The organism is Candidatus Omnitrophota bacterium, from assembly GCA_040755155.1.
Classification (GTDB): domain Bacteria; phylum Hinthialibacterota; class Hinthialibacteria; order Hinthialibacterales; family Hinthialibacteraceae; genus JBFMBP01.
This window is the reverse complement of sequence record JBFMBP010000037.1, coordinates 1-57,671: the sequence shown is the minus strand read 5'-3', so window position 1 is coordinate 57,671 and position 57,671 is coordinate 1. Positions and strand designations below refer to the sequence as shown.

The following is a 57,671-nucleotide window of genomic DNA, read 5'->3' as shown; positions in this document are numbered from 1 at the left end:
TCGGCAGCCGTTTGATTGAAATTAATGATGATTCTTTGCTTTTCATCAATAGACAATAATTCCAAATTTCGTATAGGCTTTTCGGGATGATGGACAATGCTTTCCGCGAGATGGATTAAACAATTTGCCATTCTTCTGATGGAATCTTCCCGAAAAAGATCGGTATTGTAATTGATTCCCAATTCAAGGCCATGCGCTTTTTCCAAAAACTGAAATGTCAAATCGAATTTCGCGGGAGTAAATACGCATTCGAAGGGAACGGCGCGCAGACCGCCGAAATGAAAATCGGACGCATCGGCGTTTTGCAGCGCCAGCATTACGTCGAATAGCGGGGAACGGCTTCGATCGCGCTCCAGATACAATTCCTTTACTGTTTCGTCGAAAGGAAGCATCCGATGCTCAATGGCTTCCGTCAAAATTTGTTGAACCTTTTTCAGAACATCGACGAAATGATCGTTGCCATGAATTTCATTTCGCAAGGCAAGAGTATTGACGAAAAAGCCGACGACGTTTTCCAGATCGGGGTGATCGCGTCCCGCCTCTGGAACGCCGATAATAATGTCTTCCTGATTCGTATATCGGAAAAGCAAAATATTCAGCCAGGCCGCTATCGTCATGAAAAGGCTAGCGCCGCTTTTTCGTCCCAACGCTTTGATCTCCTCGGCAAGAGCATCGTCGATGAAGAATGAAATCGTCTTTCCCGTAAACGTTTGAATGGCGGGACGCGGAGTATCCGGCAATAAGTTGAGGACGGGCGCGACATTCAGTCTATTTTTCCAATAACGGCGTAGTTTTTCCGCTGTCTCGCCTTGAAGCATCTTGTTGCGCCAAGCGGAATAATCTTTGTATTGAATTTTCAATGGCGGCAGGGAATCGTTTTTATTCTGCAAAAAGGATTCATAGAAGAAAGACAATTCGCGCAGCAAAACGCCGAGAGACCATTCGTCGCTTACGATATGATGTATGTTGAAAAGGAATATCCATCGATTCTCCGCCCGTTTCAACAATATCGCCCGGATGAGCGGACCGGCGCCAAGATCGAAAGGCGCGGCGGCTTCTTGAAAAACGAGTTCCTGCGCTTTTTCCAAGGATTGTAAGTTTTGGCTTAGGTCGATTTTTTGTAGTTGAAAACTGATATTGTCATGAATAACTTGGAGGACTTTACCGTCGTATTCTTTAAATGTCGTGCGCAGCGATTCATGGCGTTGAATCAGGGCTTCGAATGCTTTTTGTAAAACGCTGGCGTTTAGTTTTCCTTCCAGGCGCCACGCTTCCGGCATGTTATAGGCGGAAGACGCCGCGTTCATTCGATCGAGAATCCAAAGCCGCTGCTGTTCATGAGAAGCGGCGTATTCCTGCGCGGATTTCTTTTTTTGAAAGAAGCCGCGATGGCGCAGTTCCTGAAGCGCCTCTAAATCGCCGTCTTTAGCGCGTTTTTTCAATTCTTCCAACGTCATCAGCTTACTCATGGAGCATTTCCCATTCTTCCGCCGTAGCGGGAGCGATGGCGTCATCCCAGCGCGGCGCCGGTTTCAATTCCAACGGCGGAATCTCTTCGCGCCTGCATTTCTCTTGACGCTGGACGATAGTAACCAATCCCGCGATCGTCGGTTCGCGGAAAATATCGAGAAGAACCAATGGACATTCTATCTCTCGTTGGATTAGATGCATCAACCGCACTGCTTTAAGGCTATGGCCGCCAATTTCGAAAAAATTATCGTGAAGACCAATGGGATTGATATTTAAAACGTCCATCCAAAGCGCTGCGAGTTTTTTTTCTAAGTCGGTTTGAGGCGGAGTATAAACCGCGTTGCTCGCTTCTCTTGATCGGGCGGGAAGTGGCAGCGCCTGGCGGTCGATCTTGCCGTTGGTCGTAAGCGGCATAGCGTCCAACTCGATAAAAAAAGATGGAATCATATAGTCCGGCAATTTCTCTTTTAGATAATTCCGCCAATTGTTTTTATGCGAAGTCGATTGGGCGTCGGATTCCATATTATTTATGACAATATACGCGGTAATGTAGGTATCGCCTGACTCTTCTTCTCCCGCGACGATGGCGGCTTCGCGGATGGCGGGATGGGCGGTCAGCGCCGATTCGATCTCGCCCAATTCCACGCGGAAGCCGCGAATCTGCACTTGATGATCGATGCGGCCCAAGTACTCGATCTCGCCGTCGAAGCGATAGCGGCCCAAGTCGCCCGAATGATAAAGGCGTTCGCCTTCTTGTCCGAAGGGATCGGGAACGAAACGCTCCGCCGTCAACTCGGGACGCCGCAGGTAGCCTTGCGAAATTCCCGCTCCCCCAACGTAAATCTCTCCCGTTGTTCCAATGGGAACCGGCTGCCGATGGGCGTCTAATAGATAGATGCGAAGGTCCGGCAATGGGCGGCCGATGAGACTGGCGCGGTTTTGCGCATCGGCGGCGGTCAGCGGGCGATAAGTAACGTGCACTGTCGTTTCCGTGATGCCATACATGTTCGCCAGCTGCGGCTTCGCATCGCCATGACGCTCAAACCAGGGCTTCAGGCTTTGCATATCCAACGCTTCCCCGCCAAAAATGATAAGCCGCAATGATAATTCTGTTGGCGACTCTTCTTCCACTTGCATCAATTGGCGAAAGGCCGATGGCGTTTGATTGAGCATCGTGGCTTTTTCCCGCGCTAGTAATTGATAAAACTCTTTCGGCGATCGCGCGATCTCATGCGGAACGATGACGACGCGCCCGCCGTACAACAACGCGCCCCACATCTCCCACACGGAGAAATCGAAAGCGTAGGAATGAAACATCGTCCATACGTCTTTTTCGTTGAATTGGAACCAAGCTTCCGTCGAGGTGAAAAGGCGCGAGACATTGGCGTGAGTAACAAGGGTTCCTTTGGGCTGACCTGTCGAACCGGAAGTGTAGATGACGTAAGTTGTATCGTTTGGTGCGTTGAGTCGCGGCGGATTTTCTGCGCTCTCGCAGGCGATGAGTTCCGCATCGGCGTCGAGCCGCAGAACGCGGGCGTTACGCGTTGACAGATTGTCGCTCAAATCGTTTTGCGTAATCAGAATGGGCGCTTGCGCGTCATCCAGCATGTAAGCGAGGCGTTCGGTGGGATGGGCGGCGTCGAAAGGAACATAGGCGCATCCGGCTTTGAGAATGCCCAATAGCGCCGCGATCGTCTCCGGCGAACGTTCGAGATAAACGCCAACGAACGTTCCGCGTTGAACGCTCAAGCGGCGCAGATGATGAGCCAGTCGGTTGGCGCGGGCGTTAAGTTGGCGATAGGTCCATTCGATTCGTTCGGTGGAGTCTTCGAAAACGACAGCGATGCGATTCGGCGTTGTTTCCGCTTGCTTTTCGAACCATTCCACCAGCGTAGGCGCGGGGAATGAACATTTTTTGGGATTGAAATCGCAGAGAATCCTTCGCCGCTCGTCATCATCAAGCAGATTCAAAAGCGAGATAGGCAAGGATGGTTCATTAAGCGCACTGCCGATCAAATTTAATAAATGCCGTCCCATGCTCTCAATGCGCTCGGGTAAAAATAAGTCTGTGTTAAATTCAATGCTAATATACAATCCATCGCGCTGTTCTTTACAACAGAAAGAAAGATCGTATTTGCTGGTTTCGGGATGTTCGAAGAAAAGATGAACTTGTAAGTCTTCGAAAGCGAATTCCGAATCGTCTTGATTTTGCAGAATCAATAGAACGTCATAGAGAGGCGAACGGCTGAGGTCGCGTTGGATGCGCAATTCTTCCACTAAACAGTCGAAAGGATAATCCTGATGATCGAATGCCTGCGTCGCCGTTTGCCGGACGCGTCGTAATAAAGATGTAAAACTATCTTTGCCGTATATCGAATCCCGCAGCGGCAAGGTATTGATATAAAATCCGATTTGATCTTCCAAGCCGGCGTGATGGCGTCCGGCGAAAGGGCTGCCGACGATAATATCCTCTTGTCCCGTATAGCGGAACAACAACGTTTTCAACGCCGCTAACAAAACCATGAATAAACTGCATTGGTTTTTCCGGGCGAATTTCAACACAGCCTTCAACCGTTCTCTCTCCAATCGAAAAGTCAATTCTTTTCCCTTGAATGTCTGTATGGCGGGCCGGGGAAAATCCGTTGGAAGATGGAGAACGGGAATGGTTCCCGCCAGTTTACCAAGCCAGTACCGACGATGAGTTGCGGTTTCGACGCTATCCAATAACCGATTCTGCCATTGAGCGTAATCGCGGTATTGGATGCGCAACGGCGGCAAGAGATCGGCTGCATTTTTTCGAATCAATTCGTAATGCCGGGATAGATCGCGCGCTAAAATATTGATGCTGACGCCGTCGGAAATGATATGATGCATAGTGAACAACAAAACATGTCGTTTATCGGTAAGTTTTAGTAGAACGGCTTTCCAAAGCGGTCCATTTTCCAAATCGAAAATTTGCGACGATTCTTTGCGCCCCCTATGCCTCGCCGTCTCTTCCGCTTTTGCCTCATAACTCAAATCAACGTAATGAAAATAATCAGTTGCGGCGTCGTGAATAACTTGCCTTGGTTCTCCATCAATGGCAACGAAGGTCGTGCGCAAAGATTCATGACGCGCCTGCAAATAATACAATGCCTCTTCCAAAGCGTTCCGATCCAAATCGCCCTCTAACAACTGATGCAAAGGAATATTGTACGCGGAGGAACTCTCCTCCATTTGCGATAAAATCCATAATCGCTTTTGCGCATGGGATAGCGGATAATGCTCCCGGCTTGGCGTTGAAGGAATGTCGGATATAGCATTGGGATTGAGAATGGCGATGATTTCATCCTTGCGGCGCCGCAACTCTTCCGTCAATTCCGGTGTCATCGCTCCCTTCGGCGCGCGGTAGCGCAGTTGCCCTTTTTCCAACCAGATCGCAATCTTCAGCGATCGAAGATGAGCTAACCATTCGGACAACGGTTTCATAATGCGCCTTCCTCGACGTCATTACTAGCCGGCATCCGCGCACCCGCCGTTGCGAGCTGCATTTCGTCGATGCGCTTCGCTAGGCTTGCCACTGTGGGAAAGTCGAAAAGAGCGCTCAAAGGCAGTTTGATTTGCATGGATTTATGTATTTGCGTAACTACTTGCGCCGCCAAAAGGGAATCGCCGTTTAATTCGAAAAAATTATCCTCGATGCTTATCGAATCAATGCCTAAAAGCCTACGCCAAATATTCGCAATGGCCTTTTCCGTTTCGTTGAGCGAAGAAGCGCTTGACGATTGAATATCGTGAATCTGATATTTCAGTTCGGAATGAGAACCAGCAAAAGAATCCGGCGCACGTGCAGCGCTATCATGGATTGGCAGACCAATAATGGATTCAAGGGAAGAACCGCGCTTTTTTTGGGATAGGATATGTTTTGCTATCTCTTTTCGGTTGTCCATTGTAAGAATAATTTTTCCGATATGCTTGGCTTGAGCCATGTATTCGAACGCTTGCGCCGCTTCCGTAACGAGAAAAGCGCGATAAGGAAGAGGTTTGAAATGTCCAGAAAGAAAATGATGCGATATCTCTTTCCATAACGTTTCGAATCCTGGCATATCAGGTCCAACGTCAATGGCGATAAAGGATAAGTGTTTCTCGAACAAACCTAAGTTTATGGCTGTATTTTTAATTATATCTCTTTTGCCTAATTCGAGTAATCGTCCATAAGGAGACAAAATCGACATGCTTTTAACGATAAATTCTCCACCAAGCGAGTTAAGAATAAGATTCACTCCTAAACCATTTGTAATGGTCATGATTTCATTGGCGAAATCCAGCGTCCTTGAATTCATAACATGCTTGACGCCAAGGGAGCGTAGATAATTTCTTTTTTCATCCGTTCCCGCGGTGACGAAAATTTCAGCGCCAATCCATTGAGCGATGTTCAAGGCGGCAAGACCAACTCCGCCGCTGGCGGCATGGATCAAAACGCGCTCGTCTTTTTGCAATCGTCCCTGCGCAACGAGGGAATAATAGGCAGTAGTGTAGGCGGCGGGAAGCGTCGCCGATTCTTCCTTGCTTAAATGGGAAGGCTTATGTGCGGCGGCGGCAGCGGCGACAGTGGTATAAAAACTAAAGCAGGCGGGAGCGAAGGCGACAACTTCGTCGCCGATGCGCCAATCGCTTACATTCTCGCCGATGCGAACAACTGTTCCGGAGCATTCGAGGCCGAATTTAGCTTGACAGTTTTCTTTATTGGGCAATAGGCCAAGAGCATAGAGCGTTTCGATGAAATTAAGTCCCGCTGCAGAAATTTCGATTTCAATTTCGTTAGGTCTTGGTTCAATTCTGGAAGAAGCATGAAATTCCATACTATCCAAAATGCCAGGCGTTGAGATTGTAATATAAAAATTTTTGACATTGTCTATGTTCAGCTTTTCGGAAATAGATTTAGAAAGATAATGTTCGCTCTCCGTAAAATCGATAGCCTCTTTCAATACGTAATCTTCTATATCGACGATGGATTTGCCATATTCATCCAAAATAGAAATATCGTAATGAAACATTTCAGCATGTTGGCTCGGCGAATTGCGTACATAGCTATAAAATTGTTGTGGTAAGGTATTCCATATCCTTAATCTTTTGTAGGAAAAAGGCAGCGCAGTTTCAATGCGATCGTAAATCGACAAAAAACCAGTAGCGATATCCATTAATGCAGGATGCAGAAAGTATTCTGCGTCCGCTTCCGCGAAGACATCGGGAATTTTAATCTTCGCTATTCCTTTCCGATTTCCCAATTCCGCGTATTCAAGGCATCGCCATCTCGGGCTGAAATGGGAAAATCGCTCTTCAAAAGCAGCTTTGTCCGAATCATGTCGATTTTTTTCAAAAAGGTTATCTCGCGCTGCGCAAGCGTATAGAATAGACTGATAATCGGTAATATAGGGAGGTTCATTAAGAAAATGAATCTCGCCGCGGCAATGTTCGATCCATCGATTGTCGCCGCAAAGGCTTACGATATAAATTTCGAAGTAGTCATCGCGCTTTTTTAAGATGGTTCGAATTTCAATTTCTATGTCATTATCAAAAATAAGAGGCGTGAAAAAGTATATTTCGCGGAATTCGGCCGAGGTATTCCTTGTCTCTAAAGAAAAAGCGGCAAAAGCCAATTCAAGATAAGCCGTTCCAGGTAAAACGAAGCGATCGTATACTTTATGTTCATGCAATATCCAATGCGTATACGCATTAAATTTCGATGCGAATATAATCGCAGCGTTGTCCGTTGTTACTTTGTAGAATAGAGGATGGAATATTGAATGAATGGAGGCGGATGGATCATGGGTTTCAGAAATATTTTTTCGATTTTCTTCTTCTTGACAAATAAAATGATTTAAAGGCGACACGTGGTCGGAGCGCCGCATGTCTGATGGCGACGCAATGATTTGATAGGAAGAAAAATACGATAGAATGCGATGCAAGGATTCGACGCCAGCGTCCTTTAATCCATATTGACGTATTTCATTCAAAATGCGCTGCTTTTCTTCTTCTGGCATATTCGCCTGCTCGATCATGCCCAACTCCTGCCAGAAGCCCCAATCAATAGAAATAGTTTTAATTCCATTTTGAGAAGCATGATAAGCGGCGAATGCATCGAGAAAGGCGTTTGCGGAGCAATAATCGATTTGGCCGGCGATAGGCGAGATAGAACTATACGAAGAGCATAAAAGAAAAAAATCTAATTTTCTATCTTTAATAAGATTATGCAATATTTGAGTTCCAAACAACTTAGCGGCGAATACTCGTTCGGCCTCATCGATAGTTTTGTTGCAAATCAAACCTTGCCCCAATACGCCCGCCGTATGAATAACTCCATGCAAAGCGCCGAAACGTTGGTCAATTAGCGAAAAAACATCGCGCATAGAATGTTCATCAGAAACATCCGCATTGGCCAAGAAGACTTCCGAACCGAGTTTTTCGATTTCCTTCAGTTTAAGTATTTTAGCGCAAAAGGAATCCTTTTGATTTGCGCTGTATAAAGAAAAGGGAAAAGATTTTTTTTGAGCGGCAATAAGACCTGCGTCGACAGTATTTCTTTGCTCTTTATCCCGCGGAAAAGCGGCGACCGAGCTGAATTCGTCCATGCGTAGAGCGTTTTCCCATTGATCGAGGGAAAGCAATGGAGTAACGGTTCGCAAATCTTTATCGTTAAAATACCACCATCCTTCCGCTAAGCCCCATATCATGTTGATCCAACGATATGATTTTACAGACTCGATAATAACCAGCAAACCATTGTTCTTTAAAAGACGATTAAGATTTCTGGCCGAATCGCGAATCGAATGAGTAGCATGAATGACATTATATCCTATAACAAGATCGAAACTGTTTTCTATAAAGCCTTGATTCAAGATATCCTTCGTTATATCCAATAAAGAAAAATGAATATGATTAAGATTATGAACAGCAGCTTCTTTTTGGGCGTTAAGCAAAAAAGATTGGCTAATATCAGTGAAATAATATTCGATAGTAAAGTTTTTCAACAAGGGGATAAGGTTGAAGGTCAATACGCCGCTTCCTGCGCCGAATTCCAAAATACGCAATGGTTTGCCGCCTTGCTGATGGGCTAACATGGATAGAATATCGCATAAAGACGACATGCACGACCGATCGAATGAATGTTCAATAGTATCTTTTCCACATTCATCCAGGAACGAAGAAGTTCCACCTGGATATAATACCTCGATCGCTTCAATGGAGCCGCTCAAGGCTTTTGCATAGTGTTTGGCGCAATGATCCAATAATTTCGTAAGTCCGAGAAATTGAGGAAATTCCTCATCAATCTTTTGGCGAAGAATCAATGGTTGCTGAGGCGGCTTCTTCGAAAGGCAGCGAACAGCGCCATGAACCGACTCGATAAAGAGATCCTCTTCTAGGCAATGAAGAATATATTGTAAATATTTTTTGAATTTCGGTAAAATCGATAATCGTCCGGAAAGAAAAGATAAAGAATAATTAGAGTCGCATGATAGATTGACGCCCATCGATAAAAGATAGTAATAAAAATACGAGGCGCAGAGATCGTTTAATTTATTTTCTAAGGCGCCATAATGACCTATTCCATGAATAAGCGATTTCTCGAGATTCGTTGCGAGAAAACGATCGAAGCATTCAAGATAATTATCGAGATGAAAATCGGCATGTTCGCCGTTTGAAGATAGGATGCTATCCCAAATCTCTTTGGAAGGGAAAGGAGTTCGATGGAGTAGAATCAGTTTTGCTTGAACCGATTGCGCTAAATAGCGGGAAAAAGCCAATCCCATCGAACCTAATCCGCCGGTAACAAGGTATACGCCGCCTGGACGCAATACAGAAGGAACGGAATCGGATTTATTCAATTGTATTGGATCGTAAGAAGGACGCCAAAAAGAGCAGCCGCGATAAGCAAGAATTGGTTCGGAAAAAGGATGCGAAAATTCAGATATTAAATCATCAGCGATTTTACTTTGATCCCAAGAAAAATTATCAGGTAAAATGATATCGATGTTTTGGCAAAATATATTCGGATATTCTTTTGGAATAACTCGTATCGGTCCCGTCGAAACAGATTTTTCCGGATAGAATACATCATCTCCAGAGACATTCTGCATATTATTCGTTAAAAAGAATAGGCGTAAAGGATTGGAAAATTGATGCGAGTCCAACGTGTGAACAAGATGCAATAGACTATAAAACGAAAGATTTAATGCTTCTTTTAAACGGTTAAGAGGCGTTGCTTCGTTAAAAATAGGCGAAATATTCCACGTATAAATTACATTGTGCGGTATCGTATGGCGAGAAAATAGCAAAGAAAACAAGGAATGAAGATGATCTGGATTATCGGGAGAAAGAATGAAAGTATCGTCATCGATGCGATCGAAATCATGGCCGATAGAAACCATAATAATATCTTGATCTTCGGCAATTAATCTTTTCTTCATTTCCGATCCCAACCCCAATTCGTCGGAGAAAATCAGCCAGCGATAGCGTTGAGTTAATCGATTGGACTTCAAAAAGGGCATTCTATTCCAAGTAGGAATATAGAACCAATTGGAGATATCGTTAATTTTATGAGAATAATCGATTGTAAATGTGAGAATAGGTTTATCCACCCAACATCTTCGCTTATGGAAAGGATACGTAAAAAGGGGCAATATGCGTCTTTTTTCTTGAGAATAATATTTAGGCCAAGAAATAGGAACTCCCGAAAGCCATAATTTACCCATAGTTTTTGCTATAAAAAAGCTATCATGTTCATTGTCGAGATGATGTCTTAAGGATGTAAAAATAGGCAATTCCGGATTGTTGTTATTATGACGAATAACAAAGGATGCAAGGACGCGGCTTGGACCCGTTTCCAAAAAAATGGCGTCCCATTTTTTTAGCAATTCGGATATTCCTTTGGAGAAGAGTACGGGATGTCTTAACTGTTTGATCCAATAATCGGGGTTCATTGCCTCATTGGGAGATATCCATTCTCCCGTTAGATTGGAAAGAAAGGGTATTTGCGGATGTTTAAATGGATACTTATTCAGGAAGCGATAAAAAGAATCGGCGATTGGATCCATCATCTTCGAATGAAATGCATGGGAATTTTGAAGGCGGCGGGCTTCAATATGCTGATGACGCAATGACTCTTCCAATGTTTGGATCGATTCTATAGTACCGGAAACAACGCAATGGGTTGGAGCATTAATGGCGGCGATGGAGAGATCGTCGTTTAAATAAGGCTGCAATTCGATTTCCGATAGTGGGACGGCGAGCATTGATCCAGGGGGCAGGCCGCCCATCAATCGGCCTCGCTCCGCAACCAATAGTAAAATCTCTTCAAGATTAAATACGCCCGAAAGCCAGGCGGCGGCGTATTCTCCAAGGCTATGCCCAATCGCTGCTTGAGGGCGGACGCCCCAACTCATCCATAGCGTTGCCAAAGCTGTTTCCACAGAAAGCAATATTGGCTGAGCTAGAGAAGTATGTTGCATTTGCGCATTAGCGATTGAGAAATCATGGGCGGATGGAAAAAGTATGTTCCGTATATCGAGACCAAGAATAGGATGAAGGATTTCGGCGCAACGGTCGATATGCTCGCGAAAGACAGGCTCGTCATTATAAAGTTCGCGTCCCATATTAACATATTGGGAACCTTGGCCGGGAAACATAAAGACAATAGGACGATTTTGTTTTTCGCAATGTCCTGAAAACATGAAAACAGAATCGCGCGATTGTAAGGATTGGATAGCGTCTTGAGCATTCGAGCAAAGAACGAAGCGGCGATATTTGAAGCATCTTCGGCCAGTATGCAGCGTATAGGCGGCGTCGGCAATATCGATATAAGGATCTAGTTTAAGGCAATAGGAAAGACGATCTGCAACAGCCTCTAAGGCTGTTTCAGTTTTAGCCGATAAGGAAAGGATTTGATAGGGGCGGGATTTTCCCGCAGGCGGCGCTGGCGGAGCTTCTTCCAAAACAACATGAATGTTCGTTCCGCCAATGCCGAAGGAACTTACGCCAGCGCGACGGGGAGAGGCGTTCGAATCCCATGTTGACAATTTCGCATTGACAAAGAAGGGGCTGTTGGCGAAGTCGATATGCGGATTCGGCTGCTGGAAATGGAGGCTGGGCGGAATGATTTTGTTTTCTAATGACAAGATGGTTTTAATCAATCCCGCCGCGCCCGCCGCTTCGTCCAAATGGCCTACGTTGGTTTTCACGGAACCGATGGCGCAGAATCCTTTTTTTTGCGTGCTGGCGCGAAACGCATGCGTCAGCGCTTCGATTTCGATGGGATCGCCAAGGGGCGTCCCGGTTCCATGAGTTTCGATATACCCTATAGATTCTGGATGGATATCCGCCATCGCGAGGGCTTCCGCGATGACTTGGGCTTGGCCGTCCACGCTGGGCGCCGTATAGCCCGCTTTGGCCGCGCCGTCGTTGTTCATAGCGGAGCCGAGGATGACGGCGCGGATGCAATCGCCTTCCTCGATCGCATCTTCCAACCTTTTCAAAACGACGATCGCGACGCCGTTGCCGCTGACGGTTCCTTGCGCCTGGGCGTCGAAAGCGCGGCAATGGCCGTCGGGAGAAGAGATGGACCCCTCATGATGAAGGTATCCTTGTTCTTGAGGAATTTGTATGCCCACGCCTCCCGCCAGCGCCGCGTCGCATTGATAGTCGAGAAGGCTTTGGCAAGCTAAATGAACAGCCGCCAGCGAGCTGGAGCAGGCGGTATTGACGTTGACGCTGGGGCCGGTCAGATTCAGTTTGTAGGAAACGCGCGTGGGGACGTAATCTTTATTATTGCCGATAATAAGATTTAGATTGCCGGAATTTTGGAGGATATCGGGATGGGGAATCAAATTATTCAGCAGATAGGTGCTCATTCCGGCGCCCGCGAAGACGGCGATGCGGCCTTTATAAGATTCCGAATCGCAACCGCTGTTTTCCATCGCTTCCCAAGCGCATTCCAGGAAAAGGCGATGCTGCGGATCGGTGAGTTCCGCCTCGCGAGGAGTCATGCCGAAGAAATCCGCGTCGAAGAGTTCGACGCCGTCCAATACGCCGTTGGCGCGGACGTAATCGGGGTCGTTCAGCAGCGGCTCGCCGACTCCGGCGGCAGCCAATTGTTCGCGGGAGAAGAATGTAATGCTTTCGACGCCGTTGCAGAGATTGCGCCAAAATTGTTCGACGTTGGCGGCGCCGGGAAAGCGTCCGGCCATGCCGATGACGGCGATGCGGTTTGATTGATGGTCAGGTTTATTCTCATTCATTGGCGTTCATTGATTTGCGCCGATAACGAGCATTTTTTCGTTTGGCGGCGCGGTATTGAATTTCCTGCAACGCCTCCGATGTTTCCTTTGTTGACTCTTGAAGGAGATAGCCGGAGAGGGCGCTGATGTTGGAATGTTTAAAGAGCATGACAACAGGAAATTCGCGGTTCAATATTTTGCATAATTTACGATGGATTTTAACGATCAAGAGAGAATGCGCTCCCAGATCGAAGAAATTATCGTGGATTCCTACTTTATCGGTTTTCAATGTTTCTTGAACGATCGATGCGATGGTTTTTTCCATTTCGCTGCGGGGCGCAATATATATGGTTGACGAATTGCGGATGGTTTGCGGCTGGGGCAGCGCTATGCGGTCGAGTTTGCCATTGGCTGTCAGCGGGAAAGCTTTTAAAGGCATATAGAAAGACGGCGCCATGTAGTCCGGCAATCGTTCTAAAAGATGGCGGCGCAACTCGCTGGGTTCGGGCGTCTTTTGATTGGCGGGGATATAATAAGCGATTAATCGAGCGCCCTCTTCCTCGTCCTGCGCGATGACGGCGGCATCTCGGACGGCGGGATGGGCGATGAGCGCCGATTCGATTTCTCCCAGTTCCACGCGGAAACCGCGAATTTGGATCTGGCGGTCGATGCGGCCTAAATACTCGATCTCGCCGTCAAAGCGATAGCGGCCCAAGTCGCCCGAACGATAGAGGCGTTCGCCGGCTTCGCCGAAGGGATCGGAAATAAAGCGCTCCGCCGCCAACTCGGGGCGGCGCAGGTAGCCTTGCGATACTCCCGCTCCGCCGACGTAAATTTCTCCCGGCGTTCCGACTGGAACCGGTTGCTGATAGGCGTCAAAAAGATAGAGGCGCAAATCCGGCAATGGTCGGCCGATGAGGCTGGCGCGGTTCAGCGCATCGGCGGCGGTCAGCGGTCGATAGGTAACGTGCACCGTCGTTTCTGTGATGCCGTACATGTTTACCAGCTGCGGCTTCGCATCGCCGTGACGCTGAAACCACGGCTTCAGGCTTTGCATTTCTAGCGTTTCGCCGCCGAAGATCACTAGCCGAAGCGACAACTCAACGCGCGTCTCTTCCTCTACTTGAATCAATGTCCGAAAAGCCGATGGCGTTTGGTTGAGCACGGTTACATTTTCCCGCGCTAACATCTGATAAAACTCTTTCGGCGATCGCGCGATTTCTTGCGGAATCACAACGAGCCGCCCGCCGTACAATAATGCGCCCCACATTTCCCATACGGAAAAATCGAAGGCATAGGAATGAAACATTGTCCAAACATCGTTTTCGTTGAAATGGAACCAATCTTCCGTCGATGTAAAGAGGCGCGAGACGTTGGCGTGAGAAACGACGGTTCCTTTAGGTTTGCCCGTGGAACCAGAGGTGTAGATAACGTAAGCGGCATCGCTGGAAACATTGAGCCGCAGTGGATTATCCTCGTTCTCGCGGGCGATGATTTCGGCGTCGCCGTCGAGACGAAGTACGCTGGCGTGATGATTCGGCAAAGTATCGATTAATTTATTTTGCGTTATTAAAATGGGCGTTTGCGCGTCTTGCAGCATGTAAGCGAGGCGTTCGGCAGGATGGGCGGCGTCGAAAGGAACGTAGGCGCCTCCGGCTTTGATAACGCCTAAGAGCGCGGCGAGCATTTCCGGCGAACGATCAAGATAGACTCTAATGAGCGTGTTACGCTCAACGCCCAAGCGGCGCAGATGATGGGCCAGTTGGTTGGCGCGGGCATTGAGTTCGCGGTAAGTCCATTCGCGCCTGCCGTTCGCGCTATCGAAAGCAACGGCGATGCGATCTGGCGTTTTCTCCACTTGATTTTCGAACCATGCCACCAGCGTGGGCGTTGGGAAAGCCGCTTGAGGCGAATTGAAGTCGCAGAGAATATGACGTCTCTCGTTCTCGTCAAGCAGATTCAATCGCGCGATGGGTAAGGATGGATCGGTAAGCAGGCTGTCGATCAAATTTATCAAATGACGCCCCATACATTCGATGCGCTCGGGGAGAAATAAGTCCGTGTTGTAAACAATATCCGCCTGGATCGTTCCTTCTTTTTCCTCGAAAGTGAAAGCCAGATCGAATTTGCTGGTTTCGTATTCATGAATGAAAGGATGAATTTTCACTCCATCTAGGATGAAATCTTGCGTCTCCGCATTTTGCAGTACGATGATGACATCGAACATAGGCGAGCGGCTGACGTCGCGGCTGAGATTCAATTCATCCACCAAACGGTCGAAAGGATAACTTTGATGATCAATAGCTTCGGCGACGCTGCGGCTGATCTGGCGCAATAAATCTTCAAAACGCATTTCGCCTTGCAGGCGGTCCAACAATGGCAGCGTATTGATATAAAAGCCTATTTGATCTTCCAAGCTGGGATGATTACGCCCCGCCGTAGGAAATCCAATGAGAATTTCTTCTTGATTCGTATAACGGAAAAGCAGCGTTTTGACCGCCGCCGATAGGAACATGAACAGGCTTGCATTATGGCGGCGGATGAGCGAATGAATCGTCTGCGTTTGTTGGGAATCAAGTCTATAGGAATGGCTGCGTCCATTGTAAGTTTTCACTGGCGGCCGGGGACAATCAGCCGCCAGGTCGAGAACCGGGATTTCTCCCGCAAGTTTGTTATGCCAATAATCGCGATGGATGGCGCCCGCCTCGCTCGCCAAGAAGCGATTTTGCCATTGCGCATAATCGCGATATTGGATGCGCAGCGGCGGCAGGGAAGGATTTTCTCCACGGTGAATCTCTTTATTCAGCGTCATAAAATCGCGCACTAATACGCCTTGGCTCCAATCGTCGGAAATGATGTGGTGCATGTTGAAAAGCAAAACATGGCGCTCTTTAGCGAGTTGCAAAAGCGATAGGCGGATCAATCCTCCCTTTTCCAGATCGAAGCGCAGCGCTGCGTCGGCGAGTGCGATTTCCCGCGCTTTCTGTTCCGGGAAAGATTCTACGCGCAAATCGATGAGGCGAAGATGGGCGTCTATGGCGGGAAGAATCCTCTGACGTGGTTCGTCATTTACCATAACAAATACAGTACGCAAGGATTCATGCCTTTGCGTCAGTTCAGCGAAGGCTCGTTCCATCGCTTTCGGATCGATGGCCCCTTCGAGCAGCAGGGCGGCGGGCATGTTGTATGCGGCGGAGCCGCCATCCATCTGCGCCAGCATCCACAGACGGCGTTGGCCGTGGGAGAGCGGATAATCCGCCGCATCCGGCGTTTTTTCAATCGTTTGAAAAGCGCTGGCTGTTTGGCCGCCGATCTTTTCAACTAACTCTGCAATCGTTGGATGATTGAAAATATCCCTAAGCGATATTTCCACATTCAAATCGCGATGAATCCGGCTGACTATCTGCGTCGCCTTCAAACTGTGTCCGCCGAGTTCAAAAAAATTATGATCGATTCCAACCTGATCGATTCCTAAAACCTCTTTCCATATTTCGGCGAGAATTTTTTCCTTGCAAGTAATGGGCGCGCGGTATTCGCCTACGGCCAGGCGTTGGGAGGAATCCGGCCTAGGCAGCGCCTGGCGGTCGATCTTGCCCGCTGGCGTCAAGGGCATATTGCGAAGAAAAACGAAATCGGAAGGAACCATATAATGAGGCGTTTTATCTTTGAGGAACTCGCGCAGAAGCGGCGTCAGCTTGCGCGCCAGTTTTTCATGCAAAGGATTATTGGCGTATTGGTTCCACGGTTTGGCTTCGCTGCGATCGACAAATGATAGGCGCAGTCTTTTTTGGCCATCGCGGCGGCGCGTGAATAATGCGTCAAAACGTCCATCCATTGCGGATTGAGCCATGCGGATATCAACGTAATAAGGCAAATCCTTTTCCAGATTCCACAATTCTTCCGGTTCCAGGCCGGCAGGTTGAAGGCGCCGCAAAGCCGACCGCATTTCGCCTACGCTGGCATAGAAATCCTTGGCGGCGAGCCAATGCAGGATTTGGTTCTCTTCCCAGACGCGGCGATTGGCGATGGAGCGCAAACCGAAACTCTCCGGCCGTTCGTCTTCCATAATGCTGCGGATTTCGGCTATGGATAAAGATTTTTGCGTCCAATTGCGCCAATCGGTTGAGAGGATATCTTCTGCTTCCTGTCCCAGCCGAATGACAACGTCGTAGCGAAAGCGAGTCATTTCGTTGTGATGGAATCCGCGCTTGGGCAGAATATCCACGTGAGAAATTTGCGAGAAACGATGCTGCAACGCATAGAAAAAAGCGGGATCGACGGCCATTTCCTGCTCTATCGCCATCTGACGCCGAATACGCTCCGCCAGTTCCGCCGAAGCGAGGGAATCGTCGGCCTTGAAAAATTGTACGGAAGCATAAAAGGTTTTGAGCAAAGGCAAACTGCGGACATCTCCAAGGAAAATGCTTCCGCAAGGTTGCAGGATTCCGATTAATCCTTCCAATACGTCAAGAAGATAATCGACGCTGGGAAAATATTGAATCACGGAAGGCAGCAACGCAATGTCGTAAAATCCCGGCTCAATGCCGCTGAAATCGTCTGCCTTTCTTCGTTCCAAAATCGCTGCGCTAAGTCCTTTGATTTTTCGCTGCCAATCCGGCGAAGACTGCAATGGACGCAAGCGTTCGATAGCCGTCTGCGACAAATCGGTTCCCCGATAGGATTGGCAATGGGGCAACAGCGGGAACATGATGAGTCCGGTTCCGCAGCCGATTTCCAATGCGCGGCGCGGATTAAGTGTGAGAATGCGTTGAACCGTAAAATCGACGTACTCGCGCATGTCGGCTTCTGGCAGCGGGGCGCCGTCGTAGTTGCTGTCCCAGCCGATGACGTTGAAGGTTTCGTCGCCATGCGTCAGCGATTGGGTATAACTATCGTCATGCAGGTTTTGCCAAAGATCGATTTGCTCGCCTTGTAGTTCCAGCATGTATTGTTGCGCGGGCGCAGAAGCGGCGTTGGGGACGATATAAGCCGCTAGGCGTTTATCTCCCGGCGCGTCTTCGCGCAGAATAACGGCGGCCTCGCCGACGGCGGGATGCTGGCGCAGCGCGCCTTCGATTTCGCCCAATTCGATGCGGAAACCGCGCAGTTTGATTTGATCGTCCACCCGGCCCAGGCATTCCAACGCGCCGTCTGCCGGCCAAAAGCCGATATCGCCGGTGCGGTATAACGTTTCGCCGCGTCCTTCGTCCGCGTAGGGATTAGGGACGAAAACGGCGCGCGTTTTGGCCTCGTCGTTCCAATAGCCTTCACCCACTCCGACGCCAGAAACGCAGATTTCGCCTGGAACGCCGATAGGCGTCAGTTTCATATGGCGGTCGAGAACGTAGAGCGTCAGATTCGATATGGGATTGCCGATGGGAACTCCGCGCCGGTCTGGCGGTAACGGCTTATCGATAACAAATTGACAAATATCGTCGGCGGCTTCCGTAGGGCCGTAGGCGTTGACTAGTTTGATATGGGGATAGCATTCTAGCCAATCGTTCGCGAGAGAGACGGGAACGGTTTCTCCCGTCGCCATTGCCCATTCCAGCTGGGGCAAAGAACGTTCGTCCGGCGGCAGAGCGCGGACATAATCCAGCAGCGCCTTCATGACGACCGGCACAAGTTCGATGAGCGTGATGCGCTGCGAGCGGATGGTTTGGAAAAGCCGCGCCGCATCGCAAACGGTTTCGAAATCGGCGATGATCGTTCGTCCGCCAATGAGGCTGGGCGCCAGAAATTGCCAGACGGAAATGTCTGACGACGATGGAGCGCTTTGCAAAAAGGCGGAATCACGATGGAATTGCAAGAGATCGAATTCGGCGAAGATATGATTGACCGCGCCGTTATGCCGAACGATCGCGCCTTTTGGCAAGCCGGTAGAACCGGAGGTATAGAGCATATAGGCGCGGTCGCCGCTGTCATTAATGCAATTGGGATTAGTTATTGGTTCTGTTTCCAAATTATCTTCATCAAGCCGCAGAATATGCTGTAAATCATCATTTTCATTAAGAGAGAATATATTGAATATTGAAGATCGCGTAATGAGAAAGCGAGAGCTGCTGTTCGACGCCATGTAATTCACGCGATCCTGCGGATAGCCGGGATCGATGGGCAAAAACGCGCCGCCCGCTTTGAGAACGCCCAGCATAGAAGCGAGAAAATCGATGCCGCGTTGATCGAGGATGGCTGCGAATTCGTTGCGCCGAAGCCCCAGGCGGCGCAGGCGATGGGCGATTCGGTTAGCTTTGGCGTTAAGTTCGGCGTAGGTAATAGTTGCGCTGTTATGAACGGCGGCGATACGCTGCGGCCCTTTCTGCGCCTGTTCTTCGAAGAGTTCGTGAATCGTTTTATGGATAGGATATGTAATGCGGGGGCCGTTTCCCATCGACAGCAATTGCTTCTCTTCCTCCAGGGCAAGCAGCGGCGCATCGTTCAGGCGCAAATCGGGATTGGCAGCTAGCGCCGCGAGTAGGATTTGGAAATGACCTGCTAATCGCTGAATGGTGGATTCGTCGAATATATCGCTGTTATATTCCAATACTCCCGTCAACGAATCGTCCGTTTCCCACATATCGAGCACGAGATCGAACAAGGCGGTAACTCTTTTCGTCTCGACCAGGCTGATGTTCAACTCCGGCAATTCCAACATTGGCATAGGCGCATTCTGCAAAGCGAACATGACCTGAAATATTGGATTGAGGCTCAAGTCGCGCTCCACTTGCAATTCATCGACGAGCTTTTCGAACGGCAGGTCTTGATGGGCGTAAGCGTCCAACGCCGATTGGCGAACTTGCTGCAATAGTTCGTTGAACGTTGGATTGCCTGGCAACTCAATGCGCAGCGCCAGCGTATTGACGAAAAAGCCAATCAAGGATTCGATTTCGCCGCGAGTGCGATTGGCGATAGGGGAGCCGATGACGATGTCTTCTTGGCCGCTATAACGATAAAGCAAAACGGCGAAGGCGGAGAGCAGCGTCATGAACAGGGTGGCTTCGGACTGCTGGCTCAAACTTCGCAATTGCTTCGCGCCGTTGGCGCCGATTTCGAATTTCACGCTGCCGCCTTGGAAGGTTTGCGCGGGCGGATGCGGCCGGTCGGCGGGCAGTTCTAACGAAGGCGGCGCTCCCGCCAATTTCTCTTTCCAATAACGGATTTGCTTTTCCAACCTTTCGCCGCTGAGCCAATGGCGCTGCCAGGCGGCGAAGTCGGCGTATTGAATCGGCGGTTCTGCAAGCTTTATGTTATCGCCTTGCCTATTAGCTGTGTAGAGAGGGGCTAGTTCTTGGATGAGTATGCCCAACGACCAGCCGTCGGAAACGATATGGTGCATAGTCAGTCGCAGGATGTGATCCTCGTCATGCAGCCGCAGCAGCGATGCGCGCAGCAAGGGGCTTTGAGAGAGATCGAAGGGAAGGCGCGCTTCCTCGGCGATGAGCCTATGAGCCTCGTTCATTCGCTGAGATTCGGGAGAGGAAGTTAGATCGATGAGAGGCAAGGATATTTTTATGGATGGCGCAATGATTTGTACGGGTTTACCGCTGATGGACTTAAAAAACGTGCGCAAGGATTCGTGGCGACGGACGATTTCGTTTAATCCTTTTTCCAAAGCGTCAATGCGCAGCGGGCCAGTAAGGCGCAATGCGATCGAGACGTTATAAAAAGGATTGCCCGGCTCCAGCTGATCGAGAAACCACAAACGTTCTTGCGCGAAGGAGAGGGCAGGATTGTTATCTTTGGGAATGGGTTCGATGGGGGGTGGTTGACTTTGTCCCTCGCGCCGCGCCATTTCGATGTACTCCGCCAAACCCGCAATAGTGGGCGACTGAAACAAATGGCGCAATGGCAATTCGACGGCGAAGGCTTCGCGGATGCGGGAAACGGTTTGCGTAGCCAATAAGGAATGTCCGCCCAAAGCGAAAAAATTATCGTAAATCCCGATGCTGTCCAATCGCAGGATTTTGGCCCAGATTCCAGCGAGAATTTCTTCCGTTGGCGTACGAGGCGGCGCATAAGCGTCATCAGAAGCAATGCGTTCCGGTTCGGGCAATTGGCGGCGGTCGATTTTCCCATTTTCATTAAGCGGAAACGCATCCATTGCTGTGAAGAACGATGGGATCATATATTCCGGCAATCGGCGTTCCAGATAACGGATAATTTCTTTGATGGGAATGGCTGCATCAGGACCAAAAACCAGGTAGGCGGCGAGGCGTTCGTCCCGATAGAGAACCACCGATTCCTGGACGGCGGGATGCCCGTCAAGCGCGCTTTCTATTTCTCCCAGTTCGACGCGGAAGCCGCGTATTTTTACTTGATAATCGGTTCGTCCTAAAAATTCGATGGCGCCGTCCGGAAGGCGGCGAACCAAGTCGCCTGTTTTATAGAGCCTCGAATCAGGATCGTTCTGGAAGGGATTGGGGATGAATTTCTCCGCCGTCAAATCCGGCCGGTTGAGATAACCGAGAGCAAGGCCGTCGCCGCAAAGACACAACTCGCCGGGAACGCCGACGGGAACCGTTTGCAGATATCGATCCAAAACATAAATCTGGGTATTGGCGATGGGGCCGCCGATGGGGATCGTAACGGCGTCTTCGGGAACTTGCTTAATTAAATGCCATGATGAGAAGGTAGTATTTTCCGTGGGGCCATAGACGTGAAGCAAGCGTCTCGGCGCTCCATTCGCTAAAATCCGCCGCGCCCATTGCGGATCGACCGCCTCGCCGCCGAAAAGCAAGTGATTCAATCCCCGAAAAGCGTCCGAAGCTTCGCGGGCGATTTGGTTGAATAGCGCCGTTGTCAGAAACAACGTGGTGATTTCATGCTGCTGCAAGCATGCGGCGAATTCTCGCGGAGAAAGAGCGATGTCGCGTTCGACAATAACCAAGCGGGCGCCGTTGAGCAGCGCTCCCCAAATTTCAAAGGTGGCGGCGTCGAAGGAGGCGTTGGAAGCCTGGGCGACGGCGTCCACCGTTTCGAGTCGAATGTAATCGGAATTAACGACTAATCGATTGACGGCGCGGTGGGGAATGACGATGCCTTTGGGTTCGCCGGTCGATCCCGATGTGTAGATGACATAGGCGGGATGTTCTCCGGAAACGTCGACGCTGAGATTCTCGCCGTTTTCTTTTGAGATATTGTCCCAATCCGCATCGAGGCGAAGGATGGTTCCTTGATGTTGCGGCAAACAGTTTTGCAAACAGCTTTGCGTCAATAAGATCGGCGCCTGGCAGTCTTTCGCCATGAATTCCAATCGCTCTTGAGGATAGGCGGTATCCAAAGGAACATAGACGCCGCCCGCTTTAAGTATGCCCAGCATCCCTACAATCATTTCCAGAGAACGTTCGGCGAAAAGGACAACCATAGTTCCAGGAACAACGCCTTCAACGATCAAGCGCTGCGCCAATTGATTCGAACGAGCATTCAATTCCCGGTAAGCAATCTTATCCTTTCCATATTCAACAGCGATGGCGTCAGGACGAAGCGCCGCTTGTTCTTCGAAAAGACGATGAATGGAAACATCGCGGGGATAGGCGCTTTTCGTTTTATTCCATTCGATAAGTTGAAGCTGCTCATCGTTCGTTAACAGCGGGATATCGGATAGGCGTTGTTGGGGATTATCGGCAACGGCTTGCAGGATCGTTTTGAAATGGCCTGCGAAGCGGATCATAGTCGATTCGTCGAATAGATCGGCGCTGTATTCCAAAACGGCGTTCAATCCTCCATCCGCTTCTTCCATCAATAAACTTAAATCGAATTTCGCCGTTTCGTTATCCACTAGTAATGGTTCGAAGCGCAGCCCCGGCAGTTCCAGTTTCTCCAAGGGAGCATTTTGCAATGCCAATGCGGCTTGAAAGATGGGCGTATGGCTTAGATTGCGTTCCGGATGCAATGCTTCCACCAGCTGCTCGAAGGGAATATCTTGATGGTCGTAAGCATCAAGCGCGGCGCGGCGCGTTTGTTCCAACAAATCCGAGAAGGAGGGATTCCCCGCAAAATCCAAGCGCAGAGCCAACGTATTGACGAAGAAGCCAATCAATGGTTCCAACTCTTGACGATTGCGGTTGGCGACTGGCGTTCCGATGACGATGTCGTCCTGATGGCTGTAGCGATGAAGCAAAACGCCATAACCAGACAACAGAGTCATAAATAATGTCGCGCCCGAATGGCGGCTCAAGGATTTCAATTTTTGCGTAAGATCGCTATCGATGGAAAAATAAAGCGTCCGTCCTTGAAACGTCTTCACCGCAGGCCGGGGACGATCGCAAGGCAATTCCAGCAGCGCAGGAGCGCCCCGCAGCCGCTTCCGCCAATAATCAGTTAGTTGTTGCAAAGCTACGCCCGCCAGCCATTGGCGCTGCCATAGCGTATAATCGGCGTATTGGATGGAAAGTGGCGGCGGCGCGGCGGGAACGCCTTCGAGAAATGATCGATAAAAAACCGAAAATTCTTTAATAAAAACACCCGCAGACCAGCCGTCGAAAACGATATGATGCGCGGTCATGACGATGATGAATTCATGAAAATCGACTTGAAGCAGAACCAGCCACAGCAATGGAACTTTTGTCAAATCGAAAGTATGCTGCGCTTCTTCATTGATGATTCGCTGCACTTCGGCGGCGCGTTCTTCTTTTGGTTTATGGCGCAGATCGATTATAGGCAGCGGCAAGTCAAGGCTGGCCGCGATGACCTGCGACGGTCTGCCATTGATATTGGGAAATGCAGTTCTCAAAATTTCATGCCGCCGAACGATCTCATTAATGCAGCGCAGCATGATGTCCGCATCAAGCGGCCCTTCGATTCGCAAAGCCGCCGTAATGTTGTATACGTCGCGGCGGCCCTCCAATTGATCCAAAAACCGTAATCGTTCTTGAGAGAAGGAAAGAGGAAGACTTTCCATTTTAGCGCAAGGTTGCAAGGGAGGCGTCTGAAGTGAATGGCTGAGGCGCGCGGCGGCGATATGTTCGCTTAATTGGGCGATCGTTGGCGAATCGAAAAGACGGATGACGGGCAACTCGATAGCGAAGGCGCGGCGCAAGCGGGAGACGACTTGCGTGGCCAATAAAGAATGTCCGCCCAAATCGAAAAAATTGTCGTGAAGGCCAACGCGATCCATCCGCAATACTTCGGCCCAAATGGTTGCGAGGATTTCTTGCGTTGGAGTTTTGGGAATCGAAAACGCTTCTTCTCCGCCGATGGATGACGCTTGCGGTTCGGGCAAGGCGCGCCGATCTACTTTGCCGTTGGAAGTCAGCGGCATGGCTTTGAGCGTTACGAAAACCGACGGGATCATATAATCGGGAAGCGCGCGCGCCAAATGTTGGCGTAAATCGGCGGCGGCGATGGCGGCGGAGGGAACGATATAAGCGATCAGTTCCAGCGATTCGAACCGATCTTTTCGAGTAGCGATTTCTGCTTCGGAAACGGCGGGATGTTGGAGCAACTGGCTGCGGATTTCGCCCAGCTCCACGCGAAAACCCCGGATTTGAACCTGGTCGTCGATCCGGCCATGATAAACCAATTCGCCGTTAGGAAGCCATTTGGCCAGGTCGCCAGAACGATAAAGTCGCTCCTGCGGTTTGTAGGGATTGGCGATGAATTTTTCGCGTGACAAATCGTCCCGGCGCAAATACCCGCGCCCGACGCCCTCTCCGCCGACGCACAACTCGCCCGGAACGCCAACGGGTAAGAGGCGTTGCCGGGAATCCATAACATACGCGGTCGTCGTGGGAATAGGAACGCCAATATTGCTCTCGTCCGCCGCAATCTCCTTTTCCGTAATTTCTTTGTACGTAACGTGCACCGTGGTTTCGGTGATGCCGTACATGTTGACGAGATTCACGGCGGGATAGGCTTCGCGCCATTTTTTCAGTTGGATGGGATGAAGCGCCTCGCCTCCAAAGATGACGCAGCGTAAAGCGAGGTCAGGGCAACCGCGTTCTAACGCTTCCTGCGCCAGATGATAGAAGGCGCTTGGCGTTTGATTCAAGATCGTAACGCGCTCGCGCACGAGCAGATCGAGAAAGAGAGCGGGATCTTGAGCCGTCTCTTTAGGAACGATGACGAGTTTGCCGCCGTAAAGAAGCGCGCCATACATTTCCCATACGGAAAAATCGAAGCAATAGGAATGAAATAAAGCCCAAACGTCATCGGCATTGAAATTGAAGAGGAATTTATCGTTTTTCATCAACCGCACGATGTTGCGATGTTCTAATAAAACGCCTTTCGGCTTACCCGTAGAGCCGGAGGTGTAAATGCAATAAGCAAGATGATGCGGTTGAGTAAGATTGGCAGGCGGCGTTGAGGATTGGGCGGCGATTTTTTCGCTGTCGGCGTCCAGAAGAATGCGATGGGAAATAGTATCCGTAATCACGTCGCTCAACGATTGCGTTGTGATGAGAAATTGCGCGCCCGCGTCTTGCAGCATGAAGCGCAGGCGTTCTTGCGGATGGGCGGGATCTAAGGGAAAGTAAGCTCCTCCAGCCTTCAACACGGCCAACATGGCGGCGACGGCGTCCTGCGAACGATTCAAGCATAGGGCGACGAGATCGTCCGTACCAACGCCAAACTTGCGCAGATAATGAGCCAAGCGGTTGGCGCTGGCGTCGAGTTCGCGGTAAGTCCAGGCTTGATTTCCCTCAACGATGGCGATGCGGTCGGGAGTACGCGCCGCTTGCTCTTCGAAGAGTCCATGCAAGGTTTTGTCTTTGGGATAAGACGCTTGCGCGGCGTTCCAAACTTCCAATTGTTGTCGATGTTCCGCTTCGTCGAGCAGAATAATATCGTCGATTTTTTGGGCGGGATCGCTGGCAGCCGCTTCGAGGATGGCTTGGTAATGTCGCGCTATTTGTTCGATGAAGCCGTTATCGTAATAATCGCTGTTAAACGTAATGATTCCCGAATAGCCTTCATTTTCTTTATATATAAACAAATTGAAATCGTATTTACCCCAACCTAGATTGGTCTCGACGATTTGCGCCGTTGCGCCGCCTATATACAAAACCGGGAGATTCTCTTCATCGAATTGAAAGAGAACGTCGAAGAGCGCCGTGCGGCTCATATTGTTTTCCGGCTTCAACTCCAACACCAACTTATCGAACGGCATTTCGCCGAATGCAAGCGCCTGATGTAATATTTTCGTCGTCTGGCGCAGCAGCGATTGAAAGGAGGGATTGCCGCCTAGATCGTTGCGCAGCGGTAAGAGATTGTCGAAAGGGCCGGCGGCGTGGGCAATTTCCGAATTGCGGCAGGAGTAGTTAACGCCTACGGTGATTTCGTCTTGGTTAGCATAGCGATGCAGCAAGACGAGAAAGGCGGTCAGCGTTGCGGCGTAAGCGGAAGATCTTTCCTTCGTTGCCAGCGCCTCGATGCGTTGATGCAGCTTCGGATGTACTGTGAAAAAGCAACGGGCGGGCGTATAAGTATGAACCGCTGGACGCGGCCGCTGCATCGGCAGTTCAAGCGCTTGAATTTTTCTTCTCAGCTGCCATTTCCAATAAAAGAGAAACGGTTCGAAATCCTTCGCAGCGAATTGGCTTTGCCATTGCGCATAATCGAGATAATCGATGGCGGCGCGGGGTAGCGATAGATCGCGCTTCGCCAGGCGGGCGTTGTAGATTTCGCTCAATTCTTCCGCGATAAGGCGCAGCGTTTTCTTGTCCACCGCGATATGATGCGCCGTTACAACCAACAATGATTCTTCATCGCTCATTCGCAGCCACGCCGCACGGATGGGAATCTCTTGATTGAGATCGAAAGCTTCTTGCGACTCTCGCAGCGCCAATGAATTCGCATCGGCTATGGATGCGTTATCGAGTCGTATTGTTGTTAACTTGAAATCGCATGAATCCGCCGCTTGAACGGTTCTTTCGTTATCCTCATGCAGGCGAATGCGCAATACCGCATGGCGAAGAATGATGTCCTTAAGGCTCTGTTCCAATGCCTCGCCATCGACGATTCCGTCAAAATGCAATAGCAGCGGAATGTTATGATAGATGGGGTGGCTGGCGTAGACGTTGCCGGTTTCGAAATGATCGATGAACCATATTCGCTGTTGGTGATAAGATAGCGGCGCTTGTTTGCGTCTCCTGTTAACCCCGCTGTCCGCCGATTGGGCAATAAGCGGCAGACCTAGCGGTTCGCCTGCGTTATCGAATAGTAAATCGTCCAGTTCGGCGCCGGGATGTTCGGCGGCGTTTTCCAACAAGCGTTGGAAACGCTCTTTCATGCGAATGATGGTTTCGTTTTCGAAAAGATCGATGTTGTAGCGAAACGAGCCGCAGAGATGTTCGTCCTCTTCCCATAGATATAAATCCAAATCGGTGCGCACCGGTTCGTCGTCGAATTCGATCTGGCTCCATTTCATGCCATGTGGTTTTACGTCCGATTCCGGCGCATTTTGGAAGATGAGCATGGCTTGAAAAATAGCGCTGCGGCTGGCGTCCCGCTGCGGCTGCAACTCTTCCACCAATTTGTCGAAGGGCAAATCCTGATGATCGAAAGCCTCCAGCGCCATCTTTTTCACCCGCGCCAATAACTCGGAAAAAGTACGAACGCCATTCAATGATAATCGCAAAGGCAGAGTATTGACGAAGAATCCAATCAGAGATTCAAGTTCGCGGCAGCTGCGGTTGGCGATAGCCGCGCCGATGACGATATCCTCCTGGCCGCTATAGCGGGAAAGCAAAAGCGCATAAGCCGCCGCCGCCGTCATGAACAAAGTCGTTCCCGATTGTTGGCAGAGGGATTTGATTTTTTTCGTCAGGATGGATGAGCAATGAAATCGGACATTGCATCCATCAAAGGTTTGCTTGAGCGGACGCGGCTTATCGCAAGGCAATACCAATGGCAGCGGAGCATCGGTTAGGATTTGTTTCCAATAATTCAGATGCGATTCTAATAATTCTCCCTGCATATTTTGGCGCTGCCAAACGGTGAAGTCGGCGTATTGGATGGAAAGGCTAGGCAGCGATGGAGCGAGGTTTTGCGAGAATGCTTCATAACAAGCTAATAGTTCGCGGGAAAATATCCCCGCCGACCAGCGGTCGAAGACGATGTGATGCACCGCGATGAATAGGATGTAAGATTCATCTCCTACCCATAACAGTTTGACGCGCCATAGCGGACCGCGAGCCAGATCGAAAGGACGGCGCCGCTCTTCCCGCGCCTGGCGCTGGATTTCCGCGTTTTGTTCGCTTGACGGAATTGTTCGAAGGTCTTCGATAGGCAAATCGATCGACGCCGCAGGATGAATCGCTTGCGTAGGGGCGCCGTTGGAGGATGGGAAAACGGTTCGTAGAATTTCATGACGGGCGGCGATGGCTGACAGGCTTTGCTTTAAGGCGTCAATATTTATTTTGCCTTGAATGACGTAGCAGCCGAATTCGTTGTAATGGGCGCCGCCGCCCTCCAATTGATCCAAAAACCATAAGCGTTGCTGGGCGAAAGAGACGGGAAGATTTCCTTCCCTGGTTTGAGGAACGATTTCCTTTCCGCTTTCCGCCGCCTGCGGGAGGCGCTTTTCCTGCAATTTCCGGATCAGTAGTTTTTGCTGTTCCGGTGAAAGATTGGCGATGCGTTTGGCGAATTTGTTCAAGAAATAACCCTCCGAAACCTCATAACCTTATTCATCTGCCAATGCCTGTTGCTTGATTGGGTCAACCGGAGTTTCTTCAACTTCGCTGAGAATTTGTTCCAGAATATCGGAATCCATCTGCTCGGCTTGTTGAACGATTATTTGTTGCGACAGTTGAGCGATGGTGGGATGGGTAAAAAATACATTCAAGGGGATGCGGACTCCAAAAGCTTGGCGCATCCGCGAGAGGGCTTGACTGGCCAGTAAGGAATGTCCGCCCAATTCGAAAAAATCGTCATGAACGCCCACGCCGTCGATGCCCAACAATTCTTTCCAAATGCCGCATAGCGTTTGCTCGATTTCGTTTCCCGGCGGCGCATAAGGTTGGCTCATGGAAGGCCGCGCATGGGCTGACGTTATGACGGCTTTCTCCTTAATCGCAGCGGAATAGTACTGTCTCATCCGGCTTTCAAAATCGCAGGTGGAAACGATAGCGCGCGGCAGGCCGCTGGCGAGGATGCGATCCAAGGCGTCGATGCCTTCATGAGGAAATATCCCCATTTTTAATCGCTCGGCGTGGGCGGCGCGCAGTTCCTGGGGCAGGAAAGCGTTTTGCGCCATACCCGCCTCCCGCCAAGTATCCCAGTTAATGGAAACGGCGTGAGGAAATTGGCTGGCGAAGGCGTCCATGAAGGCGTTCGCTGCGCAGTAATCCGCTTGGCCGAATTCTTCCAAGATCGCCGTTACCGACGAGAAGAGGACGAGAAAATCCAAATCGTCGTTTTTGAATAGATCGGCCAGAATCGCCGTTCCTTCTATTTTAGGCGCCAGAACTTTGGCCATCGCTTCCCGCGTCCGGCGTTGGATCATTCCGCCCGAGGGGACGCCAGCGGCGTGAAAGACGCCGTGAATAGGACCGAATGCGGCCTTCGCCTGTCTAATGGCTTCCGCCATTTGTTGCGCATTGCCTGCATCGGCGCGGAGAATAAGAATTTTCGCTCCCACATCTTCCATAGTTTGCAGTCGCCGGATTTTTCGGCTGATCCCATCGTTCTCGTTATGCTCCGCCAGCCATTGGCGCCATGTTTCCCGAGATGGAAACTCCGAGCGTCCTATCAGGATCAACTTGGCTTGTTGCGTAGTCGCCAAATGTTCCGCTATCGCAAGTCCCAAGCCGCCCAGTCCGCCGGTAATGAGATAGACGCCTTCATGCCGCAGCCGCGTTTTGCCTTCAACGGCGGGTAGGTGCACTGGTTCGTAAGAAGCAATCCACCGATGATGGTTTCTATAGGCGGCGATTCGATCATTGGAATTGGAAATAATTTCGGCGGCGATTCGATCGGCGAGTTCTTTCTCGCGCCAATCGCCGGATGAGGGAAGAAGCATATCCACGCTGCGGCATCGGATGCGGGGATATTCTTGGGGAATGACTTTCACCGGCCCAAGCGCCGCCGCTTTCTGCGGATAAATGGCGCTTTCGCCGCCTATTTCGTGCATATTGTTGGAGAGAACGGCGATTTCCATATCCCGATCTATATCTAATTCTCCTAAGGCTTGCGCCAAATAAATCAAACTATAAAAACCCAGTTTTAAAAAATCTTTTTCGGTTTTGTCGCTATCCACTAACCATGCGTGAACGATTTTATCGGGAAAGATATCCTGTCGAATCAGGTCGTCCAGCAATGCGACATAATCGCCGCAAACATCGGGATTGAGAATATAACCGCCATCGGCGCTCTTGTTGAATCTGTTTCCGCTTTTTATGCGAATGACCTCCGCTCCCTTTGCCTGCAAGCGTTTTATCAATAATTCCATAATAGTATTTTCATCGGTGAAAAGCAAAAGCCGTTGATGGGCGCAATTGCAAGATTCGGGCGCTAAGGTTTGCTTCCAAGATGGAAGATAGAACCAGTCCGCTATATCAGGTTTTTTTTCAAGGATAGTCATTGACTCTTGTTTCTTATTTTCCTGCAAAGCGGGAGGATCGATCCAGTATCGCTGGCGTTCGAATGGATAGAATGGCAAAGAAACGACGCGCCGTTTTTCATTGCGGTAAAAACCTCGCCCATCGAAGGCAACGCCCGACAACCATAAGCGTCCTGCCGTCGTCATCAAGAACGCCTCGTCGGATTGACGGTCTATATGATGCGGCAGCGAACTTAATATGACGCGCGCGCCGCTCGAATCCGGATGGCGCAAAGCCAGTGACGCCAAGGTTCTTCCCGGCCCGATTTCCAACAGCGCAACATCCGGCTCTTGCAAAAGCGTGGACAAGCCGCTGGAAAAACGCACTGTCCGCCGCAGATGCTGGCTCCAATACTTCGGACTCGCCGCCTCCGGCGCCGTAATCCACTGGCCGGTGACATTGGAAAGATAAGGCATTCGCGGCGAATTGACAGCGATAGATCCAAAGCGTAAAGCAAAGCGGTCAAGAATGGGATCCATCATTTTCGAGTGAAAAGCGTGAGACGTATTCAGCGGTTGGCAGGGCGCATTGATTTTTTCCAGACGGATGCGCAAGGCCGCCATCGCCTCGGCGGGACCGGATAAAACGCAAAGATTGGGCGCATTAACGGCGGCCAAGGCGACATCGCCGTTTAGGTGAGGTTGGAGTTCCTTTTCCGGCAGTGAAACTGCTAACATGGCGCCGCCGGGTTGCTCCTGCATCATCCGCCCGCGTTCCGCCGTCAAAGCCAAAGCGTCTTCCAGCGAAAAAACTCCCGCCAGCCAGGCGGCGGCGTATTCGCCGAGGCTATGGCCGATGGCGGCTTTCGGCTTCACGCCCCAAGACATCCACAATTCCGCTAAAGCGTATTCCAACGCGAAGAGAGCGGGTTGAGCGATAGCGGTTTGCCGCAAGCGCTCCGCCGCCTCGTTTGGATTTTTTTTAGGATAAAGAATATCGCGCAGATCGAGATGCAGCTGCGGACGCAGGATTTCCGCGCATTGATCCAATCGCTCCCGAAATGTTGGTTCGCAACGATATACTTCCGCCGCCATATTGACGTATTGCGAACCCTGGCCGGAAAACATAAAGACGACGGGACGTTCTTTCGCTTCCTTTGTTGATGTAAAAACCTGTTTCGATCCATCTTGGCGCAGAGCATCGGCGGCCTCTTGCGCCGACGAGCAAACTGCAATCCGCCGATGCGCGAACGTCTTGCGCCCGCATGCCAATGTATAGGCCGCATCGGCGATGTTGATCTCGGGATGCGCTGCGAAATGCTCGGCCAGATTGGACGAAGAGGCGCTGAGGGCGGACTCGGTTTTCGCCGAAAGCAATAAAAGATGATAAGGCCGGGAAGGACTGGCGTGTGCAGGCTCCGGCGCTTCTTTGAGTATGGCGTGGACGTTAGTCCCGCCGATGCCGAAGGAACTGACGCCGGCGCGGCGAGGCGTTGGCCCCTCTTCCCAGGGCGATAATTGCGTATTGACATAAAAGGGGCAATTGTTGAAATCGATCTGGGGATTGGGCTGATGAAAATGCAAGCTGGGCGGAATCTCCCGGCGATGCAGCGCCAGCGCCGCTTTCGTCAGTCCTGCAATTCCGGCGGCGCAATCCAAATGCCCGATATTGGTTTTAACCGAACCGATGGCGCAAAAACATTTGCGGGAATCCGTCGCGTCAAAAGCTTGCCGCAGCGCCGCGATTTCGATGGGATCGCCTAGAATGGTACCGGTTCCATGAGTTTCGATATAACCGATGGATTCAGCCTCGATTCCGGCGTCTTGCAAGGCGGCGCGAATCGCCGCCGCTTGACCGTCAACGCTTGGAGCGGTAAAGCCTGCTTTCAACGCTCCGTCGTTATTGACTACTGATCCTTTAATGACGGCGTAGATGCGGTCGCCGTCCGCTAGGGCGTCTTCCAAGCGCTTCAAGGCCGCGATTCCGGCGCCGTTGCCGCCGACGGTTCCTTGCGCCTGGGCGTCGAAAGCGCGGCAATGGCCATCGGGAGAAAGAATCATGCCCTCCTGATGCATATAGCCCGTTCTATGCGGCGTTCGCACAGAAACGCCGCCCGCCAGCGCCATATCGCACTCGCTATTTCGCAGCGCCTGGCAAGCGAAATGGACGGCGGCCAGCGAGGTGGAGCAAGTGGTTTGAATCGTTACGCTCGGTCCCTTAAGGTTTAATTTGTAGGAGACGCGGGCGGCGAGGTAGTCCTTATCGTTGGCGATCATGAGTTGATAACCGCCCAAAGATTGGATCAATTCGCGGTGAGGATAGAGATTGTTTAATAGGTAAGTATTCAACCCCGCTCCGGCGTAAACGCCGATGGCGCCGGGAAAAACGCCGGGATCGCAGCCGCAATCTTCCAACGCTTCCCAAGCGCATTCCAAAAAAAGGCGATGCTGAACGTCCAGGATTTCCGCTTCGCGCGGCGTATAGCCGAAGAACGCGGCGTCGAATTGTTCGATATCTTCCAAGACGCCGCTGGCGCGAACATAGTTGGGATTCCGAAAAATTTCCGGTTCGACGCCCGAAGACAGCAGTTCCTCGTCGCTGAAAAAGGAAATGGATTCTACGCCCTCGCGCAAATTGCGCCAAAATTCCTCGATGGTTTTCGCGCCGGGATAGCGGCAGGAAAGTCCGACGATGGCGATATCGCTGTCTTGGTTTTGCTCGCGGGTAGTTTTTATAATGGAAGCGATGGGATATTCTTGAGGAGATAGATGCTTCGCCAAGGAATAAATTGTGGGGTATTGAAACATCTCCACCATCGACAGCGAGCGCCCAATTTTTTTCTGCAATTCGTTCAATACTTGGCCCAATAGAATAGAATGCCCGCCTATGTCGAAAAAATTGTCATGCACGCCCGCGCTTTCGATATGGAGCAGCTTTTGCCAAATCGAGGCGATGAGTTGTTCCATCTCGCTATGCGGTTTGACGCTATTCGCCGCCTGGTCTGCGTGCGGCGATTCGGGCGCGGGCAGAGCTCGGCGATCTGCTTTGCCGTTGGGCGTCAACGGGATTATTTTCAATGGAACAAATGCGGAAGGGATCATGTAATCGGGCAGACGTTCTTTAAGAAAACGCCGCAATTCGGTGGAGGTCAACGTTTCGCGAGAAACAAAATAGGCGGCGAGATAGGGATCGTTAGGACGTTCGGTTCGTACAGCGGCGATGGCGTCTTGAATAGAATCATATTGCTTAAGTACGCTTTCGATTTCTCCAATTTCGATGCGGAAGCCGCGGATTTTAACTTGATGATCTAGGCGATCCAGATATTCGATGTTTCCATCGGCGAGGCGGCGCGTCAAATCGCCGGTTTTGTAAAGTCTTGCGCCTGGTTCTTCACTGAAAGGATCGGGAATGAATTTTTCCGCCGTCATATCGGGCCGATTCAAATACCCTCTCGCCAATCCAACGCCGCCGATATGCAGTTCGCCGGAGACGCCGATGGGAACGGGCCGCAGTCGGCGATCGAGAATATGGATTTGCGTATGGGCGATGGGTTGGCCAATAGGCGCCGTCCGCTGGCGGCATTTCTTTTGGCAATGATAGTATGCGACATCGATGGCCGCTTCCGTAGGGCCGTATAAGTTGTGCAGTTCGCAAGGCAGTTTTTCATAAAAGAGATTTACCAATTCGGAAGGCAGCGCTTCGCCGCTGCATAGTACGCGCCGCAAGGAATGGCAGTTTTCCAAATTCGGCTGCTCCAAAAAAGCGCGCAGCATGGAAGGGACGAAATGCAGCGTAGTAATTTTTTGTTCTCGTATAATATTGGCAATATAACCATTGTCTTGATGTCCGCCCGGCTTAGCCATAACCAGACCTGCGCCTGTCATGAGAGGCCAGAAAAATTCCCAGACGGAAACGTCGAAACTGAAAGGCGTCTTTTGCAGAACGCGGTCGGTGGCGTCGAGAGGATAGGCCTCCTGCATCCATAGCAGCCGATTGCAGACGCCTTTATGAGTATTCTTCGCGCCTTTCGGTTTTCCCGTTGAGCCGGAAGTGTATATGACGTAAGCAAGATTTTCCGGTACAGTATGATGACTGGGATTAGCTATGGGAAAATGGGATAAACCTTCCTCGTCGCCATCCAAATGGACAATTCGCGTTCCGTCGGGAATCCATTCGGCCGATATCGATTTCTGTTTCAATAAGATCGCCGCCTGGCAATCGCTCATCATGAAAGCCAGGCGATCCGCCGGATAGCCGGGATCGAGCGGAACGTAAGCGCCTCCCGCTTTGAGAATGCCTAAAAGCCCTACGACCATATCCAGCGACCGTTCGGCGCAGATTCCCACGAGCGCTTCCGCGCCAACGCCCAGCGATCGGAGATAATGCGCCAATCGATTGGCGCAGGCGTTCAATTGCGCATAAGTGAGAATTTCGTTGGTGGAGAGAAGAATCACGGCCGCCGCGTCTGGAGTACGCGCCGCTTGATCTTCCACCCAATCATGCAGGCATCGATCCAGCGCATAGTCTTTCCGCGTATGATTCCATTCGATAAGTTTGTTTTTTTCCGTCTCCGTCAGAATCGGCAGTTCGGAAAGGCGGGCTTTTGGATGATCGGCGATTTCCCGCAGCAGGTTTTGAAAATGCCTTTCCAAGCGCTGAATTGTAGAATCGTCAAATAAGACGGTTTTATATTTGATGGCGCCGAATAAGGCTTCTCGCATCTCCGCTTTTTCCAGAATTTCCAACGTAAGATCGAATTGACCCTCCATCTGCGCCAATTCGAAAGGCTGCAAATCAAGGCCGCCCCAATTCACGCAAGCCTCTCCCGGAGTCAGCAGTTGGGCGAATTCGCTGGATTGCGGCGGCTTTTGCATAATGAACATGGTTTGAAATATAGGCGTATGGCTGGCGTCGCGTTGGGGATGGAGACGCTCCACGATCTTGGGAAAGGAGTAATCCTGATGGGCTAGGGCGTCCAAAACGATTCGCCGCGTCTGGCTGAGAAAATCCCCGAAGGAAGGATCGCCGGAAAGATTCGCCCGTAAAACAACGGGATTGACGAAATATCCCACGATTCCAGAGAAATCCGGCTGACTGCGGCCGCTGGCGGGCGAGCCAATGGTGATGTCGTCTTGATCCGTATAACGATGAAGCAAGACTTGAAAGGCCGCCAGGAGAATCATGTAGAGCGTCGCCCCTTGGCTTTTAGCTAATTCATACAGCCGATGAACGATATCCGCGGATAACCGAAAAGCATGAGTCGCGCCTTCATAATTCGGCGTTGGAGAATAAGGCCGATCCGTCGGCAAATTCAACGGCGGAATCTCGCCCGCCAATTGCTTTTTCCAGTAATTCCACTGGCGTTCGCCTTCCGGTCCATCAGTCATCTCTTTCTGCCATTGAACGAAATCCGCGTAGTTTCGTTCCAACGGAGGCAGCGCAGCTTTCTTGCCCGAACGCAAAACTGGATAGAGTTGGCGGAACTCGTGCATAAGAATCCATATCGACCAGGCGTCGCAGGCAATGTGATGGATGACCAGCAAAAGAATATGATCCTGGTCTGAGCGCGTGAATAAATGGACGCGCATCAACGGTCCCCGCTCCAAATCGAATGGCTGCTGATAATGCTCCGCAACCTGCGCGATAAGTTGTTCCTGCGTCCAGCCGGAGACGTCGATTGGTTCGAAGAACAATTCCTGCCGTTCCCGAATGATTCGAACGGGAGTTCCTTCCTGAAGAAAAAATGTGGAATGCAGAGAATCGTGGCGGGAAAGCAAGCATTGAAATGCGCCGCGAAGAGCGGAATCATCGATTGGGGAACGGATGCGTATGGCGTAGGCGGCGTTATAAGCGGCGCTTTCCGGGGCGCTTTGATGCAATAGCCATAGCGCTTCTTGGCCTGGCGTGAGGGAATGCGATGAAGCCGTCTTGGCTTTTTTGCGCAGCAGCTGGGCTAAAATCGCTCGTTTTTCGGACGAAGAAAGATCGCCTAATCCTTTATCGATTTCCTTCATGGTTTTCCCAACATGTAATTGGCGCCAGTTCATTCTGAAAAACAACAATTGATTATTATGAATTTGCGTTTTTCCGGCCCCAAATAAATAATCCTATACTCTTGGCGAAGATTCCATCCAAGCAACGGATTATCTTAATGGTTTCCTTTTCCAAGAATTTTCGAGGGCGTTCATTCGGTACAAGAAGGTTTTGTTTATCTTAACGCAATTTTAACATATTGGTTAGTCTAAAACTTCCAAATCGTATTGAAATATTTGATTATAGGAATGATGTATTTGGGGGGGGACGGTTCTCATTTCTCGTCAGTCTGAGCCGTGTTAATAGGTTTGTAATAAAAACAGGGAAACGCTTTCGAGCGAATCCCTGTTTCTTTTTGCGTTCAAATGCGAAATATCGAATTGCCGGATTGAAAGATGTAGAGATCGTCTATCAGCTGCCGGCCGCTTCGGAAGCGAGTTTCATGCCTTCGGCGAATTGATCCTGGAAATAAGCGCGTACTTTCTTGGGATTGAAGGAGAGGAAAGTTCCACCCGATTCAAAGTGCTGAATGAATACTTGGCCTAAGGCGTAAGTAAGCGCTCCCGCGATGATGGGAACCGTAGCGATGGAAACGACCTGTCCGACGATCGGGATCGACTTCAAGGCGCTTCCTCCAATCGCTTGCGTAAATATCTGGGTGAGCGGATATCCCATGTAGACCGTCCCGGAACCGCTGATCAGCATGGCGAGAATGTTTTTAATAGTATGGCTGAAAAAGGGAATCCCATAGAGATCGGAAAGTTCCTTCAACGCTTTCGCTTGGAAACCGGCCACGCCGAGCAAGTCGACGAGCGGCATGGGGACGACGCCGATGCCCATAGACCAGTACATATTCTTCCGTACGATTTTACGAGCTTTGCATAACCGTTCGTTAAATGCTTCTTCGGCGGTGGGAACTTCTACGGTTTCCTTCTCTTTTTCTTTGGCGGCGGCTGCACTCATCTTTGACTCCTCCTCTGTAAGGGAATAAATTTCGTTTTTTAACGCTTTATCTGACTATAAATAAAACAATTTGTTTCAAATGGCAAGACAAAACCTCGTTTTCCTTTGTGGATCAACGTTTCCTTTTCCCATTCGTAACGTTGAAAAAGGATGAATATCTTCGTTAAGATTAACAGATTGAAAAACGCTCTTCCCGATGTTATTGTGCTACTATAGCGTATTTTATTTTTACAGCCAAGTGAAATTTTCGTTATTTTTTATACGTTATTTTAGTTGGGAAGCTGGCTTGATTTCAAATCATAAAGGGATTTTTTTGAAAACAACCATAAAGGATTGTATATATATAAATTGATTTTTTATGGGAAATAAATAAATGCTTCTGATGACTCCTCATTTTTTTTCTGAGATTGGGCGATGGATAAACGGTAGATGAACAAATTTGAAAGAAACGTCGCCGCCGATTCGCAACGGATTTTGAATGCTCTCGATGAAGCGGCGTCTAAACTTGAGGCGTCCGAAAAAGCCAGGTCGGAGCCAATCGCCATAATTGGTCTAGGTTGCCGATTTCCAGGCGGCGCAAACAATCTCGATTCGTTTTGGCGTCTTTTGTTAGATGGCCGCGACGCCGTAACGGATATCCCTCCCGATCGTTGGGATGTAGATGCTTGTTTCGATCCCGTTCACGGCATCCCAGGAAAAATGGTTGCGCGCTGCGGCGCTTTTTTGGAGGACGTTAGCGGATTTGACGCGGCGTTCTTCGGCGTCTCGCCCCGCGAAGCGGCGGCGATGGATCCCCAGCAGCGAATTCTGCTGGAAACGGCATGGGAAGCGCTGGAAAACGCGGGTATTGTTCGCCGCTGTTTGACAGGCAGCGCGACCGGCGTATTTATAGGAATCACCAATAACGATTACTCTCGCCTGCTCGTCCGATCCGGCGATCTCGCCTACATCGACGCCTATTTCGGTTCCGGAAATGCTTTGAATGCTGCGGCGGGACGTCTTTCGTTTCTTTTAGGGCTGCAGGGTCCCAGTCTGGCGGTGGATACGGCGTGTTCCTCTTCGCTGGCGGCGATTCACCTCGCCTGCCAGAGTTTGCGCCTTCGCGAATGCGACTTGGCGATATCCGGCGGCGTGAATCTGGTGCTGGCGCCGGAAGCGTCCATAGCTCTATCCCAAGCGCGCATGTTGTCGCCCGATGGCCGTTGCAAGACTTTCGACGCCGCCGCCGACGGTTACGGGCGCGGCGAGGGATGCGGCGCGGCGATTTTGAAGCGTCTCTCGGACGCTCAGGCAGATGGGGACGAGATTCTTGCTTTGATTCGCGGGTCGGCGGTCAACCAGGACGGCCCCAGCGGCGGCTTTACCGTCCCAAACGGTCCGGCGCAACAGGCTTTGATACGCCGCGCTTTGGCCAACGCGAAACTCAAGCCTGCGGATATCGATTATATTGAGGCTCACGGAACGGGTACTGTTTTAGGCGATCCCATCGAAGTAAAAGCTCTAGTGGAGGTCTTCCGTGAAGGGCGTTCGCCCCAACGCCCATTGCAGGTTGGTTCCGTAAAGACGAACATCGGCCATCTGGAATCGGCCGCCGGTATCGCGGGATTCATCAAAGCCGTTCTTTGTTTGCGGCATGGGACAATTCCGCCCCATCTTCATTTCCGCCAGCCTAATCCTCATATTCCGTGGGACGAAATACCAATCTCTATTCCCGCAACAAACATACCCTGGCCTTCCACGCCGGGTAAGCGTTTTGCCGGAGTCAGTTCCTTCGGCGCCAGCGGAACCAATGCGCATGTCATTTTGCAAGACGCTCCGCCGCCGAAAACGGCCGCGCCGGTTTCGGATCGCCCATTGCATTTGCTCGCCTTGTCAGCTATGACGGACGAGGCGTTGAGGCAACTCGCTGGACGGTATGAGAAACATTTAACGCTCCACTCCGATCTGATCTTCGGCGATGTATGTTACAGCGCCAATACGGGCCGCACTCCTTTCCCGCATCGATTGTGCGTTCTAGCGGAATCGTCCATGGCGGCAAAAGAGAAATTAAGCCATTTCGCCAAGCAAAACGAAACCAGCGGCGTAATCAGCGGACAAGTAAATCCTGCGGCTCATCCGAAGATCGCTTTTCTCTTCACCGGCCAAGGCTCGCAATACCTTGGCATGGGGCGCGGATTGTATGAAACGCAGTCTTTCTTCCGCATGGCGTTGGAAAAATGCGATGAAATCCTGCGTCCGCTGCTGCCTCGGCCTTTGCTGGATGTTCTTTTTAATGAGGATGGAAAGAATGATTTAGACAAGACGGCCTACACTCAACCCGCTCTCTTCGCTTTGGAATATGCATTAGCCGATTTGTGGAAATCATGGGGCATAACGCCATCCGCCGTTTTTGGGCATAGCGTGGGCGAATACGCCGCCGCTTGTTTGGCGGGCGTCTTTAACCTGGAAGAAGGATTGCGCCTGATCGCGCATCGCGCCTGCCTGATGCAATCCTTGCCCCAAGATGGAGAGATGGCTGCAATTAAGGCTAACGAAGACCTTATTAAAAAAGCAATTCAACCCTTCGTCCCCGAAGTTGCTATAGCCGCCATTAATGGCCCGGAAAGCGTTGTCGTCTCCGGTAAGCGCGATGTAGTGAATCGCATTCTATCTTCACTGAAAGAGCAGGGAATCAATGGCCAACGCTTGAATGTTTCCCATGCCTTCCATTCGCCGCTTATGGAATCCATTCTTCCGGAATTCAAACATATCGCTTCCTCTATTATCTATTCCAAACCCCGCCTTCCTATAATCTCCAACCTGACGGGCGAACTGGCGGATGAAGCCATCGCCGCGCCGGAATATTGGGTAAATCATATCCGGCATCCAGTGAGATTCGCAGCGGGAATGGAAGCGCTCCAACGGCGCGGATGTACAATTTTTATCGAAATAGGACCGAATCCCGTGTTATTGGGAATGGGCCGCCAATGTCTGCCGGAGAACGCAGGAACATGGCTGCCCAGCCTGCGTCGGGGGGGGGACGATTGGCGGCGGATGCTGGAAAGCGCGGCGGAATTGTGGATTCGAGGCGTCGATATCGACTGGGGCGGCTTCGACCGTGATTATCTGCGCCGCCGCGTCTCTTTGCCCACGTATCCCTGGCAGCATAAAAAGTATTGGGCGGTGGAAACAAACCGAACTCCTTCGGCACCAAACTCGACAACGGAAAAGGCGCCGACCCTCATTCTCCATTTATTGCAAAATGGCGAGACGGAATCTTTAGCTCGCCAACTGGAAGAGGCGAACGATTTCTCCCGTGAAGAAAAACAATGCCTGCCGAAACTTTTACATGCCCTCGTTCAACAGCATCAAAAGCAACTGGCGGCGGCTTCGATCATGGATTGGTTTTATAAACCAACATGGCGCCCCTGCTCGCGCCGCGTCAGTCAGCTGCTCGATTATCTTCCCGCTCCACAAGACCTTCAGCCCGTATTGATTTCGCAATTGGAACAAATGGCCGCTGCGCCGGAACTGAATTCGTATTGGGAGGGCTTGAACCGGCTCGAATCCTTAAGTGTGGATTACGTTATTCATGCTTTTCATCAGTTAGGCTGGCGATTCGAAGTATGCCAGGTTTTTACAGTCGATGTATTAGTGCGGGAATGGGGCGTTGTTGAAGGCTATCGCCGCTTGCTGCATCGCCTTTTGGAAATATTGGAGGAAGAAAAAATTCTGCGCCGAGTTGAAAGCGGCTGGGAATTGATTTCCGCTTTGGAAAATTGCGATCCCCACAAGATAAATCTTGAATACGTAAAACAATATCTCCAAACCGAAACGGAATGGACGCTGCTGGACCGCTGCGGCGGAAAATTGGCCGAGACCATGCGCGGCGAATGCGACCCGTTGCAACTCCTATTTCCCGAAGACGATTCGATCTCGGCGGCTCGCTTGTATCAGGATGTTCCCGGAGCGCAAATCATGAACCGCCTTGTGGGAGACGCTGCAACTCGATCTTTGCAAAATTTGCCCCCAAACCGCATGGCGCGGATTTTAGAAATCGGCGCCGGAACCGGGGGAACGACATCCTATATTCTGCCTCATCTTCCCGATGGGCGAGTAGAGTATGTCTTTACGGATATTTCGCCTTATTTTCTCGATCGTGCGCGGGAAAAATTCAGGGCTTATTCTTATCTCATCTATCGCGTATTGGATATCGAACGCGATCCCCAATCGCAAGGATTCGAAGCGAATCAATACGATTTGATCGTCGCCGCCAACGTATTGCATGCCGTACAGGATTTGCGGCAAGCGCTGGCCTATGTACGAAATCTATTGGCGCCGGGCGGGATGTTGATTTTGTTGGAGGGAACCGCGCCTATACGCTTTATCGACTTGATCTTTGGATTGACGGACGGCTGGCGCCGCTTCGCAGATACGGCGCTGCGTCCCGCGCATCCATTGATATCGCCCTCTCAGTGGCAAGAGATTTTGTTGTCGTCCGGTTTTTCCCAAGTCTCTCCCATTGTCCTCTCGCCGGAAAAGGGGGGATTGCTTTCTCGCCAAGCCGTAATCGCCGCTCAGGCAGATAAACCGGCTATGCAGGAAACAAAGCGCAAAAAATGGCTTATCTTTTCGGATAAACAGGGAGTGGGCGCCGAACTAAAACGTCTTCTGCAATCCAATAGAAATGATGGATTCCTCGTTTATCCCGGCGCGGCTTTTAAAAAGACAGCGGAAGGCGATTATTCCATCCATCCCGGCGAATCCTCGGATTATCGGCGTCTTTTCAATAATGCGACCACTTTCGCCCCGCTCGATGGCGTCGTCTTTCTTTGGGGATTGGATGCGGCGAAGGCGGATTCTCTGAGCGTTGAAAATTTGTCCGCCGCTTCGCAATTGATTTGCGGCGGAGTTCTTCTTCTTATCCAATCCATAATAAAGGCGGGTTTCGCTAAGCCGCCTTCCTTATGGCTGGCGTCTCAAGGCGCTGTTTCCGCCATCGATCAAGACGATCTTTCCGGCCTTGCGCAATCCACTTTATGGGGTATGGGCAAAATCGCCGCCTTGGAGCATAGCGAATTGCAGCCAGTCTGTATCGATTTGGAACCCGCTTTGCCGCAAAAGTGCGCACGAATTATATATGATGAAATAACCTGGAGCGATTCTGAAGACCAGATCGCCTATCGCAGCGGCGTTCGATACGCCGCTCGTTTGGAGCGCGTTCAGCCGGATGAATTATTTTTATTTAAACAAAAGAAATTTCATGAAGACGCCGCCTATCTCATCACTGGTGGATTGGGCGGTTTGGGATTATTGACTGCGCGTTGGATGATATCGCAAGGCGCAAGGCATATCTTTTTAATCGGACGCAGCGCTCCTAGCGAAGACGCCATAGCATCCATTCGGGAAATGGAACGGCTGGGCGCGGATATCGCCGTCATCCAAGCGGATATATCGATTTATAGCGAAGCAAAACGAGCGATGGCGCAAATAGGCGCGGCGGGGCGTCCATTGTGCGGCGTAGTTCATGCGGCGGGCGTATTGGACGACGGCGTTTTGCTGCATCTGGATTGGCCGCGCTTCGAAAGCGTGTTGCGCCCCAAAGTGCAAGGCGCCTGGAATCTTCATCGATTGACGCGAGAGCATCCATTGGATTTCTTCGTCCTTTATTCGTCCGCCGCGTCGTTGTTGGGATCGTCCGGCCAGGCCAATCATGCGGCGGCGAACGCTTTTCTGGACGCCTTGGCTCCTTATCGCCGGGCGCAAGGATGGCCCGGAACCAGCGTCAATTGGGGGCCGTGGGACGCTGTCGGAGCGGCGGCGCGGCGCGGAGTAGGGAACCGGCTTAAGATAAAAGGCGTGGGAACCCTATCGCCGCAACGGGGCGAACAAACCTTGCCGTTTCTATTCGCGAATAGCCCGCCTCAGCTGGGAGTCGTCCCCGTCGATTGGGCGCAAATCGCCGAACCGGCGGCATCTCAGCCGTTCTTGGCGGATTTGAGACCGGCCGTGTTATTGAAAGAAGAGAAAAAAGCCGATTTTTGGGACGATTTTCTAAAAACTCCCGCCAACAAGCGCCGTCCGCTGCTTATAACGCATATTAGAAATCACATTGCCAAAGTATTGGGATGGGATTCAAAGGAGCCGTTAGATTCGCGGCAAGGATTTTTTGAAATGGGCATGGATTCGCTGACGGCGATGGAATTGCGCCATCGCCTGCAAACCACCCTGCGCCGCACTCTGCCCGCCACGGCGATTTTCAATTATCCCACGGTAGAATCCTTGACGGATTATTTGTTGGACTTGGATCGAATCCCAGCGGCGCCGGTTGCGCAGAGAGAAGATAAGGCCGAGAAAAAAACATTGAACAATATCGACCAGCTTTCCATCAACGAAATCGGCGCGTTGATCGACGAGGAATTGAAAGGCATCGAGAATAAACGGTGGGAATAATGGAATCGAACGATAATCTCTTGCGCCTCAAACGCGCCCTGCTGGCGTTGAAAGAGATGCAAGCCCAACTGGACGCCATAAAGAAGTTGAAGTCGGAGCCTATCGCCATTATCGGCATGGGCTGCCGTTTTCCCGGCGGAGCAGACGATCCCGAATCCTTCTGGCGCCTGCTGGCTAATGGCGTCGACGCCATAACGGATGTTCCGCCGGATCGCTGGGATGCGAAGGCGTATTACGATCCCGATCCCAACGCGGCGGGAAAAATGGTTACCCGGTATGGCGGCTTTTTACGCGTTATCGACCAATTCGATGCCCAGTTTTTCGGCCTATCGCCCCGCGAGACTATTTCTCTCGATCCCCAGCAACGGTTTTTGCTAGAAACAGCGTGGGAAGCGTTGGAAAACGCAGGAATCGCGCCTGAGAACTTGGCGGGTAAACCCGTGGGCGTTTTCGTCGGCATCAGCAGCAACGATTATTCCCAACTCCTATTGGATCGCGACCCGGCGGAATACGATCTCTATATGGGTTCGGGTAACGCCCACAGCGTGGCGGCGGGACGCTTGTCCTATTTTCTCGGCTTTCATGGACCATGCCTCGCTTTGGATACGGCGTGTTCCTCGTCTCTAGTCGCAGTTCATTTTGCTAGTCAAAGTTTAAGAAACCGGGAATGCGATTGCGCCTTGGCGGCGGGAGTGAATCTAATTCTGACTCCCGCCGTTACTATCAATCACTGCCGGGCGAAAATGCTGGCGCCAGACGGACGCTGCAAGACTTTCGACGCCTCTGCCGATGGATTCGTCCGATCCGACGGCTGCGGCGTCGTCGCGCTTAAGCGCTTGTCCGATGCGCTGGCCGATGGCGATTCCATCTATGCCGTCATTCGCGGTTCCGCCGTCAACCAAGACGGACGAACCAGCGGTTTGACGGTTCCCAACGGTTTGGCGCAGCAAGCCGTCATCCGCAAAGCCTTGATGGACGCGGGAGTGAAGCCGGAGGAAATAGATTACGTCGAAGCGCATGGCACAGGCACCTCTCTCGGCGATCCCATCGAAATGGAAGCGTTAGGCGCTGTCTTCGGCGATGGGCGCCGCCGGGATAATCCTCTTATTGTAAGTTCAGTAAAAACGAATATCGGCCACCTCGAAGCCGCCGCTGGCATTGCGGGATTGATGAAAGCGGCGCTCTCGCTGCAACGCCGGGAAATTCCACCGCATCTTCATTTCAATACGCCCAATCCCCTCATTCCTTGGGATCGCTTACCGGTGAAGATTCCCACAACGCAAACGCCCTGGCCCGTCGCTAGCAGCCCTCGCCGGGCGGGAGTCAGCTCCTTCGGTTTCGGCGGCACGAACGCGCATGTGGTATTGGAAGAAGCGCCGCCGCTGGAAGAACCACCGCAATCTGCGGAACGCCCGGCGCATCTTCTCGCGCTTTCGGCGAAAACGGAGGAAGCGCTGAAAGCCTCCGCCGTTCGTTATGAAAACTATCTGTCCGAGCATCCCAGCGCCCGTTTTCCCGACGTATGTTTTACGGCCAACGCCGGTCGTTCGCACTTCGCCCATCGGCTCGTTCTAATCGCCGCCGACGCCGCCGAGGTGCGGGGGATGCTTGCCGAGTTCAACGCCGGGCGCCAACCAACGGGCGCGGCGCAGGGAAAAGCGCCGTCATCGGAACCGTTGGAAGCGGCTTTTCTCTTCACCGGCCAAGGATCACAATATGTAAATATGGGGCGGGAATTATACGAAACCCATCTGCTCTTTCGCCGAACGCTGCAACGCTGCGATGAAATCCTGCGTCCTTATTTGGATAAATCGTTGCTTTCTATTCTTTATCCGCAAGCGGAGACGACATCGCTTCTCGATGAGACGGCTTACGCGCAACCCACCCTATTCGCATTGGAAGTTGCGCTCGCGGAATTATGGCGCTCGTGGGGAATCGCGCCCGCCGTCGTCATGGGGCACAGCGTGGGAGAATACGCCGCCGCTTGCCTGGCGGGCGTTTTTTCGTTGGAGGAAGGATTGAAACTAATTGCTGCCCGCGGGCGCCTGATGCAAGCGCTGCCCCGCGACGGCGCTATGGCGGCGGCCTTTACGGACGAAGAACGCGCAACGGCGGTTATTCGCAATTATCCACATGAACTATCCATCGCCGCGCTGAATGGCTCTCACGTCGTCTTATCGGGACAACGGAAAGCGTTGGAACCGGTTTGTCGCGAATTGAATGCGGAGGGAATCAGGACGCAAGCGTTGAATGTTTCTCATGCTTTTCATTCGCCGCTTATAGAACCGATGTTGGACGAATTCGAACGTATCGCCGCCGAAATCGCATTTTCCTCGCCGCAAATCGATTTGATCTCTAATCTCACAGGTCGAATGACGGATGAAAAAATAACCTCGCCCGGCTATTGGCGGCGCCATGCGCGATGGCCGGTGCGATTTTCCGAAAGCATGGAAACGCTGCGCCAGCGGGGATGCAAAGTTTTTATCGAAATCGGCCCCAAGCCGGTTCTCTTAGGCATGAGCCGCCAATGCTTGCCGGATGAAGAGCGCCTCTGGTTACCCAGTCTGCGCCAAGGCGCATCGGATTGGCGGCGGATGCTGGAAAGTTTGGGGGTATTGTACGCCAACGGTTTTTCTGTGAATTGGATGCAAGTGGATCAAGGTTTCCATCGGCGCAAACTGCGTTTGCCAACCTATCCTTTCCAACGCCAGCGCTATTGGGTAAAAACAGCGCAACGCGCAAACCGCGTTCCTTTGGACGCCGCGCCGTCTCCCTTATCCAATCGACTTTATGCCATCGAATGGATCGCCAAACCGCACATCAGCAGCGCAACGTTTTCCCTTCTTTCGCCGCAGATTATAGCCAAGCGCCTGCTGCCTCCACTGGCCGAAGAACTTCGCCAGCCGGAATATGTATCCTATGGCAAAGTATTAAAGGAACTCGAAGCCCTCAGCATTCCTTTCATAATAAACGCATTCCGTCGCCTGGATTGGGATTTGACGATAGGCGAGCGCTTTACGGCGGAAAACAAGCGAAAAAAACTGAGAATCGCCGATTGTTATTCGCAGTCCTTTAATCGTTTTTTGGAAATCGCATCCCAACAGAATATTTTCCAAAAACGCGGCGAGGAATGGGAAATCGTCTCGCCGCTAAAAATCACAGACGCTCATGCGCGGATTTACGAATTGTTGGCGCAATATCCCGCAGCGTCGAGCGAACTATCTTTGCTCGACCGCTGCGGATCGCGATTGGCCGAGATATTACAAGGACGCTGCGATCCTTTGGAATTATTGTTTCCCAAAGAAGGTTTATCTAACCTGGATGGCGTTTATCGGGATTCGCCCGGCCCCCGGTTGATGAACGCCTTGCTGCAAAAGGCGCTGACGATGGCCTTGACCGCATCGCGGCCGGAACGAAAATGGCGCATTCTGGAAATCGGCGCTGGAACCGGCGGAACGACATCTTATCTGCTCCCTCATCTGCCGCCGGAACGGACTGAATATGTTTTTACGGATTTATCGCCGCTCTTCGTCAATATGGCGCGGGAAAAATTCCACGAATATCCATTTATCAGATATCAGGTTTTCGACGCCGAACGATCGCCCTTATCGCAAAACCTAGAGCCTCATTCATTCGACATGGTCATCGCTTTCAACGTTTTGCACGCAACGAAGGATTTACGGCAAACGTTAAGCCATATCCAGCAAGCGTTGGCGCCCGGCGGCATGTTGTTCTTATTGGAAAATACTTCACAACAGGCATGGGTGGAATTGATTTGGGGATTGACGGATGGCTGGCGGCGCTTCGCCGATTTCGATTTGCGTCCTTTTCATCCTTTATTGAACGAAGCGCAATGGCTGCACCTTTTGCGTGAATCGGATTTTGTCAATCCGGCATCGATCTCTCCCGCGCAGGCGGGATGCGAGGTTTTAGCCAAACAAGCCGTCTTCATCGCGCAAGCGCCGGGAAAAGCGGCGCCCGCCGCGAAGGCGCGGGGAACATGGCTGCTCTTCGCCGATGCGCAAGGACTGGCGAAACAGATAGCCGCTCTGATTGAAGAGAAAGGCGAGAACAGCGTCCTCGTTTATCCCGGCGCCGTCTTCGAACACCGAAACGAAAAGGATTATCGAATCGATCCCGCCAACCGCGAAGATTATCGCCGCCTTTTGTCGGAATTGAAAAAGAATACTTCCCCTTTGCGCAGCATTGCCTATCTATGGAGTTTGGATAACGCCGATGCGGACCATTTGTCCGTCGAGGATTTGCAAGCCGCAACCGTGAAAGATGCGGGATGCGTCTTGCGTCTGGTTCAATCGTTATCGTTATGGGTAAGCCCGCCGCCGCGCCTATGGCTGGCGACTCGCTCCGCTCAACCGGTTATCGAAGGAGATCGTCTCTCCGGTTTAGCTCAATCTCCGCAATGGGGTTTGGGTAAAACAATAGCCTTGGAGCATCCCGAATTTTGGGGCGGCATAGTGGACTTGCCATCGCCAGCGCTGCCAACCGATGCGTTGACGCTGCTGGCCGAGCTGCTGGATCCAGATGGCGAGGATCATATCGCTTATCGCAACAGCCGCCGTTACGCCGCCCGCCTCGTTCGCCGTCCTCCCTCCGCCGTTCGCCGTCCCGCCATCTCCGCCGATGGCGCCTATCTGATAACCGGCGGCCTGGGCGCATTGGGATTGCAGGCGGCGCATTGGCTGGCATCGCAAGGCGCCAGACGATTGGCGTTGGTTGGCCGTCAAGGTTCATCCAGCGAAGCGGCGCGGCAAACCGTGCGGGATTTGCAAGCGGCGGGCGTTGAAATTCTTGTGATTTCTGCGGATGTTTCCAACGAGCGGGATATGCAAAATCTCTTCGCGCAATTGAAATCCTGGGCGCCACTGCGGGGAATCGTACACGCCGCCGGAATCCCCGGATATCGTCCATTAGCGGAGATGGAGGTCGGCGATATCCAACGGATGTTCGCATCAAAGACGGCGGGAACATGGCGGCTTCATCAATATGCGAAGAATTTGGATTTGGACTTTTTCGTATGTTATTCCTCGATGGTTTCGCTTTGGGGCGCCAAAGGACAAGGGCATTACGCGGCGGCGAATCTATTTTTGGACGCCTTCGCCCACTATCGCCTCGCCCATAATCTACCCGCGCAAAGCATCAATTGGGGACCGATCATAGGCGGCGGCATGTTCTCTCCCGATGATCAAGACGAATTGGCGCGTATCGGCGTTACGGCATCGCCGCTCAGCGATTCGGCGTCAACATTGCAAGCCATGATGGAATCGGATATAGTCTCCGCCGCCGTCGCGGATATCGATTGGCGTTTGTTTAAAGGCGCCTATGAAGCCAGAGGGCGGCGTTTATTGTTCGAGCGTATGGAAACAAGCCGAGAAGACAGCCCATCAACAAAAACAGCGAAAAAGGAAACTCTTCTCGAACAGATTGGCCAAGCGCCGCTGAGCCGCCGCCGGGAATTATTGAATTCGCACTTGCAAAACGCGCTCGCTTCCGTGTTGGGGATCGAATCGTCAAAAACGCTCGATCCCCAGCGGGGTTTCTTCGATATGGGAATGGACTCGCTAACAGCCATCGAACTGAAAAACCGCTTAGAAAACGATCTCGGCGTCTCTCTGCCCTCAACGCTGGCCTTCGATCATTCCACGCTGCAAACCTTGGCGGATTATTTAATAAAAGACAAATTGGATATTGCGTTTCGGAATGAACCGATGGAGGTTGAACGAAAAAAAGAATCGCCCTTCTCGGCCTCTGATTTGCAACAACTCTCCGAAGCGGAAGCGGAAGCGCTTCTCATCAAAAAATTAGAATCGCTTGAATGAAAGAATAGGCCGTTGAATATGCGGCTTAGAATATGAACCGTAAATGCCGTCGGCGTCTTCAACAATGAATAACAAAACCATTACGATCCTATCCTATGGAACGCAGGGCGATGTCGAACCGTGCATTGCGTTGGCGCTCGCTTTGATGCAAGCGGGATTCGGCGTTTGCTTGGCGGCAGATAAAGAGTTCGAATCCCTGATCCAAGAGCGCGGCATTCCCAGCCTTTATTACGAACTTGGTTTGAAAGATTTTTTCCATTCCGAACTGGGCAAAGCGGCGTTAAGCGGAAAGGACGATCGTCAAAGCCGCCAGGCTCTCAACGCTAGGTTTCAAGACGCTATTCGCCGCATGCTGGATGTTTGTTGGGAGGCGTCGCAAAGCTCGGCGGGAGTGATTTATAGCGGCGAACTTCTTCCCGCCGGTTTCATCGCCGAAAAACTCGCGATTCCTTCCATCATAACATCCGCCATGCCCAATCTCTCTCCCACCCGCGCTTTTCCCTTGATTGGCGCGCCCCGCATCGGCTTGGGCGGCTTCGGCAATCGCTTGACGTATTGCCTCTATCGTCTTTCCTGGTTCAATCGCAATCCTGCCATTGCGCAATGGCTGCGCGAGACGGTGAAATATCCCATTCCTTCCCGCTTCAAGAATTATCTGTATCGCGATGGACGTCCCATCCCCATTTTATATTCCTATAGCGAAGAGATTTTGCCCACTCCCAAAGATTGGAACTGCGATACGCTGGCCAGCGGTTATTGGTTTCTTGAACCAATGAACCATTGGCAGCCATCGCCTTCGTTGGAACGGTTTCTTGCGGATGGTCCCGCTCCCATCTATGTCGGCTTCGGAAGCACGGTTGGAATCGATCCTGAAAAAGTTACCCGCATCGCAATAGGGGCTTTGCGTCAAGTGGGTAAACGCGGCGTATTCGTCGGCGGATGGGGAGGCGTGAAGCCCTGCGATCTTCCCGATTCGATCTATTATATGGATTATGCGCCCTTTGCTTGGCTGTTTCCGCGAATGAAAGCGGTAGTTCATCATGGAGGCGCCAACACGATGGCGTGGGGATTGATGGCGGGCAAGCCGACTATAGTTTGTCCGTTCGTAACGGATCAGTTTTTTTGGAGCGCACTGGTTCCAAAACTCGGAGCAGGTCCCGCTCCCTTGCCCTTGAAGGATTTGACTGTCAATAATTTGGCGCAAGCCATAAATATTTCCATAAATAATGATACGATGCGCCGCCGCGCAGAAGCCATCGGAGCGCGCCTGCGCGAGGAGGATGGCGTAGGCAAAGCCGTCCGCTTCATTCGAGAAAAATTCGGATTTTAGAATCGCTCATTATGACTATAGAAAATCCTTCCGATAAGAAAACGGAATTATCGCCGCTGAAGCGCGCCTATCTGGCGCTGGAACAGATGCAAGCGAAATTGGAAGCGGTGGAGCGTTCGTCATCGGAACCGCTCGCTGTCATCGGCATGAGTTGCCGATTTCCCGGCGGCGCCGACGATCCGGAATCTTTTTGGCGGTTGTTGCATGATGGCGTAGAAGCGATCGCCGAAGTCCCCGCCGACCGCTGGGACATAGACGTTTTATACGATCCCAATCCCGATGCGGCGGGAAAGATGAATACGCGGCGCGGCGGATTCTTGCGCAAGGTGGATGAATTCGATCCCCAGTTTTTCGGCGTCTCGCCCCGCGAAGCGGAAAGCATGGACCCCCAGCATCGCCTATTGTTGGAAGTGAGTTGGGAAGCCCTTGAGCGCGCAGGGCAGATCCGCAACCGGCTGCCGGGGCGGCAAATCGGCGTGTTTATCGGCATTACTTCGAACGATTATTCCCAAATCGGCATGAATGCGGGCGGCCTCGATTCCATAGACGCCTATCACATCACCGGCAACACCAACAACGTCGCGGCGGGACGCTTGTCTTATATATTCGGCTTTCACGGTCCCTGCATGGCGATCGATACCGCCTGTTCGTCTTCGCTCACGGCGCTTCATCAAGCATGCCGCAGTCTAGCCCATTGCGAATGCGCAATGGCTTTGGTAGGCGGCGTGAATCTGATTCTCTCGCCAGCGACGGCGATCGCCTTATCCAAGACGAAGGTTTTGTCGCCGAATGGCCATTGCCGCGCCTTCGACGCCGCCGCCGACGGCATGGTGCGCGGCGAGGGCTGCGGCGTGGTTTTGTTGAAGCGCCTTTCGGAGGCGTTGCGGGATGGCGATCCGATTCTCGCCTTGATTCGAGGATCGGCGGTCAATGAGGACGGTCCCAGCAGCGGTCTCACGGTTCCCAACGGCCCCGCTCAGGAGATGCTGTTGCGCCAGGCATTAGAAGCGGCGAAAGTGGATCCATCGGAAGTGGATTATATCGAAGCGCACGGTACAGGTACTTCATTAGGCGATCCCATCGAATTGAATGCATTGAAATCCGTTTTCGGGAAAAACCGGTCACCCGAACGTCCATTAGTCATCGGATCAGTAAAAACCAATATCGGCCACTTAGAGGCGGGTTCCGGCATCGCTGGTTTGATTAAATTGATTCTCGTTTTGCAGCATGAGGAGATCCCGCCGCATCTGCATTTTGAAACTCACAACCCGCGTTTCGATTGGAGCGGTTTTCCTGTAATCGTCCCTAAAAAGCCGACGCCTTGGCTGCGCGGAGCGAGAAAAAGAATCGGCGGCGTCAGTTCTTTTGGCTTCAGCGGCGTCAACTCGCACATCGTCGTGGAAGAAGCACCGGCGTGCGAACCAATCCCATCCGGCGAAGATCGCCCACATCATCTCTTCGCGGTCTCGGCGCAATCGAATGAAGCATTGGCGCAGCTAGCGCAACTCTATATAACTCGTTTGGAAACCGATCCCGCTTTGGAAATTGGAAATATCTGCTTCAGCGCCAATTCCGGACGCGGCCAATTCGCCCATCGCCTCGCCATAACCGTTTCATCCACTGCCGAGTTAATTGAAGGGCTGGAAGGTTTTTTACAAGGACGCCAAGAGGCGAATGTTCATCATGGAGAAGCCGCCAATCCTCTAAAGATCGCCTTTCTCTTCACTGGCGATATCGCCTTATGCGCGGGCATAGGACGCTCGCTTTATGAAACGTCGCTCTCGTTCCGCCGCCTTCTCGAACAATGCGATGAGACGCTGAGTTCTTATTTGGATAAGCCGTTATTGGAAATCCTGTATTCTTCCTCAGCGGATGTATCTATCCAAAAACAAACCGCCTACACCCAACCGGCGCTTTTCGCCTTGCAGTACGCCTTGGCCGCCTTATGGCGTTCCTGGAGTGTAGAACCATGCGCCGTGCTAGGGCAGGGCGCAGGCGAGTACGCCGCCGCCTGCGCTGCGGGTGTTTTCCGTCTTGAAGATGGATTAAGACTAATCGCCGAATGGGTGGATTCGAATAAGAACGAAGCGCAGGCCGCCGTCTTATTTCCGCCGCGCATCGATTTCGTCTCCAACCAAACCGGCGAGTTGGCGGGAGATGAAATTTCCTCACCCGCCTACTGGCGCCATTACGCGTCGCAACAAGATCGATTCGACGATGGAATGCGGACTCTGCGCAAACTGGGATGCAACGCTTTTGTGAAAATCGGTTCCCAGCTGGATTCACTCAACCTTAATCGCGAATGTATGGGAGAAGGGAATTTATGGCTGCCCAGCCTGCATCCAGAGCGCAGCGATTGGGAAACGATGTTGGAGAGTCTGGCGAAATTGTACGTCCATGGCGCCAACGTGGATTGGTTCGCTTTCGACCACGATTATCCCCGCCGCCGCGAGATCATGCCAACCTATCCCTTCCAACGTCGCCGGTATTGGATTCCCGCGGCGGGAGCCTGTTTCCGAAAAAAAGTAACCTATAGCGCGCACAGCGGCGATGGCAATCCGCTATTGGGCCGTAAAATGATTTTGCCGGGAACCAAGGAGATTCGTTTCGAATCTACCATCAGCCCTCAGTCGCCTTTCTATTTGGATCATCATCGAATCTATAACGCCGCCGTATTTCCCGCCTCCGCCTATTTGGCATTGGTTTTGGAGGCGGGCGCGGCGGTTTTTGAAAATAACAATTGGGCGATAAAAGATATTGTTTTTCAACAAGCGTTGATTTTGCCGGATAATCAAGAAATAGTCTTGCAACTCGTTTTAATTCCCAACAATTCGAATGGCTATCTCTTTCAAATATTCAGTTTGAATAATGAAAAGAACGATGCGCCCATCTCGACTCTTCACGCTTCCGGTTCAATGGAACCGGACGATAGCGCCGCTCCTCTAGACGATATAACTGCATTGCGCTGCGAATCGGCGCAAGCGATCGATGTCGAGAAATACTATCGCCGATGCCGCGCGCGAGGCGTCGATTTCGGGCCGGGCTTTCAAGCGCTTGAACAACTTTGGCGGCGGGAAGACGAAGGCGTTGGCCGCATTAATCTTCCCAATATTTTGAAAAAGGATGCTTCCGTCTATCAAGCCCATCCCGTCTTATTGGACGCCTGCTTTCAGGTTCTAGGCGCGCTATCCACGGAAGCGGATGAGGAGAAAATGCTTCTGCCCGTAGGTTTGGAACGTCTTCTCCTCTTCAGTCCTTTGACCGGCGAGTTATGGGGCCGCGCCCAGTTGCGTTCCGCCGATCGAGAAGACCCGAAGGCGGCGATTTTCGATCTCTCTCTATTTACTCCTGATGGGAAAACCGCCGCGTCGATGGAAGGATTGCAACTCAAACTCACAGAGAGGGATGGCATATTGCGCGCTTCGTCTTTCGATAAGCGGGATTGGTTCTACAAGCCGGAATGGCGGCTCGTCGATCGTTGCGCGCTTCCGCCAGTCTCGCCAGCAGAAACCAAGATTCATTGGCTAATTTTCGCCGATCGCTGTGGGATAGGAGAGCGCTTGCGCGAGTATATCGCAACGCGTGGCGACGTTTGCTTTCTTGTGTTTCCGGGGGAAAAATTCGATGCGATTTCGGATAACGAATATCACATCGATCCCTTATCCGCCGCCGATTACCGAAGGTTATTTTCTTCCATTCCCCATAAAAATCTTCTCGCAATAGCGCATCTTTGGAGCATCGGCGATCGTATTTCAGAATCGACATCGACCGATGAGTTGACGGAAGCAGTGGAGCGAAGCTGCCGCAGCGCATTGACCCTCGTCCAATCCTTAACAGAAATTGCATTCCCAACGCCGCCGCGCTTATGGTTTGTGTTTGGCGGCGCTCATTTCGTTAATGAGGGAGAGACCGTTCCCAGCGTGATTCAAGCGCCCTTGTGGGGCATGGTTAAAAGCATCGCGTTGGAGTATCCCGAATACCGATGCGCGCGAGTGGATTGCGATCCGCAAGCGGCGGATGAATCGGCAATGTTTCTGATGGAAGAGATGCTGTCGCAATCGAGAGAAGATCAAATCGCTTATCGCAACGGAAAGCGTTACGCGGCGCGGCTGACGCGTTTGGATGTTCCTCGCGCAACGCCGGAAGAACGCTATCGCTTTCGCGAGGATGGCGCTTACTTGATTACCGGCGGCTTGGGCGGATTGGGTTTAGCCGTTGCTTCATGGATGTTGGAACGGGGCGCGCGCCATTTGCTGCTGCTAAGCCGCCGCGCCTGCGATAACGCCGCCGCCAAGCAGGTGAAAGCGCTAACCGCATCCAGCGCTCAGGTGGAATTTATTCAAAGCGATGTTTCGCGTTTCGAATCGTTGGAAATGGCTCTGCGGCGCCTGGAAGAAACTATGCCGCCCTTGCGCGGAGTAATCCATTGCGCAGGCGTAGTGGCGGATGGCGTCTTGCGGGAACAAAATTGGGAACGTTTTCGCCTGGCGTTGGCGCCCAAAGTGGAAGGCGCTTGGAATCTGCATCTGCTCACGCGCAATGCGCCGCTGGATTTCTTCGTCCTCTTCTCTTCCGCCGCGTCATTATTCGGAGCGCAGGGGCAAGCCAATTATGCGGCGGCCAACGCTTTTCTCGACTCCCTGGCCTGGCGCCGCCGCGCACTGGGATTGTCTGCGGTAGCTATCAATTGGGGTGCCTGGTCCGAAACGGGCGTTGCGGCGCGGTTGGGATTGGGCGAACAATTGGAACGCAAAGGAATTCGCAGCTTATCGCCTTCGCAAGGATTGCAGGTTTTAGAAGAATGCTTGTTGCATCCCGAATACGCTCAGATCGGCGTTGCGCCCATTGATTGGTCTGTTTTCATGAAACTCTTCCATCTCAGCGAGGAGCCGCCTTATCTCTCGGAACTGTTTCAGCAGGAACGTCAACGCGAAGGCGCCGCGAAACCGATATCTACGCCGATAGAAATTTTATCCCAGCTGCAAGATGCCGCGCCGGATGAACGCCGCCTTCTTCTCGCTGCGTTTCTGCGGGAACAAGCCGCCGCCGTTTTGCGCATCGATCTTTCCCAACTCGATCCGCGCCGTTCCTTAAGCCAAATGGGACTCGATTCTCTCATGGCTGTCGAATTGAGAAACCGCGTTCGCGCCAGCTTATCGGCGGATGTTCCAATGGTCGAATTTATGGAAGGGCATAGCGTGGAAGAGTTGGCTCAACGCATCGAGCGGCGTTTATCGGAGAACAAGCCTCCAATCCGAAAATCTGACGCTTCGACGGCGGGTAAAAAAGAAATTCTCCCCGAAGAGGCGGAGAGAATTTTGGCGAATATCGACGATCTGAGCGACGAAGAAGTGGACGCGCTTCTCGCTTCCGAATTGCAACAAGATGGCGGCGCCTTTTAAACCGAAGCCCCCATCGCTCTCATGCGGGCGGCGATTTCCAAACCTTCTTCATACTCCTTATAAAAATAGTCGCGCACTTTCTTGGGATTGAACGTCAAGATCGTGCCGCCGGATTCGAAATGCTCGATGAACACTTTTCCCGTGGCGTACGTCAACGCGCCGGCGGCGATGGGATACGCCGCTAATGAGAGCGTGCGTCCGGCAAATGGGATGAATCGCGAAGCGTTGGCGGTTAGGAATTGGCCGATATAAAGGGTTCCCACGCCGCCAAGCAGAATAGCGAGGATGTTCTTCATTAGATGTTTGGTAAAAGGAATATGGTAGTAATCGGACAACTCTTTAATCATATGCGCCTGGCAACCAATGGAGCCGAGGAAATCGACGAGTGGAATGGGGATGATGCTGATGCCCATCGACCAGAGCATGTTTTTGCGCACGATGCGCCGCGCTTCTTTTTCTCGGGCGCCGGGAGGTTCAACGCAGACGATTTCCGCATACTTCGCTTTTTCGGATTCCTGCGAGCCGGATTCCGCCGATTCCTTTTTGGGCGATTTGGCTTCCGATTCCTTTTTTTCTTCTTTGTCGACAGCTTGGCTAAAATCGGTTAAGTGGCTACGCGGCATTATATCATCTCCTCGATCGCATCCGCGATGGCTCGAATTTCTTCATAAGCGGTCGAATGGGGATAAGCGTTTCCCACCCAATCCGCCAGGCCGAAGCAATCCACGAAAGCGCTTCGCTGGCCCACGGCGGCGCTGACGGGTTCGCCGAATCCCAACAAGGCATTCGCCGCTTCTTTTCCGAAGGAGGTGCGCCGGTCTACGCGGCTGGGAACTAACAGAGCCTTGGGCGCTCCTTGGCGTATTTTACGCCCTTCCTCCAACAAAGCAAGCGCTTTTCTCGTCGCCATAAAATCGGCTCCCGAAGGCGTAACGGGAATAACGAACAGGTCGCACATCATCAGGGCTGCTTCCGTCGCTTCCCGCGTATGCGGCGGCAGATCGATGATGGCGATATCCGACGGCGAAGCCTTTACCCTTCGAATCAACTTCATCGCTTCTTCCGCGTTTTTGATAGGGATGTATTCGCATTCGATGGGCAGGCTCCCCCGCCGCCGCCAATCCGAAGAGGCGCCTTGTTCGTCTGCGTCGAAAAGAGTGACGGAGCGATGGCGGATAGCCAATTCGCAACCGATATTGACCGCCAGCGTCGATTTGCCGACGCCCCCTTTCAAATTTCCAAAAGCAATGCACTTCACGGAAGCGATCCTTATTGCCAATAACGCAGATTTGAGACAATATATCAGAGTAGATTATTGCAATGAAGGACGCTGCGGAAATAAAGGCGAGAGTTATAACCTAAAGGTGTGGATTGGAAAGAAAAAGCAGCGTACCCTTTCCTTAAGCGAAGAAGGCTGAAAAGCCCAAAAGAAAGGATACGCGCTTATGTTCAAGTTTACTCAGGAAGAAGGATTC

General features: G+C 51.6%; 12 protein-coding genes (1 of these 12 running past the window's edge). 4 read left to right on the top strand and 8 right to left on the bottom strand.

Going from position 1 to position 57,671, the window contains the following annotated elements; all coding sequences use genetic code 11:
- The 6 genes from AB1656_04505 to AB1656_04480 all read right to left on the bottom strand — a co-directional run.
- Positions 1–1,469 carry the beginning of an amino acid adenylation domain-containing protein gene (locus AB1656_04505; protein ID MEW6234626.1) on the bottom strand. It extends 10,912 nt beyond the left edge of the window, so the window shows 1,469 of its 12,381 coding nt (coding positions 1–1,469); the start codon lies at positions 1,467–1,469; its stop codon lies beyond the left edge, outside the window.
- Positions 1,462–4,938 carry an amino acid adenylation domain-containing protein gene (locus AB1656_04500; GenBank protein ID MEW6234625.1) on the bottom strand — a complete coding sequence of 1,159 codons (3,477 nt, stop codon included), beginning with the start codon at positions 4,936–4,938 and terminating at the stop codon, positions 1,462–1,464. Before AB1656_04500 ends, AB1656_04505 begins: the two co-directional genes overlap by 8 nt.
- On the bottom strand, positions 4,935–12,743 hold the full coding sequence (locus tag AB1656_04495) for an SDR family NAD(P)-dependent oxidoreductase (GenBank protein ID MEW6234624.1): 7,809 nt from the start codon (positions 12,741–12,743) through the stop codon (positions 4,935–4,937). The genes AB1656_04500 and AB1656_04495 overlap by 4 nt, the downstream gene beginning before the upstream one ends.
- Entirely contained in the window at positions 12,736–28,314 is a 15,579-nt protein-coding gene (locus tag AB1656_04490) for an amino acid adenylation domain-containing protein (protein ID MEW6234623.1), read from the bottom strand. The genes AB1656_04495 and AB1656_04490 overlap by 8 nt, the downstream gene beginning before the upstream one ends.
- Before the next feature lie 27 nt (positions 28,315–28,341).
- Positions 28,342–36,213, bottom strand: coding sequence for an amino acid adenylation domain-containing protein (locus tag AB1656_04485; GenBank protein MEW6234622.1), 7,872 nt, complete (start codon positions 36,211–36,213; stop codon positions 28,342–28,344).
- A 430-nt stretch (positions 36,214–36,643) separates the two neighbouring features.
- Entirely contained in the window at positions 36,644–37,195 is a 552-nt protein-coding gene (locus tag AB1656_04480; GenBank protein MEW6234621.1) for a DUF697 domain-containing protein, read from the bottom strand.
- A 429-nt stretch (positions 37,196–37,624) separates the two neighbouring features.
- Between AB1656_04480 and AB1656_04475 the strand changes: the two genes are divergently transcribed.
- The 4 genes from AB1656_04475 (at position 37,625) to AB1656_04460 (ending at position 56,196) form a co-directional block, all read left to right on the top strand.
- Complete coding sequence (locus AB1656_04475) at positions 37,625–43,627, top strand: type I polyketide synthase (GenBank protein MEW6234620.1); 6,003 nt, start codon at positions 37,625–37,627, stop codon at positions 43,625–43,627.
- Positions 43,627–49,464, top strand: a complete 5,838-nt coding sequence (locus tag AB1656_04470; GenBank protein ID MEW6234619.1) for a type I polyketide synthase — start codon at positions 43,627–43,629, stop codon at positions 49,462–49,464. Before AB1656_04475 ends, AB1656_04470 begins: the two co-directional genes overlap by 1 nt.
- A 64-nt stretch (positions 49,465–49,528) precedes the next feature.
- Positions 49,529–50,794, top strand: coding sequence for a glycosyltransferase (locus AB1656_04465; protein ID MEW6234618.1), 1,266 nt, complete (start codon positions 49,529–49,531; stop codon positions 50,792–50,794).
- Between the two features lie 11 nt (positions 50,795–50,805).
- A complete protein-coding gene (locus tag AB1656_04460; protein ID MEW6234617.1) occupies positions 50,806–56,196 on the top strand; it encodes a type I polyketide synthase in 5,391 nt (1,796 codons plus the stop codon).
- Here AB1656_04460 and AB1656_04455 read toward each other — a convergent pair.
- Positions 56,193–56,819, bottom strand: a complete 627-nt coding sequence (locus AB1656_04455; GenBank protein ID MEW6234616.1) for a YcjF family protein — start codon at positions 56,817–56,819, stop codon at positions 56,193–56,195. The genes AB1656_04460 and AB1656_04455 overlap by 4 nt on opposite strands.
- Positions 56,819–57,454 (bottom strand): ParA family protein, encoded by a 636-nt coding sequence (locus tag AB1656_04450; GenBank protein MEW6234615.1) that lies wholly within the window; start codon positions 57,452–57,454, stop codon positions 56,819–56,821. Before AB1656_04450 ends, AB1656_04455 begins: the two co-directional genes overlap by 1 nt.
- Positions 57,455–57,671: the final 217 nt, after the last annotated feature.

Coding starts and splice junctions, on each gene's coding strand:
- AB1656_04500 (MEW6234625.1), bottom strand. CDS start 4,938: ATGAAACCGTTGTCCGAATGGTTAGCTCATCTTCGATCGCTGAAGATT.
- AB1656_04495 (MEW6234624.1), bottom strand. CDS start 12,743: ATGAATGAGAATAAACCTGACCATCAATCAAACCGCATCGCCGTCATC.
- AB1656_04485 (MEW6234622.1), bottom strand. CDS start 36,213: ATGAAGGAAATCGATAAAGGATTAGGCGATCTTTCTTCGTCCGAAAAA.
- AB1656_04480 (MEW6234621.1), bottom strand. CDS start 37,195: ATGAGTGCAGCCGCCGCCAAAGAAAAAGAGAAGGAAACCGTAGAAGTT.
- AB1656_04475 (MEW6234620.1), top strand. CDS start 37,625: ATGAACAAATTTGAAAGAAACGTCGCCGCCGATTCGCAACGGATTTTG.
- AB1656_04470 (MEW6234619.1), top strand. CDS start 43,627: ATGGAATCGAACGATAATCTCTTGCGCCTCAAACGCGCCCTGCTGGCG.
- AB1656_04465 (MEW6234618.1), top strand. CDS start 49,529: ATGAATAACAAAACCATTACGATCCTATCCTATGGAACGCAGGGCGAT.
- AB1656_04460 (MEW6234617.1), top strand. CDS start 50,806: ATGACTATAGAAAATCCTTCCGATAAGAAAACGGAATTATCGCCGCTG.
- AB1656_04455 (MEW6234616.1), bottom strand. CDS start 56,819: ATGCCGCGTAGCCACTTAACCGATTTTAGCCAAGCTGTCGACAAAGAA.